The sequence below is a fragment of the Nocardioides sp. SR21 genome, assembly GCF_022761125.1.
In the GTDB taxonomy this organism is placed as follows: Bacteria; Actinomycetota; Actinomycetes; order Propionibacteriales; family Nocardioidaceae; genus Nocardioides.
Map to the genome: position 1 here is coordinate 1 of NZ_JAKWJR010000003.1, position 55266 is coordinate 55266.

At 70.9% G+C, this 55266-nt stretch carries 58 protein-coding genes (1 of these 58 only partly in view); 36 read left to right on the plus strand and 22 right to left on the minus strand.

Features of this window, described 5'->3' with window-relative positions; genetic code table 11:
• Window positions 1-112 precede the first annotated feature (112 nt).
• Together MJ604_RS05970 and MJ604_RS05975 are read left to right on the plus strand one after the other, a co-directional pair.
• On the plus strand, window positions 113-328 hold the full coding sequence (locus tag MJ604_RS05970) for an amphi-Trp domain-containing protein (protein WP_243057395.1): 216 nt from the start codon (window positions 113-115) through the stop codon (window positions 326-328).
• 128 nt (window positions 329-456) lie between these two features.
• The gene (locus MJ604_RS05975) at window positions 457-1962 is read left to right on the plus strand and encodes a hypothetical protein (RefSeq protein ID WP_243057396.1); all 1506 of its coding nucleotides are present in this window, start codon (window positions 457-459) and stop codon (window positions 1960-1962) included.
• A 59-nt stretch (window positions 1963-2021) separates the two neighbouring features.
• On the opposite strand, the gene MJ604_RS05980 is transcribed toward MJ604_RS05975, so the two are convergent.
• From MJ604_RS05980 to MJ604_RS06015, 8 genes are all read right to left on the minus strand, one after another.
• The gene (locus tag MJ604_RS05980) at window positions 2022-2705 is read right to left on the minus strand and encodes a murein L,D-transpeptidase (protein WP_243057397.1); all 684 of its coding nucleotides are present in this window, start codon (window positions 2703-2705) and stop codon (window positions 2022-2024) included.
• A 22-nt stretch (window positions 2706-2727) separates the two neighbouring features.
• Entirely contained in the window at window positions 2728-3192 is a 465-nt protein-coding gene (locus MJ604_RS05985; RefSeq protein WP_243057398.1) for a phage tail protein, read from the minus strand.
• Between the two features lie 26 nt (window positions 3193-3218).
• A complete protein-coding gene (locus MJ604_RS05990; RefSeq protein WP_243057399.1) occupies window positions 3219-4898 on the minus strand; it encodes an AarF/ABC1/UbiB kinase family protein in 1680 nt (559 codons plus the stop codon).
• A 39-nt stretch (window positions 4899-4937) separates the two neighbouring features.
• Window positions 4938-5978 carry an NAD(P)-dependent alcohol dehydrogenase gene (locus tag MJ604_RS05995; RefSeq protein ID WP_243057400.1) on the minus strand — a complete coding sequence of 347 codons (1041 nt, stop codon included), beginning with the start codon at window positions 5976-5978 and terminating at the stop codon, window positions 4938-4940.
• The gene (locus tag MJ604_RS06000) at window positions 5978-6355 is read right to left on the minus strand and encodes a hypothetical protein (protein WP_243057401.1); all 378 of its coding nucleotides are present in this window, start codon (window positions 6353-6355) and stop codon (window positions 5978-5980) included. Before MJ604_RS06000 ends, MJ604_RS05995 begins: the two co-directional genes overlap by 1 nt.
• Before the next feature lie 77 nt (window positions 6356-6432).
• The gene (locus tag MJ604_RS06005) at window positions 6433-6693 is read right to left on the minus strand and encodes a hypothetical protein (protein WP_243057402.1); all 261 of its coding nucleotides are present in this window, start codon (window positions 6691-6693) and stop codon (window positions 6433-6435) included.
• A 93-nt stretch (window positions 6694-6786) separates the two neighbouring features.
• On the minus strand, window positions 6787-8850 hold the full coding sequence (locus MJ604_RS06010; RefSeq protein WP_243057403.1) for a 3-hydroxyacyl-CoA dehydrogenase NAD-binding domain-containing protein: 2064 nt from the start codon (window positions 8848-8850) through the stop codon (window positions 6787-6789).
• Entirely contained in the window at window positions 8850-10064 is a 1215-nt protein-coding gene (locus MJ604_RS06015; protein ID WP_243057404.1) for a thiolase family protein, read from the minus strand. Before MJ604_RS06015 ends, MJ604_RS06010 begins: the two co-directional genes overlap by 1 nt.
• 114 nt (window positions 10065-10178) lie before the next feature.
• Here MJ604_RS06015 and MJ604_RS06020 point away from each other — a divergent pair, with 114 nt between their 5' ends.
• Genes MJ604_RS06020 through MJ604_RS06030 form a run of 3 tightly spaced genes read left to right on the plus strand, consistent with a single transcriptional unit; the run spans window position 10179 to window position 12816 of the window.
• Entirely contained in the window at window positions 10179-11111 is a 933-nt protein-coding gene (locus tag MJ604_RS06020) for a proteasome assembly chaperone family protein (RefSeq protein ID WP_243057405.1), read from the plus strand.
• The gene (locus MJ604_RS06025; RefSeq protein WP_243057406.1) at window positions 11111-11941 is read left to right on the plus strand and encodes an acyl-CoA thioesterase II; all 831 of its coding nucleotides are present in this window, start codon (window positions 11111-11113) and stop codon (window positions 11939-11941) included. Before MJ604_RS06020 ends, MJ604_RS06025 begins: the two co-directional genes overlap by 1 nt.
• Entirely contained in the window at window positions 11938-12816 is an 879-nt protein-coding gene (locus tag MJ604_RS06030; protein ID WP_243057407.1) for an acyl-CoA thioesterase II, read from the plus strand. The genes MJ604_RS06025 and MJ604_RS06030 overlap by 4 nt, the downstream gene beginning before the upstream one ends.
• A 7-nt stretch (window positions 12817-12823) precedes the next feature.
• Here MJ604_RS06030 and MJ604_RS06035 read toward each other — a convergent pair whose 3' ends face one another.
• Both MJ604_RS06035 and MJ604_RS06040 read right to left on the minus strand, forming a co-directional pair.
• Window positions 12824-13633, minus strand: a complete 810-nt coding sequence (locus MJ604_RS06035; protein WP_243057855.1) for a MaoC family dehydratase — start codon at window positions 13631-13633, stop codon at window positions 12824-12826.
• Complete coding sequence (locus tag MJ604_RS06040) at window positions 13633-14967, minus strand: 3-oxoacyl-ACP reductase (RefSeq protein WP_243057408.1); 1335 nt, start codon at window positions 14965-14967, stop codon at window positions 13633-13635. The genes MJ604_RS06035 and MJ604_RS06040 overlap by 1 nt, the downstream gene beginning before the upstream one ends.
• A 97-nt stretch (window positions 14968-15064) precedes the next feature.
• Between MJ604_RS06040 and MJ604_RS06045 the strand changes: the two genes are divergently transcribed.
• Both MJ604_RS06045 and gdhA read left to right on the plus strand, forming a co-directional pair.
• Window positions 15065-16357 (plus strand): acetyl-CoA C-acetyltransferase, encoded by a 1293-nt coding sequence (locus tag MJ604_RS06045; RefSeq protein ID WP_243057409.1) that lies wholly within the window; start codon window positions 15065-15067, stop codon window positions 16355-16357.
• 4 nt (window positions 16358-16361) lie between these two features.
• Window positions 16362-17708, plus strand: coding sequence for an NADP-specific glutamate dehydrogenase (gdhA, locus tag MJ604_RS06050; RefSeq protein WP_243057410.1), 1347 nt, complete (start codon window positions 16362-16364; stop codon window positions 17706-17708).
• Between the two features lie 7 nt (window positions 17709-17715).
• Here the strand turns inward: gdhA and MJ604_RS06055 are convergent, their stop codons facing one another.
• Genes MJ604_RS06055 through MJ604_RS06065 form a run of 3 tightly spaced genes read right to left on the minus strand, consistent with a single transcriptional unit; the run spans window position 17716 to window position 21034 of the window.
• Entirely contained in the window at window positions 17716-18399 is a 684-nt protein-coding gene (locus MJ604_RS06055; protein ID WP_243057411.1) for a TetR/AcrR family transcriptional regulator, read from the minus strand.
• Between the two features lie 50 nt (window positions 18400-18449).
• Window positions 18450-19532, minus strand: a complete 1083-nt coding sequence (locus MJ604_RS06060; protein WP_243057412.1) for a hypothetical protein — start codon at window positions 19530-19532, stop codon at window positions 18450-18452.
• Window positions 19529-21034: an ATP-dependent DNA ligase gene (locus MJ604_RS06065; protein ID WP_243057413.1), complete on the minus strand. Its 1506-nt coding sequence runs from the start codon at window positions 21032-21034 to the stop codon at window positions 19529-19531. The genes MJ604_RS06060 and MJ604_RS06065 overlap by 4 nt, the downstream gene beginning before the upstream one ends.
• A 41-nt stretch (window positions 21035-21075) precedes the next feature.
• On the opposite strand from MJ604_RS06065, the gene MJ604_RS06070 reads away from it, so the two are divergent.
• Together MJ604_RS06070 and MJ604_RS06075 are read left to right on the plus strand one after the other, a co-directional pair.
• Window positions 21076-22089, plus strand: a complete 1014-nt coding sequence (locus tag MJ604_RS06070; RefSeq protein WP_243057414.1) for an App1 family protein — start codon at window positions 21076-21078, stop codon at window positions 22087-22089.
• On the plus strand, window positions 22086-23075 hold the full coding sequence (locus tag MJ604_RS06075) for a 5'-3' exonuclease H3TH domain-containing protein (protein WP_243057415.1): 990 nt from the start codon (window positions 22086-22088) through the stop codon (window positions 23073-23075). The genes MJ604_RS06070 and MJ604_RS06075 overlap by 4 nt, the downstream gene beginning before the upstream one ends.
• Here MJ604_RS06075 and MJ604_RS06080 read toward each other — a convergent pair.
• Entirely contained in the window at window positions 23038-24009 is a 972-nt protein-coding gene (locus MJ604_RS06080; protein ID WP_243057416.1) for a YafY family protein, read from the minus strand. The two genes, MJ604_RS06075 and MJ604_RS06080, sit on opposite strands and share 38 nt — an antisense overlap.
• Window positions 24010-24061: 52 nt before the next feature.
• On the opposite strand from MJ604_RS06080, the gene MJ604_RS06085 reads away from it, so the two are divergent.
• Window positions 24062-24634: an isochorismatase family protein gene (locus MJ604_RS06085; RefSeq protein WP_243057417.1), complete on the plus strand. Its 573-nt coding sequence runs from the start codon at window positions 24062-24064 to the stop codon at window positions 24632-24634.
• On the opposite strand, the gene MJ604_RS06090 is transcribed toward MJ604_RS06085, so the two are convergent.
• The gene (locus MJ604_RS06090) at window positions 24609-25394 is read right to left on the minus strand and encodes an enoyl-CoA hydratase/isomerase family protein (protein ID WP_243057418.1); all 786 of its coding nucleotides are present in this window, start codon (window positions 25392-25394) and stop codon (window positions 24609-24611) included. The genes MJ604_RS06085 and MJ604_RS06090 overlap by 26 nt on opposite strands.
• 53 nt (window positions 25395-25447) lie before the next feature.
• Between MJ604_RS06090 and MJ604_RS06095 the strand changes: the two genes are divergently transcribed.
• Entirely contained in the window at window positions 25448-26380 is a 933-nt protein-coding gene (locus MJ604_RS06095) for a DNA-3-methyladenine glycosylase (protein WP_243057419.1), read from the plus strand.
• Here the strand turns inward: MJ604_RS06095 and MJ604_RS06100 are convergent.
• The 3 genes from MJ604_RS06100 to MJ604_RS06110 are packed head-to-tail and all read right to left on the minus strand — an operon-like array spanning window position 26367 to window position 28973.
• Window positions 26367-27179, minus strand: coding sequence for a hypothetical protein (locus MJ604_RS06100; RefSeq protein WP_243057420.1), 813 nt, complete (start codon window positions 27177-27179; stop codon window positions 26367-26369). The two genes, MJ604_RS06095 and MJ604_RS06100, sit on opposite strands and share 14 nt — an antisense overlap.
• Window positions 27176-27664, minus strand: a complete 489-nt coding sequence (locus MJ604_RS06105; protein ID WP_243057421.1) for a SigE family RNA polymerase sigma factor — start codon at window positions 27662-27664, stop codon at window positions 27176-27178. The genes MJ604_RS06100 and MJ604_RS06105 overlap by 4 nt, the downstream gene beginning before the upstream one ends.
• A gap of 46 nt (window positions 27665-27710) precedes the next feature.
• Window positions 27711-28973 (minus strand): phospholipase D-like domain-containing protein, encoded by a 1263-nt coding sequence (locus MJ604_RS06110; protein WP_243057422.1) that lies wholly within the window; start codon window positions 28971-28973, stop codon window positions 27711-27713.
• Between the two features lie 75 nt (window positions 28974-29048).
• Between MJ604_RS06110 and uvrB the strand changes: the two genes are divergently transcribed.
• Window positions 29049-31184, plus strand: coding sequence for an excinuclease ABC subunit UvrB (gene uvrB / locus MJ604_RS06115; RefSeq protein WP_243057423.1), 2136 nt, complete (start codon window positions 29049-29051; stop codon window positions 31182-31184).
• Entirely contained in the window at window positions 31181-31612 is a 432-nt protein-coding gene (locus MJ604_RS06120; RefSeq protein WP_243057424.1) for a VOC family protein, read from the plus strand. The genes uvrB and MJ604_RS06120 overlap by 4 nt, the downstream gene beginning before the upstream one ends.
• A 1-nt stretch (window position 31613) precedes the next feature.
• Here MJ604_RS06120 and MJ604_RS06125 read toward each other — a convergent pair whose 3' ends face one another.
• Window positions 31614-31775: a hypothetical protein gene (locus MJ604_RS06125; protein ID WP_243057425.1), complete on the minus strand. Its 162-nt coding sequence runs from the start codon at window positions 31773-31775 to the stop codon at window positions 31614-31616.
• Between the two features lie 122 nt (window positions 31776-31897).
• Here MJ604_RS06125 and MJ604_RS06130 point away from each other — a divergent pair, with 122 nt between their 5' ends.
• Genes MJ604_RS06130 through MJ604_RS06140 form a run of 3 tightly spaced genes read left to right on the plus strand, consistent with a single transcriptional unit; the run spans window position 31898 to window position 34125 of the window.
• Window positions 31898-33184: a nitrate/nitrite transporter gene (locus MJ604_RS06130; protein ID WP_243057426.1), complete on the plus strand. Its 1287-nt coding sequence runs from the start codon at window positions 31898-31900 to the stop codon at window positions 33182-33184.
• Between the two features lie 9 nt (window positions 33185-33193).
• Complete coding sequence (locus tag MJ604_RS06135; protein ID WP_243057427.1) at window positions 33194-33754, plus strand: hemerythrin domain-containing protein; 561 nt, start codon at window positions 33194-33196, stop codon at window positions 33752-33754.
• Window positions 33755-33759: 5 nt separating this feature from the next.
• Window positions 33760-34125, plus strand: a complete 366-nt coding sequence (locus tag MJ604_RS06140) for an MmcQ/YjbR family DNA-binding protein (protein ID WP_243057428.1) — start codon at window positions 33760-33762, stop codon at window positions 34123-34125.
• On the opposite strand, the gene MJ604_RS06145 is transcribed toward MJ604_RS06140, so the two are convergent.
• Together MJ604_RS06145 and MJ604_RS06150 are read right to left on the minus strand one after the other, a co-directional pair.
• Entirely contained in the window at window positions 34100-34774 is a 675-nt protein-coding gene (locus MJ604_RS06145) for an ion channel (RefSeq protein WP_243057429.1), read from the minus strand. The two genes, MJ604_RS06140 and MJ604_RS06145, sit on opposite strands and share 26 nt — an antisense overlap.
• Window positions 34771-35343 carry a DUF1707 domain-containing protein gene (locus tag MJ604_RS06150; RefSeq protein ID WP_243057430.1) on the minus strand — a complete coding sequence of 191 codons (573 nt, stop codon included), beginning with the start codon at window positions 35341-35343 and terminating at the stop codon, window positions 34771-34773. Before MJ604_RS06150 ends, MJ604_RS06145 begins: the two co-directional genes overlap by 4 nt.
• Window positions 35344-35577: 234 nt before the next feature.
• On the opposite strand from MJ604_RS06150, the gene MJ604_RS06155 reads away from it, so the two are divergent.
• The 19 genes from MJ604_RS06155 (at window position 35578) to MJ604_RS06245 (ending at window position 53819) form a co-directional block, all read left to right on the plus strand.
• Window positions 35578-36300, plus strand: coding sequence for an ABC transporter permease (locus MJ604_RS06155; RefSeq protein WP_279235533.1), 723 nt, complete (start codon window positions 35578-35580; stop codon window positions 36298-36300).
• 4 nt (window positions 36301-36304) lie between these two features.
• On the plus strand, window positions 36305-37144 hold the full coding sequence (locus MJ604_RS06160) for an ABC transporter permease (RefSeq protein WP_243057432.1): 840 nt from the start codon (window positions 36305-36307) through the stop codon (window positions 37142-37144).
• Window positions 37144-38451 (plus strand): MCE family protein, encoded by a 1308-nt coding sequence (locus tag MJ604_RS06165; RefSeq protein ID WP_243057433.1) that lies wholly within the window; start codon window positions 37144-37146, stop codon window positions 38449-38451. Before MJ604_RS06160 ends, MJ604_RS06165 begins: the two co-directional genes overlap by 1 nt.
• Window positions 38448-39530, plus strand: a complete 1083-nt coding sequence (locus MJ604_RS06170) for an MCE family protein (RefSeq protein WP_243057434.1) — start codon at window positions 38448-38450, stop codon at window positions 39528-39530. Before MJ604_RS06165 ends, MJ604_RS06170 begins: the two co-directional genes overlap by 4 nt.
• Complete coding sequence (locus MJ604_RS06175) at window positions 39527-40513, plus strand: MCE family protein (protein ID WP_243057435.1); 987 nt, start codon at window positions 39527-39529, stop codon at window positions 40511-40513. The genes MJ604_RS06170 and MJ604_RS06175 overlap by 4 nt, the downstream gene beginning before the upstream one ends.
• Complete coding sequence (locus MJ604_RS06180; RefSeq protein ID WP_243057436.1) at window positions 40513-41688, plus strand: MCE family protein; 1176 nt, start codon at window positions 40513-40515, stop codon at window positions 41686-41688. Before MJ604_RS06175 ends, MJ604_RS06180 begins: the two co-directional genes overlap by 1 nt.
• Window positions 41685-43079 carry an MCE family protein gene (locus tag MJ604_RS06185; RefSeq protein WP_243057437.1) on the plus strand — a complete coding sequence of 465 codons (1395 nt, stop codon included), beginning with the start codon at window positions 41685-41687 and terminating at the stop codon, window positions 43077-43079. The genes MJ604_RS06180 and MJ604_RS06185 overlap by 4 nt, the downstream gene beginning before the upstream one ends.
• On the plus strand, window positions 43076-44344 hold the full coding sequence (locus MJ604_RS06190; RefSeq protein WP_243057438.1) for an MCE family protein: 1269 nt from the start codon (window positions 43076-43078) through the stop codon (window positions 44342-44344). Before MJ604_RS06185 ends, MJ604_RS06190 begins: the two co-directional genes overlap by 4 nt.
• The gene (locus MJ604_RS06195; protein ID WP_243057439.1) at window positions 44341-44844 is read left to right on the plus strand and encodes a nuclear transport factor 2 family protein; all 504 of its coding nucleotides are present in this window, start codon (window positions 44341-44343) and stop codon (window positions 44842-44844) included. The genes MJ604_RS06190 and MJ604_RS06195 overlap by 4 nt, the downstream gene beginning before the upstream one ends.
• Window positions 44844-45551: a hypothetical protein gene (locus MJ604_RS06200; protein ID WP_243057440.1), complete on the plus strand. Its 708-nt coding sequence runs from the start codon at window positions 44844-44846 to the stop codon at window positions 45549-45551. Before MJ604_RS06195 ends, MJ604_RS06200 begins: the two co-directional genes overlap by 1 nt.
• Window positions 45552-45625: 74 nt before the next feature.
• On the plus strand, window positions 45626-46600 hold the full coding sequence (locus MJ604_RS06205) for an NAD(P)/FAD-dependent oxidoreductase (RefSeq protein ID WP_243057441.1): 975 nt from the start codon (window positions 45626-45628) through the stop codon (window positions 46598-46600).
• A 3-nt stretch (window positions 46601-46603) separates the two neighbouring features.
• Window positions 46604-46795: a ferredoxin gene (locus MJ604_RS06210; protein ID WP_243057442.1), complete on the plus strand. Its 192-nt coding sequence runs from the start codon at window positions 46604-46606 to the stop codon at window positions 46793-46795.
• Window positions 46796-46797: 2 nt separating this feature from the next.
• Window positions 46798-47691: a 3-oxoacyl-ACP reductase gene (locus MJ604_RS06215; protein ID WP_243057443.1), complete on the plus strand. Its 894-nt coding sequence runs from the start codon at window positions 46798-46800 to the stop codon at window positions 47689-47691.
• Window positions 47692-47693: 2 nt separating this feature from the next.
• Complete coding sequence (locus tag MJ604_RS06220) at window positions 47694-48464, plus strand: SDR family NAD(P)-dependent oxidoreductase (RefSeq protein WP_243057444.1); 771 nt, start codon at window positions 47694-47696, stop codon at window positions 48462-48464.
• A 173-nt stretch (window positions 48465-48637) separates the two neighbouring features.
• Window positions 48638-49135, plus strand: a complete 498-nt coding sequence (locus tag MJ604_RS06225; RefSeq protein WP_243057445.1) for a TIGR03618 family F420-dependent PPOX class oxidoreductase — start codon at window positions 48638-48640, stop codon at window positions 49133-49135.
• A gap of 83 nt (window positions 49136-49218) precedes the next feature.
• On the plus strand, window positions 49219-50391 hold the full coding sequence (locus MJ604_RS06230) for a cation:proton antiporter (protein ID WP_243057446.1): 1173 nt from the start codon (window positions 49219-49221) through the stop codon (window positions 50389-50391).
• Window positions 50388-50876 carry a hypothetical protein gene (locus MJ604_RS06235; protein ID WP_243057447.1) on the plus strand — a complete coding sequence of 163 codons (489 nt, stop codon included), beginning with the start codon at window positions 50388-50390 and terminating at the stop codon, window positions 50874-50876. The genes MJ604_RS06230 and MJ604_RS06235 overlap by 4 nt, the downstream gene beginning before the upstream one ends.
• Complete coding sequence (locus MJ604_RS06240; RefSeq protein WP_243057448.1) at window positions 50873-52714, plus strand: glycoside hydrolase family 3 protein; 1842 nt, start codon at window positions 50873-50875, stop codon at window positions 52712-52714. The genes MJ604_RS06235 and MJ604_RS06240 overlap by 4 nt, the downstream gene beginning before the upstream one ends.
• 67 nt (window positions 52715-52781) lie before the next feature.
• Window positions 52782-53819 carry a hypothetical protein gene (locus MJ604_RS06245; RefSeq protein WP_243057449.1) on the plus strand — a complete coding sequence of 346 codons (1038 nt, stop codon included), beginning with the start codon at window positions 52782-52784 and terminating at the stop codon, window positions 53817-53819.
• A 110-nt stretch (window positions 53820-53929) separates the two neighbouring features.
• Here MJ604_RS06245 and MJ604_RS06250 read toward each other — a convergent pair whose 3' ends face one another.
• Window positions 53930-54535 (minus strand): TetR family transcriptional regulator, encoded by a 606-nt coding sequence (locus MJ604_RS06250; RefSeq protein ID WP_243057450.1) that lies wholly within the window; start codon window positions 54533-54535, stop codon window positions 53930-53932.
• Window positions 54536-54734: 199 nt separating this feature from the next.
• On the opposite strand from MJ604_RS06250, the gene MJ604_RS06255 reads away from it, so the two are divergent.
• On the plus strand, window positions 54735-55266 hold the start of the coding sequence (locus tag MJ604_RS06255) for a glycosyltransferase family 4 protein (protein ID WP_243057451.1). Its footprint extends 728 nt past the window's final position; the window shows 532 of its 1260 coding nt (coding positions 1-532); it begins with the start codon at window positions 54735-54737; its stop codon lies off the right edge, out of view.

Consider the following 55266-nt stretch of genomic DNA (forward strand, 5'->3'; position numbering starts at 1 on the left):
CCACCCGGGGGTTCTCTTTCACGTCAATGACCAGGACCGCTACCAACGTCCCGGCCGGGTACATCTAGCGGTCACCACGGACGCGCATCCGGTGACCCGCTAGCCTCGGGCCATGGAGCTCTTCGAGACCGAGTCCGAGCAGAAGATGTCGCGCGAGGACGCCGCCAAGCGGCTGCACGAGATCGCCGACGTCCTGGCCCGCAACAACCAGATCGAGCTGGAGAAGAACGGCCGGCGGATCACCGTCGCCGTTCCCGACGAGGTCGAGCTCAGCGTCGAGCTCGAGGTCGGCGAGGACAACGAGCTGGAGATCGAGATCAGCTGGTAGGAGCCCGAAGGTCCTAGGACTACGGCTCAGCCCCACCTCATCGTCTTTTCAGGGGAACCTCAGGAACCGCACGGACCGTCGTAGTGCGCCGCAATTGCGGACGCTCATCGACAGCAAAGGTTCCCCACGTGAAGAACTCGGTCCTCACCCGCTCGATCGCGGTCGCCGCGGTCGCCACTCTCGGCCTGGGCGTCTCCGCCACCGCCGCGAACGCCGCTGACGCCGTCGCGCCGTCGTTCGACCTGGCGGTCCCGACGACGCTCCACGCGGGTGCCTCGGCGACGCCGTTCGCCGGCCACCTCTCGACGCCCGACGGCGCCCAGGACATCTGGGTGCGTACGTCGATCACCGGCGCCGACGCCGACGACGTCCACGTCGAGTGGAAGGACGCCCAGGGCACCTGGGCCGCGATGCCGACCACCGCGATCGACGGCGGCATCCAGGTCACCTTCGGTGACGGCGACGCCGACGCCAACGGCGTGAAGGGCTTCTCGACCCCGGCCGGCTACACCGCCGACACCGACTTCCGGATCGCCGTCGACCACGATGCGGCGCACGGCAACCTCGCCTGGACCTCCGAGCTGGTCACCGGCGACGCCGGCACCGTCGTCGGCAGCGAGAGCGGCACCGTCGCGATCACCGCCGACCCGACCTTCACGATGGACGTCCCGAGCACGCTGGTCACCGGCGCGGCGACCACCGGCTTCACCGGTCACCTCTCCGCGCCCGACGGTGCCCAGGACATCTGGGTGCGTACGTCGATCACCGGTGCGGCCGCCGACGCCGTGACCGTCGAGTGGAAGGACGCTGCCGGCACCTGGGCCGAGATGCCGAAGACCGCCGTCGGCGGCGGCTTCCAGACCGGCTTCGGCGACGGCGACGCCGACGCCAACGGCGTCCGTGGCTTCTCGGTGCCGGCCGGCTACACCGCCGACACCGACTTCCGCATCAAGGTCGCCGCAGGCGCCCCGGCGGGAACCCTGACCTGGGTATCCGAGCTGGTCACCGGCGACGCGGGCACCGTGCTGCGCTCGACCTCGGGCAGCGTCGACGTCGACCTCCCGGTCGCCGCGAAGGCCGCCTTCGGCACCAAGGCGACCGCGGTCGTCGTCGGCAAGCAGGTCCGCTTCTCGGGCACGCTGCTCGACGCCAACCACGCCGACGCGCCGCTCGCCGGCCGCACCGTCACGGTCTACCGCGAGATCGCTGGTGTCGTCACCGTCGCCGACACCGCCACGACCGACGAGCACGGCGCCTTCGCCGTGACCCTCCCGGCCACCGCGACCGCGTCGTACTGGGCCGAGTCGGGCGACCAGGTCACCGACAAGGTCGAGGTCCGTGCCGCCAAGCAGCTGTCCTCCGTCTCGGCGAGCGCCAAGCGCGTCGCGAAGGGCAAGAAGGTCCGCTTCACCGGCGTCGTCATCGGCTCCGAGAAGGGCCAGGTCGTCCAGCTGCAGAAGCTGCGCGCCAACGGCACCTGGAAGACCGTCACCACCACCGTCGCCAACCGCGCCGGAGCGTTCAAGATCGCCTCGGCCCTGCCGATGGGCACGAAGAGCTACCGCCTCGCGGTGCCGACGAGCACCGTGCTCGACGGCGACACGAGCCGGGTTCTCGTGATCACCGTCAAGTGACCTGACAGCTCAGTACGACGGCCGTCGCTTCCATGGGGGAGCGGCGGCCGTCGTCGTTCCTAGACCACGTGGACGGGTGTGGCTCGCGCGGTGAAGCGCCAGACCCGCTCGGACATCGCGTTCGAGAGCCGGATGCAGCCGTGCGACTCGGACATGTTCGTGCCGAGGACCCAGTCGGCGTGGATCTGGGCACCGCTCGACGGGTAGCGCGGGATCCGGTGGAACCCGATGCCGCACGGCGCGAACCGCACGAAGTTGTCGAGCAGCAGGCCGCCCGACGACCGGTTCGCCTTGATCCGGGCCGAGCGGCCGCAGTACGAGCCGACGTCGTACGACCCGCGGTGGAGCACGCCGGTGTTGTCGACCATCCCGCCCTGGGCGGCGATCCTGCCGTGCCCGCCGACCAGCCACACCCAGTTCTGCTTCTGGGAGATCACGATCCGCCGGCCCTTCCCGGAGCCCTTGGGCACCGGTCGTACGTCGCAGCGCGGCGCGTCCTCGGCGTACAGGCGCTTGCGGGTGTCCTTGTCGAGCCGGCCGCTCTGGTCGACACCCTCGCGGGACTGGAACCGGACGACCGCCGAGCGCGTCCACTGGCCGAGGTCGCCGTCGGCCGGTCCGGCCAGGCAGCCCAGGTGGTTGAGGCGTTTCTGCGCCTTCGCGACCCAGTCCGCGGCGTCGGCCGGAGCCGCGACGGTGAGCCCGAGGGCGAGGGCGGCGACGAGGACGAGGAGGCGTCTCACCCCACCCAGCATGCCTGATGGATCAGTACTCGCCCTTGATCACGAAGAACGTGCCCCGGATCGTGCCGGCCAGCTTCGACTTCTGCCGGGCGAACTTGAAGCGGTCGGCGAGCTCGTCGGGCACCTCCATGCCGTCGGACAGCTTGAACCCGACGGCCCGCTTCCCGCCGTCCTCGAGCGTGTACAGCACGTTGATCGACAGGCCGGACTCGTAGAACACGTACGACCAGCGGATCCCGCCGGCCTCGAACTCCGCGACCTCGAGCGGCGTCGACCCGATCACCAGGTCACGCTCGTTCGCGAGGATCGTGGTGACCCGCTCGAGGACCTCGGGCGCGTCCGCCGCCTTCTCGGTCGCGAACACGTGGTCGTACTTGTTCTTGAAGTAGCGAGCCTCGTTCGCCCGCAGCCCGGCCAGCGCGTCCACCACCGGCGAGGACTCGAGACCGACCGTGGACACCGCTACGAAGTCGACGACGTAAGTCACGAGGTCACGGTAGCCGCCGGAGGGGCTCAGATGCGTGGGACGTCCTTCTGCGGTCTCAGCTCGGTCCGCGCGACCTTGCGGTCGGTGACCACGATCCACGCCGCGAGCGCGGCGCCGCCGAGCACCGCGAGCAGGAACAGCACGATCGCGATCGCCGGGTAGCCGAGGATCCGGTTGTCGGTGGGCACCTGCATCAGCAGCGAGGCGCCGAGGATCGTGGCGCCGATGACCAGGCCGAGCGTGACGCGGTTGGCCAGCCGCTGGAGCACGGTGTGCAGACGTTCCTCGTCAACGGCGTCGACCCGCAGCCGCATCCGGCCGTCCGCGAGGCTGTCGAGGATCTGGTTCGCCCGGCGCGGCAGCTGGGAGGTGAACTCCTTGGCGTCCAGTGCCGCCGTCACCAGGGACCCCGACGACGTGCGCAGGCCGCCGCGGAGCAGGTGCGGGAGGTTCTCCCGGATCGCCTCGGCCGGGACGAAGCCCGGGTCGAGGTGGAGCGTCGTCTGGTCGAGGTTGAGCAGCGCCTTGCCGACCATCGACATCTCCGGCGGCGGGCGCAGCCCGTGGGAGCCGGAGATCCGGCTGAGCTCGACCAGCACCCGGCCGGCCTGCAGCTCGGGGCCTTCGGCGACGGCGTCGGAGACCAGGTGGGTGACGTCGTCACGGAAGGCGAGCGCGTCGTAGTGCTCCAGCGGGTGCCCCAGGTCGGCCAGCACCCGCGCGGCCTGCTCGCCGTTGTCGTCGCCGATCGCGACGAGCAGCCGCACGACCTTCTCCTGCAGGCGCGCCGGGATCGTCGCGACCATGCCGAGGTCGAGGATCGCGAGCCGGCCGTCGGGCGTGACCAGCATGTTGCCCGGGTGCGGGTCGGCGTGGAGGAAGCCCTCCTCGAGGATGCACTTCAGGTACGCCGAGAACAGCTGGTCGACGATCGCCCCGGCGTCCAGGTCGATCAGCCCGAGCGGACCGACGTCGGTGACCTTGCGACCTTCGATGAAGTCCATGGTGAGCACCCGGCCGCTGGTCAGGTCGAGCACCGGCTCCGGGACCACCAGCAGGTCGTAGTGGCTGGTGAGGCCGGCGAAGCGCACCAGGTTCCGGGCCTCGCGGCGGTAGTCCAGCTCGAGGTGCAGCGACCGTTCGAACTCGCGCAGGAGCCGGGCGAACCCGTAGGTCCGCCCGAGGTCGCTGCCCTTGTCCGCCACCGAGGCGATCCGAGCGAGGGTCGCCAGGTCGGCGCGCACCTCGTCCCGGACGCCCGGTCGCTGGACCTTGACCGCCACCTCGCGGCCGTTGCGCAGCACGGCCCGGTGGACCTGGCCGAGCGAGGCGGCGGCCACCGGCTTGGGATCGATCTCGGCGAACAGGTGGCGTACGTCGGCGCCGAGCTCCTCGGCGATCGTGGACTCCACGACCTCGAAGCCGAACGGCTCCACCTCGTCCTGCAGCCGGCTCAGCGCACTCGTGTACGACGCCGGCAGCAGGTCGAACCGCGTGGACAGCAGCTGTCCCAGCTTGATGAACGTCGGGCCCATCGCCTCGAGGTCCGCGGCGAACGCCTCGGCCTTGTCGGAGGTCGCGTCGTCCGACTCGTCTGCGACGTGCTCATCGAGGCCGGCCCCGGACACCAGGTCCGAGCGTCCGTGCCGGACCAGCAACCGCGCGATGCCCGCATAGCGCCGGGTGGTGGACTCGTGGGTCGACATGACCGACACGGTGCCCACCGGACGGGCCGGGTAACCCGATCAGGCGAGCGTGCTGGCGTCGATCACGAACCGGTAGCGGACGTCGGAGGCCAGCACCCGCTCGTAGGCCTCGTTGACCTGGTCGACCGGGATCACCTCGACCTCGGCGCCGATGCCGTGCTCGGCGCAGAAGTCGAGCATCTCCTGGGTCTCCGCGATGCCGCCGATCGCGGAGCCGGCGAACGAGCGGCGACCGCCGATCAGGTTGCCGACGCGCACGCTGAGCGGCTCCGGCGGGGCGCCGACGTTCACCAGGGTCCCGTCCACCGCGAGCAGGCGGAGGTAGGCGTCCAGGTCGATGGTCGCGCTGACCGTGTTGATGATCAGGGCGAACCGGCCCCGCAGCGCCTTGAACGTGTCGGGGTCGGACGTCGCGAAGTAGTCGTCCGCGCCGAGACGCAGCCCGTCCTCCTGCTTCTTCAGCGACTGCGACAGCACCGTCACCTCGGCGCCGAGGGCGTGCGCGAGCTTGACCGCCATGTGCCCGAGCCCGCCGAGCCCGACGACCGCGACCTTCGTGCCGGGTCCGGCGTTCCAGTGGCGCAGGGGCGAGTACGTCGTGATGCCCGCGCACAGCAGCGGAGCGGCGGCTGCGGCGTCGAGGCCGTCGGGCACGCGCACGACGAAGTCGGCGTCCACGACCACGTGGGTCGAGTAGCCACCCTGGGTCGTGGTGCCGTCGCGGTCGGTCGCGGCGTACGTCCCGATGGCGCCGTTGAGGCAGTACTGCTCGTTGCCCTTCTCGCAGTTGGCGCACTCGCGGCACGAGTTGACCAGGCAGCCGACACCGACGCGGTCGCCGACCGCGTGCCTCGTGACGTCGCTGCCGATCTCGGCGACGACCCCGACGATCTCGTGGCCGGGGACGACGGGGAAGGGCTGCGGTCCCCAGTCCCCGTTGACGGTGTGGATGTCGGAGTGGCAGATGCCGGCGTACTGGATCTCGATGAGGACGTCGTTCGCGCCGACCTCGCGGCGCTCGATGGTGATCGGGGCCAGGGGCTGGCCGGCGGACGGTGCTGCATAGGCGTTGACGCGCATCAGTGCTTCTTTCCTGTCTTCTTCTTGAGGTCGTCGGCGAGTGCCCGAGCCTCCGTGCTCAGCAGCTCGGCGCGGGCGTCGTCGCCCGCCTCGACCGCGTGCCAGTAGTCGATCTTCAGCGCCACGTAGCGCCGGCGGAGCGCGATCTGCTCGGCCTCGGCAGCCAGGCGCCGCTGCTGCTCGGCGAGCAGGTCGATCTGCTCGCCGGCCGCGGCCGGGCCGACCTTGCCGTTCGCGACGTACTGCCGCATGTTCTGCACGGACATGCCGGTGGCCGCCAGGCAGGCGATCCACATCAGCTGGTCGAGGTCCGGGAGCCCGGTCAGGGCGGCGGCTTCCTTGATCGTGTAGCTGTGCTGGGCGGTCGATGCACTCACCCCATCGACGTTAGGAACTTCGAGTACTCGAAGTCAAAGGACGTCTCGGTCACACCGTCGCGGAGCGGCCGAGACCGTCAGCCGCGGTTCTGCAGGCCGCGGTAGAGGTCGATCTCGAGGCGCAGCCGGCTCGGGACCGGCGCGCCGATCTGGACGATCGCAGCCGCGTAGCCCTCGAGGGCGGACAGCAGCTCCGCGCGGAGCACGTCGGACTTCCAGCGGAGCGTCGCGTCGTGGCGAGCGGTGGCCACGTGGGCCCGGGCGCTGCGCAGCTCGCGCAGCCGCAGCGCCACCTGTTCATGCTCGCCGGGGCCCGGGCACTGACGTCGTTCGAGCATGCGGTCTCCGACCTGCTTGCCAGGCTGACGCGGAGTGCGAGAAGCGTGACGGGGGCAGGACCCACGATACTCCCGTGGGCCCTGCCCCTCGGCTCAGTGGAACGTCCCGAGGCCCTCGCGCTCGAGCAGCATCGTGAGTCCGCCGTTCCAGAAGGAGAACCCGGCGCCGGTGATCATCGCCAGGTCGAGGTCCGCAGCCGCAGCCACGACGCCCTCGTCGAGCATCCGGCGGGCCTCGTCGGCCAGGCCGGTGAGGACGCGGGTGCGCACCTCGGCGGGCTCGAGCACGACCGGGTTCGCCGGCTGCTCCAGCATCGCCACGACCTCGGGGTCGAGGCTGCCGTCGAAGCCGTAGTACGACGCCTTGCGGGCGGCGACCACGCGCTCGAGGGCGGGGGAGACGTAGAACCGGTCCGGGAAGGCGCGGTGCAGCGTCTCGTTGTTGTGCAGCGCGATGGCCGGGCCGACCAGCGAGAGCAGCACGAACGGCGGCATCGGGGCGACGCCCGCGAAGGCACCGTCGACGACCGTGACCGGCGTACCCTCGTCGACGATCTTCCCGACCTCGCCCATGAAGCGGCCGAGCAGCCGGTTCACGATGAACGACGGGCTGTCCTTGACCAGGATCGTGGTCTTCTTCAGCGCCTTGCCGGTCGCGAACGCGGTGGCCAGGGTGGCGTCGTCGGTCTGCTCGCCCTTGACGATCTCCAGCAGCGGCATGACCGCGACCGGGTTGAAGAAGTGGAAGCCGACGACCCGCTCGGGGTGCTCGAGGTCGGCGGCCATCTCGGTGATCGACAGCGACGAGGTGTTGGTCGCGAGCACGCACTCCGGCGACACGGCCTTCTCGACGTCGGCGAACACCGACTTCTTGACCGACATCTCCTCGAACACGGCCTCGATCACGAAGTCCGCGCCGGCGAAGCCCTCGGCCTTGTCGACCGCGCCGGAGACCAGGGCCTTGTGGCGGTTGGCCTTGTCGTTGCTGATCCGGCCCTTGGCGAGCAGCTTGTCGATCTCGTCGTGCACGTAGGCCACGCCCTTGTCGACGCGCTCCTGGTCGAGGTCGGTGATGACGACGGGCACCTCGAGGCGGCGCACGAACAGCAGCGCCATCTGCGAGGCCATCAGGCCGGCGCCGACGATGCCGACCTTGGTCACCGGACGGGCCAGCGACCGGTCCGGCGCGCCGGCGGGCCGCTTGGCGCGCTTCTGCACCAGGTCGAACGCGTACAGCGACGCGATCAGCTCCGGGGTGCGCGACATGGCGTCGAGCGCGTCGTCCTCGGCGGCGAAGCCCTCGTCGCGGGTCGCGGTCTTGGCGAGCGCGATCAGCTCGACGGCCTTGCGGGCGGCCGGGCTGGCGGTGCCGGTCTTGGCCTGCACCAGCGCCTCGGCCCGCGCGACGGCGGCGTCCCACGACTCGCCACGGTCGACCTGCGGTCGCTCGACGACGATCTCGCCGCGAAGCACCGCGGACGCCCAGAGCAGCGACTGCTCCAGGTAGTCGGCGCCCGAGAACACCGCGTCGGCCAGGCCGATCTCGTACGCCGCGGCGCCGTTCAGCGTCTTGCCGTTGTTGAGCGGGTTCTCGAGGATCACGGTCACGGCCTTGTCGGCACCGAGCAGGTTCGGCACGAGGTACGCGCCGCCCCAGCCGGGGACCAGGCCGAGCATGACCTCGGGCAGGCCGAGCGCGGGCGCGCTGTCCATGACGGTCCGGTAGCTGCAGTGCAGCGCGACCTCGAGGCCGCCGCCGAGGGCGAGACCGTTGATGAAGCCGAACGACGGCTTGTTCTCCCCGAGCTTGCGGAACACCGCGTGGCCGAGCTCGGCCACCACGCGCACGGCGTCCGGTCCGCCGCCCGAGATCGACGTCAGGTCGGCGCCGGCCGCGAGGATGAACGGCTTGCCGGTGACGCCGATCGAGCCGATCTCGTCGTCGGCGAGCGCGGTGTCGATCGCCTCGTTCAGCGCGAGCAGCGAGCGCGGGCCGAAGGTGTTCGGCTTGGTGTGGTCCTCGCCGTTGTCGAGGGTGATCAGGCCCATCACGCCCGCGCCGCCCGGCAGGGTGACCTTGCGGAGGTGGGCCCGGGTGACGCGCTCGGCGTCGGAGGAGATCTCCTGAGCGCGGGTCAGCAGGTTCTCGATGGCCATCACGCGCCCACCTTCTTGTCGGACTCGGCGTTCCAGTTCGGGTTCTCCCAGATGACGGTGCCGCCCATGCCGATGCCGATGCACATGGTGGTGAGGCCGTAGCGGACCTCCGGGTGCTCCTCGAAGGAGCGCGCCAGCTGGGTCATCAGCCGCACGCCGGACGACGCCAGCGGGTGACCCATCGCGATCGCGCCGCCGTACGGGTTCACCCGCGCGTCGTCGTCGGCGATGCCGAAGTGCTCGAGGAACGCCAGCACCTGGACGGCGAACGCCTCGTTGACCTCGAACGCGCCGATGTCGTCGATCGTGAGGCCGGCCTGCTTGAGGGCCTTCTCGGTCGCCGGGATCGGGCCGGCGCCCATGACCTCGGGCTCGACACCGACGAAGGAGAACGACACCAGCCGCATCCTGACCGGCAGGCCGAGCTCGCGGGCGGTCTCCTCGTCGGCGAGCAGGGCGGCGGTCGCGCCGTCGTTGATGCCGGCGGCGTTGCCCGCGGTCACCTTGCCGTGCGGGCGGAACGGCGTCTTCAGCGCGGCAAGCGACTCGAGCGTGGTGCCCGGGCGCATCGGCTCGTCGGTGGTCGCGAGGCCCCAGCCCTCCTCGGCGGAGCGGGTGGCGACGGGCACGAGGTCGGGCTGGATCTTGCCGGCGTCGTACGCCGCGGCGGTCTTCTCCTGGGAGCGGACGGCATACGCGTCGACCCGCTCCTTGGTGATCGTCGGGTAGCGGTCGTGCAGGTTCTCGGCGGTCTTGCCCATCACGAGCGCGTCGGGGTCGACGAGCCGCTCGGACAGGATCCGCGGGTTCGGGTCGACGCCCTCACCCATCGGGTGGCGGCCCATGTGCTCGACGCCGCCGGCGATCGCGACGTCGTACGCACCGAAGGCGATGCCGGACGCGGTCGTGGTGACCGCGGTCATCGCGCCGGCGCACATCCGGTCGATCGCGAAGCCGGGGACGCTCTGGGGGAGGCCCGAGAGCAGTGCGGCGGTGCGGCCGATGGTCAGGCCCTGGTCGCCGATCTGGGTGGTGGCGGCGACGGCCACCTCGTCGACCCGTTCGGGCGGCAGCGACGGGTTGCGTCGCATCAGCTCGCGGATGCACTTGATGACGAGGTCGTCGGCGCGGGTCTCGGCGTACTGTCCCTTGGCCTTGCCGAAGGGGGTGCGCACGCCGTCGACGAAGACGACTTCTCGCGACTGTCGGGGCACGGGGTCTCCTAGCGGGTGATGATGGTCCGCCGAAAGGTTACCCCTGGGTAACAATGGGGACCACGTCGCGGGGTGTGCGTCCGATCACGGCGCCTCGGCCTCTATCGTGAGCGCGTGACCTCTGACCCCCGGCTCGTCCACATCGTCGACGACGTCCCCGCGCTGGACGGCCGCAGCGACAGCGAGCTGACGATGGTCGTGGTGCTCGACGGATTCCTGGACGCCGGCAACGCCGCCGCCCGCGCCGCGCAGCACCTCGTGGACGCCTCCGACGCGTCGGTGGTCGCGACGTTCGACGTCGACCAGTTCCACGACTACCGCGCCCGCAGGCCCCCGATGTCGTTCGTGCGCGACCACTACGAGGCGTACGACGCGCCGCGCCTGGTGGTCCGGCTGCTGGCCGACGCCGCCGGCGCGCCGTTCCTGCTGCTGCAGGGCCCCGAGCCCGACAACCGCTGGGAGGCGTTCTGCCGGGCGGTGCTCGAGGTCGTCGAGCGGTTCGGCGTCACCCGGGTCGTCGGCATGGGCGCCGTACCCATGGCGGTGCCGCACACGCGACCGATCGCGATCACCCACCACGCCAACCAGCCCGAGCTGCTGACCGGCGAGAGCCCGTGGCGCGGCGAGCTGCGCGTCCCGAGCAGTGCCCAGGCACTGCTGGAGGTGCGGCTCGGGGAGTGGGGGCACCCGGCGATGGGGTTCGTGGCGCACATCCCGCACTACCTCGCCCAGATGGACTACCCCCAGGCGTCGGCCGCGCTGCTCGAGCAGGTCGAGATCGCCGGGCGGCTGATGGTCGACCTCTCCGGGCTGCGCGCCGAGGCCGAGGACCGCGAGGCCGAGATCACCCGCTACCTCTCCACGAACGAGGAGATCGCCGACGTGGTCGCCGCGCTGGAGCGGCAGTACGACGCGTTCGAGCGCGCCGAGGAGGAGGGCTCCAGCCTCCTCGCCGCGGACCAGCCGCTCCCCACCGGCGAGGAGATCGGCCAGCAGTTCGAGCAGTTCCTCGCCGGGCTGGACGGGCCGAACGAGGACGAGAGCTGATGCCCCGCAACGCCGACGAGCTGGTCGCGCTGCTCGACCTGGAGACGATCGACGACGACCTGTTCCGGGGTCAGCAGATGCCGACCACCCGGCCGATCGTGTTCGGCGGGCAGGTCGCGGCGCAGGCACTGGTGGCCGCGTCGCGGACCGTCGACCCGTCGTACTCCGTGCACTCGCTGCACTCGTACTTCCTGCAGCCCGGCGACCCGACGGTGCCGACGATCTACGACGTCGAGAACCTCCGCGACGGGCGGTCGTTCCTCACCCGCCGCGTGATCGCGCAGCAGCACGGGCGGCCGATCTACGCGCAGACGCTGAACTTCCACGTCCACGAGACCGGCCTCGAGCACCAGGAGTCGATGCCGTCCGTACCGGCCCCGGAGGACGCCCGACCGGTCAACCGCGGCGCTCTCGACGAGGAGCACGCGGACCAGTGGGACGTCGCCGAGATCCGGGCGATCGACACGCTGGAGGACGACCCGGCGCACCCGGGCCGGCAGCGCGTCTGGCTGCGGGTCTCGTCCGAGCTGCCCGACGACCCGTTCTGGCACACCGCGGCGTTCACGTACCTCTCCGACATGACGCTGATGGGCGCCGCCCTCTCTGCGCACGGTCAGAGCTTCTCGTCGGGCAAGGTCTTCCTGGCCTCGCTCGACCACACGGTCTGGTTCCACCGGCCGTTCAAGGCCGACGACTGGTGGCTCTACGACCAGCACTCGCCGGCCGCGTCCGGCGGCCGCGGGCTGGTGCTCGCGAACGTCTTCAGCCGGTCCGGCGAGCTCGTGGCGTCGGTCGCCCAGGAGGCCGTGATGCGAAAGGTCCGTTCGTGAACCCCACCGAGGAGCTCGTCGACCTGCTCGACCTCGAAGAGCTCGACAAGGACCTGTTCCGCGGGCGCCAGCCGGCGAGCGTGCGCGCCCGCGTGTACGGCGGCCAGGTCGCCGCGCAGGCGCTGGTGGCCGCCGTGCGCACCGTGCCGACGGAGTTCTCGCTGCACTCGCTGCACTCGTACTTCCTGCGCGGCGGCGACTACAGCGTGCCGATCGTGTACGACGTCGAGCGGCCGCGCGACGGGCGCTCGTTCGTGACCCGGCGCGTCGTCGCCCGGCAGCACGGCCGGCCGATCTACTACCAGACGCTGAACTTCCAGAGGCCCGAGGAGGGCTGGGAGCACCAGGACGAGATGCCGGCCGTCGGCGCGCCGGAGTCCGGCTTCGACCTGGTCGAGGTGATGCGCAAGGGCGGCAACGCCGAGGCCGACGCGCTCGGCAAGGAGTGGGGGGCCCTCGACGTACGGTGGCTGGGCAACACGCGCTTCGGGCTCGAGCCCGACGAGGGCCACGTGTCGCAGGCGCGGATGTGGGTGCGGCTGCGCGAGGGGCTCGGCGACGACCCGCTGCTGCACACCGCGGCGTTCACCTACGCCTCGGACGTCAGCCTGCTCGGCTCGACGCTCGCCGTCCACGGCGGCAACCCGGCGAAGACCCAGATGGCCTCGCTCGACCACACCATCTGGTTCCACAAGCCGTTCCGCGCCGACGAGTGGTGGCTCTACGACCAGTGGTCGCCGTCCGCCCAGGGCGCCCGCGGCCTGGCGTTCGGCCGGATCTTCACCCAGGACGGCACCCTCGTCGCCACGGTCGCCCAGGAGGGCCTGATCCGTCAGCGCAACGACCACTACGAAGGCCCCGGCACCCAGGGCTGACCACGTTTCAACGTGGGGTCGAGGTCGCTCCGGCGAGGTGGGGGGCGCCGGACCTCGGGTTGGTGAGGGCGAAGGCCCAGCCGTCGTCCACGCGGGACGTGGAGAACGTGACGGTGCCGGGGAGCAGGACGGGCTTCTTGAAGGCGACCTCGACGGTGACGGCGTCGGGCAGCCGGTTCTCCAGGGCGCCGACGCAGCGGGCCATCGACCACATGCCGTGCGCGATCTGGCGCGGGAAGCCGAAGGCCTTGGCGGTCAGCGGGTAGAGGTGGATCGGGTTCCGGTCGCCGGAGACGCCGGCGTACTTCCGGCCGAGGTCGGCGGGCAGCTTCCAGTCGGTGCCGCGTGAGGTCACGTCGGGGAACGACGTGCCGGTGCCAGGGCCGTCACCGTGGCCACGGCGCAGGAACGTCGAGGTCTCCTCCCAGACCAGCTCCGCGCGCGAGTGCACGGTCGTGACCATGTCGAAGACCTGCCCCTTCGCGTGCGGGCGCAGGTTCGCGGGGCGGGCGGTGACCTGCAGCTGCTCGTCGAGCCCGATCGGGCGATGCTGCGTGATGGCGTTCTCCAGGTGCACGGTCCCGATCGCGGGGAACGGGAACGACCCGTCGGCCATGATCTCGAGGTGCAGGCCGAACGCCAGCAGGTGCGGGTACGGCAGCGGCAACGTGTCCTTGCGAGGGAACCCGCACAGCGAGGCGTACGACGCCACGTGCCGCGCATCGATCGGTACGTCGTGGCGCACCCGCGACACGTCCGGCAGCTCGGAGCCCGGGTTGAGCTTGGGCAGCGCGGCCCTGACCAGCAGCGGGATCATCACGCCCCCAACATCATCTGGCCGCAGACGCGGACCACGTTGCCGTTGACCGCGGTCGAGCCGGGGCTGGCGAACCACGCGATCGCCTCCGCGACGTCGACCGGGAGCCCGCCCTGCGCCATCGCGTTGAGGCGCTGGCCGACCTCGCGGGTCGCGAACGGCACGGCGGCGGTCATCTGCGTGATGATGAAGCCCGGCGCGACCGCGTTGATCGTGATCCCGTTGCTGAGCTCGTCGGCGAGCGAGTCGACCAGGCCGATCACGCCGGCCTTGGAGGCGGCGTAGTTCGTCTGCCCGACGTTGCCCGCGATGCCGGCGATCGACGCGACGCCGATGATCGAGCCGCCCTTGTTGACCACGCCCTGCTCGAGGAGCTCACGGGTGATCCGCTCCGGGGCGGTCAGGTTCACCGCGATGACGGAGTCCCAACGGTCCTCGGCCATGTTCATCAGCCGCTTGTCGCGGGTGATGCCCGCGTTGTGCACGACCACGTCGACGCCGCCGTGCTGGGTCGTGAGGTGGTGCGCGATCCGCTGCGGCGCGTCCTTGGCGGTGATGTCGAGCACCAGGTGGTCGCCGTCCAGCTCGCGCATCACGGCCTGCAGCTCGCTCGCGGCCTGCGCCACGTCGACGCCGACGACGGTCGCGCCGTCGCGGTGCAGGACCCGTGCGATCTGCTCGCCGATGCCGCGGCTGGCGCCGGTCACGACCGCGACCTTGCCGTCGAGCGGGCGGATCCAGTCCGCGACCTTGCCGGGCTTCGCCGCGCCGTGCGCGCCGATCCGGACGACCTGCCCGGAGACGTACGCGGACTTGGGGGAGAGCAGGAACGCCAGCGTGCTGGCGACCGACCCCTCGGACCCCTCGGCGACGTACACGAGCTGGGAGGTGCCGCCGCGGCCGATCTCCTTGCCGAGGCTGCGGGTGAAGCCCTCGAGCGCGCGCTGCGCGACCCGCTCGCCTCCGGCGACCTGTTCGGGCGGAGTGCCGATCACGACCACGCGCGGGCAGGGCGCCAGGCTGCGCAGCAGCGGCGTGAAGAAGTCGCGGAGCTCGACCAGCTGCTCCGACGTCGTCAGGCCGGTCGCATCGAACACCAGCCCCTTGTACGTCGACTCCGCATCGGTCGATGCGGTCGCGGCGACACCGAGCGTGCCGAGCACCCCGACCAACGAGTCGGCGAGCCGGCCGCGACCGCCGACCGCGACCGTGCCGTCGACCAGCGGCGCGCCCTCGGCGTACCGCTCGAGCCGGGCGGGCTGGGGGAGGCCGAGCAGCGCGGCCACCTGCTTGCCGATCGCGGAGGACGTGAAGCCCTGGTAGAAGTCGTTCATGGCGATATTGCAACTCTCTGTGTAACTCAGTGTCCACATTTCGTGATCTGGCCCTCATCGCGTTTCTCCCGAGGGCCGCTCGGGCAAGGATGGCGCCATGACTGGTGACATCCTTGGGACCACCCGCCGCGTGGCCGTGCTCGGCGGCAACCGCATTCCTTTTGCCCGTTCCAACACCGTCTACTCCGACGCGTCCAACCAGGAGATGCTCACCGCCGCCATCGACGGCCTGGCCGACCGGTTCGGCCTGCAGGGGGAGCGCGTCGGGGAGGTGGTCGCCGGCGCCGTGCTGAAGCACGCCCGGGACTTCAACCTCGCCCGTGAGGCGGTGCTCGGCTCCAAGCTCGCGCCCGAGACCCCGGCGATCGACATCCAGCAGGCCTGCGGCACCGGGCTGCAGGCCGCGATCGAGGTCGGCAACAAGATCGCGCTCGGCGCGTACGACGTCGGCATCGCCGGCGGCACCGACACGACGTCGGACGCCCCCGTGGCGATCAGCGACAAGCTGCGCAAGAAGCTGATGAAGGTCAACGCCGCGCGCGACACGGCCGGGAAGGTCAAGGCGCTCGGCGCGATCCGGCCCGGCGACATCGGCCTCGAGATCCCGCGCAACAGCGAGCCGCGCACGCGGCTGTCGATGGGCGAGCACGCCGCGCTGACCGCGCTCGAGTGGCAGGTCGGCCGCGAGGAGCAGGACGAGCTCGCCGCGCAGTCGCACCAGCACCTGGCCGCGGCGTACGACCGCGGCTTCCTCGACGACCAGATCACGCCGTTCCGCGGGGTCGAGCGCGACCAGAACCTGCGCGCCGACTCGTCGGTCGAGAAGCTCGCGAAGCTCAAGCCGGTGTTCGGCCGCGGCGAGGCCGCGACCATGACGGCCGGCAACTCGACGCCGCTGACCGACGGCGCGTCCGTCGTGCTGCTGTCGTCGGAGGACTGGGCCGCCGAGCACGGGCTGGAGCCGCTCGCGTTCCTCGTCGACAGCGAGACCGCGGCCGTCGACTACGTCCACGGCGGCGAGGGCCTGCTGATGGCGCCGGCGTACGCCGTGCCCCGGATGCTCGCGCGACGCGGGCTCACGCTGCAGGACTTCGACTTCTACGAGATCCACGAGGCGTTCGCCTCGCAGGTGCTCGCCACGCTGAAGGCCTGGGAGGACCCGATCTTCTGCAAGGAGCGGCTCGGGCTCGACGCGCCGCTCGGCGCGATCGACCGGGCGAAGCTCAACGTCAACGGCTCCTCGCTCGCCGCCGGACATCCGTTCGCGGCCACCGGCGGGCGGATCCTGAACGTGGCCGCGAAGCTGCTGTCGGAGAAGGGCTCCGGCCGGGCGCTGATCTCGGTCTGCGCAGCCGGTGGTCAGGGCGTGGTGGCCGTTCTGGAACGATGACCCGGTGACTGCACTCGACACCAAGCTCCAGGACGTCTACGACGAGGTACTCGGCCGCAACCCCGGCGAGCAGGAGTTCCACCAGGCCGTGCGCGAGGTCCTCGAGAGCCTCGGGCCGGTCGTCAGCAAGCACCCGGAGTACGTCGACGCCGCGGTCATCCACCGGATCTGCGAGCCGGAGCGGCAGATCATCTTCCGCGTCCCGTGGACCGACGACCGGGGCAACGTGCAGCTCAACCGTGGGTTCCGGGTCGAGTTCAACTCCGCGCTTGGCCCGTACAAGGGCGGCCTGAGGTTCCACCCGTCGGTGTACCTCGGCATCGTGAAGTTCCTCGGCTTCGAGCAGATCTTCAAGAACTCCCTGACCGGTATGCCGATCGGCGGCGGCAAGGGCGGCTCGGACTTCGACCCGAAGGGCCGCTCCGACGCCGAGGTGATGCGGTTCTGCCAGTCGTTCATGACCGAGCTGCACCGCCACATCGGCGAGTACACCGACGTCCCCGCCGGCGACATCGGCGTGGGCGGCCGCGAGATCGGCTACCTGTTCGGGCAGTACAAGCGGATCACCAACCGCTACGAGTCCGGCGTGCTGACCGGCAAGGGCCTGAGCTGGGGCGGCTCGCTGGTGCGCACCGAGGCGACCGGCTACGGCACCGTGTTCTTCGTCGACGAGATCCTCAAGACCTCGGGCCAGTCCTTCGACGGCAAGGCGGTCGTCGTGTCGGGCTCCGGCAACGTCGCGATCTACGCGGTCGAGAAGGTCCACCAGCTCGGCGGGACCGTCGTCGCGTGCTCCGACTCGGCCGGCTACATCGTCGACGAGGACGGCATCGACCTCGAGCTGCTCAAGGACGTCAAGGAGGTACGCCGCGCGCGGATCTCCGAGTACGCCGACGCTCGGCCGGGGGCGCGGTACGTCGCCGGCGGCAGCGTGTGGGACGTGCCGTGCGACATCGCGCTGCCCTGCGCCACCCAGAACGAGATCGACGAGGCCGAGGCGGTCGCGCTGATCAAGGGCGGGGCGAAGGTGGTCGCCGAGGGAGCGAACATGCCGTGCACCCCGGCCGCCGTCCGCGCGTTCGCCGACGCCGGCGTGGTCTTCGCGCCGGGCAAGGCCGCGAACGCCGGCGGTGTCGCGACCAGCGCACTGGAGATGCAGCAGAACGCCTCGCGCGACGCGTGGAGCTTCGAGCACACCGAGGAGCGGCTCGCCGAGATCATGCGGGGCATCCACGACCGCTGCCTGACGACCGCGGACGAGTACGACGTACCGGGCAACTACGTCGCGGGCGCGAACATCGCGGGCTTCATCAAGGTGGCCGACGCGATGATCGCGCTGGGTGTGATCTGACCGGGCGTCACCTGACGGCGGCGAGCGCCAGCGCGGAGGCGACCAGGTAGTCCCGGACCTGCTCGGGGGAGATGGTGCCGACCGTCGGGATGCCCGGCGCCGCCTCCTTGACCAGGATGCCGACCCGCGCGAGCTGGAGCGCGCCCAGGCCGCTGGCGTAGAGCGTGTTCGCGAGCAGCACCGGGTCGTCGACCGCGAACGCACCCTTCTCCACGCCGTCCTCGAGCACCTCGATGAGGACCGCCAGGCACGAGGAGATGGCCCGGCCGAGCCGGAACACCGCGCCCTCGGTCATCTCGTCGAGCAGCTCGGGTCCGGTACGCCGCATCAGGGTCTGCGCGCAGTCGACGAACGCCGGGTGCGCCACGCCGTACTCGACGAACGCGCCGACGAGCGCGGCGAGCCGGTCCTGTGGCTTCTTCCTCGACGTCGCTGCGGTCGCCAGCGCGTCTCGGAGCTCGTCGAGGTAGCCGACGAGGGTGAGGGCGAAGAGCTCCTCCTTGCCCGTGAAGTGCCGGTAGACGATCGCCCGGTTGATCCCGACCGCCCGGGCGATGTCCTCGATCTGCGCGTCGCGCACCCCCCGCTGGTCGAACAGCGCGCGGGTGGCGTCGAGGATCTCCTGCTCGCGGGCCCGGCGCCGGGCGGCGGCCGCGGTGCGCCTGCCGTCGGTCTGGGGAGTGGCGGTCATGGCGTCATCGTAGAGAGGTGCAACACGCAGTTGCACGGGTGTGACGGATCTCAGTCGGTGAGCCGGTAGCCGGCCGCCCTCAGGCCCGTGGCGCCCGCGTGCTCGAAGATCGCGATGTCGCCGGCGAAGCCCACGAGGGTGCCCGACCGCACCTGGCCGAGGGTGCTCGTGACCTCGCCGGTGCGCGGGTCGACGAGCTGCAGGACCGCGTCGGGCCAGGGCGACACCGGTGTGTTCGAGGCGTACGGGTCGGTGCCGCTGTAGGTGTAGTCGACGCGGACCAGGCCGAGGTCGGACCTCGCGAACGTCGAGGTCTGATAGCCGACGTCGCCGCCCTCGACCCACACGGACGTGTCGCCGTACGTCCACAGCGGCTCCGAGCTGGCCTCGTCCTGCGCCTGGGTGACGGGGATCGTGACCTGCTCGCCGGTGGGCAGGTCGACGAGGCGCTCGTTCGCGGACCAGGTGACGCCGTCGACCCCCTCGGTGGTCGTCCACATGGAGTCGCGGCACTCGGCGTCGCGGGTGAGCGAGCCGTCGTCGACGCTGAAGCAGATCGGCTGACCCTTCGCGGTGTCGTGGCCCAGGTAGATCCGGGTCGCGGACATCCCGAGCACCTCGCTCCCCACCGATCGGCGGGTCCACAGGAACGATGCGGTGGCCGGGTCGACCACGCCGACGCGGTGGCCGGTCACGCGCGGCCCGCCCTGCGTGAGCTCCCACCCCGACGGCGCGACCGCGACGAACAGGTCGGTGCCGGGGATGGCCTGGACGGTGCCGGGCAGGCCGGGCAGCGGAGCCATCGACACGATCTCCCCGGTCTCGGCGTCCCCGATCCCGTAGTCGAGGGCGACGTTCGGCGTGGGGTTCGTGGTGCCGGCGGAGTTGTCCATCGACCCCGCCCCGATGAAGTAGCCCTGCGACACGGCGTCGACCCCACCCGCGCCGTTCGGCGGGACCAGGAGGTCGGCGGTCCACAGCGCCTCGAGGTCCGCGGCGTCGGCGGCCCCGGTGGACCCGGTGGACCCGGTGGGCCCAGTCGGGTCCGGCGCCGACTCGGCGTCGTCGGACGAGCACGCAGCGAGCGGCAGGACCAACAGCGCGGCCAGCAGCGCGCCCGCGACCGTGTTCAACCCAGGAACTCCTTCACTGTCGCGATCGTGTCGATCTCCGACACCGGCTTGTCGTCGCGGTAGCGAACCACGCGGGCGAAGCGCAGCGCTACACCTCCGGGGTAACGGGTCGAGCGCTGGACACCGTCGAACGCGATCTCGACGACCTGCTCGGGACGCACGGTGACCACCCAGCCGTTGTCGTCGACCGCGAGCTCCTGGAAGCGCTCGGTCTGCCAGGCGAGCATCTCGTCGGTCATCCCCTTGAACGTCTTGCCGAGCATCACGAAGTGCTGATCGGCGCCGGCGGGGTCGCGGGCGCCGAGGTGGATGTTCGACAGCCAGCCCTTGCGGCGCCCGGAGCCCCACTCGACGCCGAGGACGACGAGGTCGAGGGTGTGCACGGGCTTCACCTTCACCCAGGACGCACCGCGGCGTCCGGCGTCGTACGGCGCACCCAGCGCCTTCACGACCACCCCCTCGTGGCCGTCGCGCAACACCTCGGCCGCGAACGCCTCGGCCGCGGCGACGTCGCCGGTCACCAGGCGCGGGACGCGGTGCGCCTCGGGGACCAGCCGCTCGAGGGCGGCCGCGCGCTCGGAGGCGGGCGCGTCGAGGAGGTCGGTGCCGTCGAGGTGCAGCACGTCGAAGAAGTATGGCGTGACGACCACGCCCTCGGCCATGGCGGTGCGGGACGCCGTCTCCTGGAACGGCCGGGGGCGGCCGTCCTCGGTGAGCGCCAGCGCCTCTCCGTCGAGCACGAACGAGTCGGCCGGCAACGCGAGCGCGACCGCGACCACCTCGGGCAGCCGCGCGGTGATGTCCTCCAGCGACCGGGTGGCCACCAGCACCTCGGAGCCCTGCCGGTGCACCTGGATGCGGATCCCGTCGAGCTTGGTGTCGACCGCGACCTCGCCGCCGACCTTCGCCAGCGCGGCCGCGACGTCCGGGGCGCTGGAGGCGAGCATCGGCAGCACCGGCCGCCCGACCTGGAGGCCGAACGCGCCCAGGGCGTCGACGCCCTCGAACGCCGCCCGCGCGACCGCGACCGTCGACCCGGCGAGCATCGCCGCGCGGCGCACGTCGGCGAGCGGCACCTCGGCGGCGACCGCCAGCGCCTCCTGCACGAGCGAGTCGAGCGCGCCCTGGCGCACCGCGCCGGTCACGACGCCCCGCAGCCACACCTGCTCGTCGGCCGTGGCGCGGCCGAACAGCTCCGCCACCGCGAGCGCGCGGGCCGACTGCGACCCGGCGCCGGAGAGGGCGGACAGTCGCTCGAACGCCTCGTGCACCTCCAGCACGTCGAGGGTCGACGACTCCGCCGGCGAGGGCAGCGTGGCCAGCCCGCGCCAGCCCAGCCCGGTGCGGCGCTGGCGCAGCGCGCCGGCGACGTACGCCGTCACGGTCTCGATCTCGTCCGGCGAGGCGCGGGCGAGCAGGGCCGCGATCGCCGCGACCTTGGCCTTGCGGGACCGGGTGGCGGCGACGGCTCCTGAGGTGGCGACCACGTCCGCGAGCAGCACCTGACCATTCAAGCCGACGCCACCGACACTACGGTGGCGCCATGGATGCACGGCGCTGGGCGCTCGGTCTCGAGCGGGCGTTTGACGACCGCCGCCGGCGCCGCCGTGCGCTGTTCCGCCCGAAGAACTTCCGGATCGAGACCTACCTCGGGTACGGCGGCCCGGCCGGCGTCGTCGTCGGGGGCCGCGTCCTCGACAACCCGCCGCCGTCCGCGGCCGAGGACGGCGAGGGCGTCGTGGCCGCCTTCCGCCGGACGGCGAGCCAGTTCTTCACCGACGACCTGCCGGGCGTCCCGCTGCGGGTCAGGGTCGGCGACACGACGATCGAGACCGTGAGCGACGACGACGGCTACTGGGCCGTCCGCTTCGTGCCGACCGACGCGACCGGCCCGTGGCTGGACGGGACCGTCGAGCTCGCGGGGGAGTACCGCCGCCTCACCGACCCGCACACCACGCCGCTCCGGATCCTGGTGCCCGGGCCGGACGCGCGGTTCGGCATCGTCTCCGACATCGACGACACGATCCTCGAGACCGGCGTGCAGCGGGTCGGCCAGATGATCCAGACGACGCTCACCGGCTCGGAGCTGACGCGGACGCCGTTCGCCGGCGCGCCCGAGCTCTACCGCGACCTCGCCGCGGGCACCAACCCCGTCTTCTACGTCTCGTCGAGCCCGTGGAACCTCTACTCGTTCCTCCAGGGCTTCCTGCGCCACCGCGAATTCCCCCTCGGTCCGGTGCTGCTGCGCGACCTCATCGGCACCGACGAGGGCCGGGCGCGCAAGCACGAGCGCATCGAGAGCGTCCTCGAGCTCAACCCCGGCCTGAAGTTCGTGCTGCTCGGCGACTCCGGGGAGCACGACCCGCAGATCTACGCCGACATGGTCCGCGCCCATCCCGACCGGTTCCTCGCGGTCTACATCCGCGAGGTGCGCCTCGACCCGGGCGACGGCCGCGTCGAGCAGGTCAGCGACTCCTGGGACTCCGAGGTGCCGTTCGTGCTGGCCGCCGACAGCGACGCCGTACGCCGGCACGCCGCGTCGATCGGGCTGCTGTGAACGATCGTCTCCTGCTCGCCGTCGACGCGCCGTCGCTGCTCCACCGCAACCACCACGCCCGCGCGGAGTCCGGGCTGCTCGACCGGGGCGGCCGCCCGGCCTGGGCGCTGCACGGGATGCTGCGCCAGATCCTGGAGGCGATCGACCAGTTCGCGCCGGACGCCGTGCTGTTCGGGATCGACGACCGCAAGGAGTCGGTGCGAGAGGCGGCGTACCCGATGTACAAGGCGGGGCGCGCCGAGAAGGACCCGGCCCTGGTCGACCAGCTCGAGCGCGCTGCCGACCTGCTCGACGCGCTCGGGATGCTCACGGTCACCCCGGCCGGGCTGGAGGCCGACGACGTCAACGCGTCCGCGGCGACGTGGGCCGAGGAGCACGGGTGGAACTGCGTGCTGGTGACGTCGGACCGCGACGCGTTCGCCCACATCAGCGATCGCACCAAGGTCCTGCGGCTGATCAACGGCGGCATCGGCGGCTCGCCGCTGCTCAGCCCGGCGGCGCTGCGCGCGATGTACGGCGTGGCCGCGGAGAACTACCTCGAGTTCGCCGCCCTCCGCGGCGACCCCAGCGACAACCTGCCGGGCGTGCCGGGGATCGGCGAGAAGATCGCGCCGTTCCTGCTGTCGGAGATGGGCTCGATGCGCGCGGTCTGGGCGGACATCGACCACTGCGGCGGCGAGACGCTGGTGGCGACGATCGACTCGTACTGCGAGGAGGTCGGCCGGCCGCGGATCGGCGCCAGCGTGCTGAAGAGGCTCGCGACGCCCGAGGCCCGCGAGCGCTTCGAGTTCAACCTCTCGATCATGTCCGGCCGCACCGACCTCGACCTCGGCCTGAAGCCCGACGTGCCCGGCAGCCCGGGCCTGCTGCCGCTCGACCCCGAGCGGGTGCTGCGGGTCGTCGGCTACCTGGGGGTGCCGTCGACCACGGACCTCGCGATCCGGGTGCTCACGGAGCCGCCGGCCAGCGCTCAACCGCCTCGCTGAGCCGGGCGGCGAGCGCGGCCAGTTCCGCGCGGACCTCCTCGCCCTCGTCGATCCGGAAGGCGCCGGGCAGCATCGCGAGCTGCTCGGCGTACGACCGCGCGTTGCGGGTCGAGCCGACCAGGCGGGTGGTCGTGGCGTCGACCGCCTCGAGCCGCCCCATGGTCCGCGGGATCGCGGCCAGGACCGTCTGGAGGGGCGCGTCGACGGTCAGCACGACGTCGTACTGCCAGCCGGTGCCGAGGTTCTCCTCGAGCGCCGCGACCGGGTCCAGGTCCGCGGGCGGGTCGAACGTCTCGGGCAGCACCTCGACCGACCCCACCCGGTCGATGCGGTACGTGCGCACCGCGTCCCGCTCCAGCGAGCGGCACAGCAGGTACCACCGCCCGTAGCGCACCACCACCGCCCACGGCTCGGCCTCGAGCAGCCGGTCGTTGCCCTTCTCGGTGCGGTAGCCGAGGCGGACCAGACGGCTGTCGGCGCAGGCCTCCACGAGGGCGACGGTGGTCGCGGGGTCGGGGCGCGCGGGGTCGCGGCCCGGCACCGGGGTGGCGGTACGGCGTACCGCCTCGGCCTGGGCGGCCACCGACCGGGGCAGCGCGCCGAGCAGCTTGCCGAGGGCGCGGCCGACCGGGCCCTCGGGGTCGGCGGCGTCGTGCTGCCCGTCGAGCGCGGCCATCACCAGGCCGAGCGCCTCGTCGGGGCCGAACCGCAGCGGCGGCGGCCGGACCCCGCGGCCGAGCCGGTAGCCGCCGTCGGGGCCGCGCACCGACTCGACCGGGATGTCGGCCTCCCGCAGGATCTCGACGTAGCGCCGGGCCGCCCGTGAGGTCACGCCCAGGCGGCGGCCGAGCCGGTCGGCGGTGATGCCGGGGGTGTCCTGGAGGGCCTCGAGGGCGAGCAGCGCGCGCGAGGTCGGGCTGGATTCGGTGGGCATGTCGGTTCCTAAGAGGAAGTAGATCGTCCACATCGGATCCTACGGTGGTCCCATGACCACTCTCGAGAACCGCCCGCACACCGCCCTCGCCGTGATCGACGTCCAGGCCGGCGTCGTCGCCGACGCCCACGACCGCGACCAGGTGGTCGCCAACATCGCGACCCTGGTCGACAAGGCCCGCGCCGCCGGCACCCCGGTGGTCTGGGTGCTGCACAACCACCCGGAGCACCTGCCGCGCGAAAGCGAGCACTGGCAGCTCGTGCCCGAGCTCGCGGTCGCCGACGGCGAGCCGGTCGTGGACAAGGCGTACGGCGACTCGTTCGAGGACACCGACCTCGAGGACGTGCTGGCCGGTCTGGGCGTCGGTCGACTCGTGGTCAGCGGCGCGCAGAGCGACGCGTGCGTCCGCTCGACGCTGCACGGCGCCCTGGTCCGCGGCTACGACACGACGCTGGTGTCCGACGCGCACACGACCGAGGACCTGAGCGCGTACGGCGCGCCCACGCCCGACCTCGTGATCGCGCACACCAACCTGTACTGGTCCTTCACCAAGGCCCCCGGCCGCGAGACCGGCCTCGCGCCGACGGCCGAGGTCGACTTCACCAGCCCGGCGGCAGCGTCGTGAAGTCGGGCTCGCGACCCTCGGCGAAGGCGCTCAGCGCCTCGAGGTTCGCGGGCCCGCCCAGCAGCTCCGCGAAGGCCGCGTTCTCGCGCTCGCGCGCCTCGGCGATCCCCGCGCGCAAGGGCTCGGTCATCGTCCGCTTCACCGCGACCAGCGAGGAGATCGGTCGCGCGGCGAGGACCTCGGCGTGCCGGCGCGCCTCGGCCAGCAGGTCGTCGGGCTCGCAGACGCGCCAGACCAGGCCCATCTCCTGGGCCTCGGCCGCGGAGATCCACTCCGCCGACAGCAGCACCCACGCGGCGTCCTGACGGCCGACCAGGCGGGGGAGCAGGTACGACGACGCCGCCTCGGGCGCCACGCCCAGGCTGGTGAAGGGGCACTTCAGGCGGGCGGTGGTGGACATGAACGCCAGGTCGGCGAAGCCGAGGATGGTGGTGCCGATCCCGAGGCCGACGCCGTTGACGGCGACGACCAGCGGCTTGGGGAACTCCACGAGCGCGTCGAACAGCCCCACGAACCCGTGCCGCCCGCGCACGAACGTCGGGTCGGTCGCGATCTTGTGCATCTCGATCAGGTCGGTGCCGGCGCTGAAGCCGCGGCCGTTGCCGGTGATGAGGACGACGGCGACGCCCGGGTCGGCCGCCGCGGCGCGCAGCGCCTCCGCGGTGGCGTCGTACAGCTCCTCGTTGAAGGCGTTCAGCGCCTCGGGGCGGTCGAGCGTGATGGTCCGGACCCGGGCGTGGTCGGCGATCTGCAGCACCATGGGCCCAGGCTAGAACACGTTCTACTGTCGGCGGCCCCGGTTAGGGTCGAAGCGTGGACGGAGCGGGCGGGCGGGTGCGGGAGTGGCGACCCGACTGGCCGTGCCCGGTCGGGCCGATCCTGCGCGTCCACAAGCGTGGAGGTGGCGACCCGACGTACAAGATCGTCGGCGACACCCACTGGCGCGGCATCCGCACTCCTGACGGGCCGGCGACGCTCGCCGTCGAGTCCAGGTCGGGGGTCGTGCGCGCCGAGGCCTGGGGCCCGGGCGCCGACTGGGTGCTCGACTCGGTGCCTGCGCTGCTGGGCGCCGACGACGACCCGGCCGGCTTCGAGCCGCGCCACCCCGTCATCGAGGAGGCGCTGCGCCGCTACGGCGGCTGGCGGCTCGGCCGCAGCGGCCTGGTGATGGAGTCGCTGGTCCCGGCGATCATCGAGCAGAAGGTCACCGGTCAGGAGGCGTTCGCCGGCTTCCGCATGCTCGTCCACCGGTACGGCGAGCGCGCGCCCGGGCCCGGCGCCGAGCTCAAGCTCTGGGTGCAGCCGGGCGCCGAGACGATCCGCCAGGTGCCGTCCTGGGAGTGGCTGCGGATGCACGTCGACCCGGCGCGTTCGCGCGCCGTCGTCACCGCCGCACGGGTCGCGGACTCGCTGGAGCGCACCATCGGGCTCCCCGGCGACGAGGTCGAGCGTCGGCTGACCTCGCTCCCCGGGATCGGCGTGTGGACCGCGGCCGAGGTGCGCCAGCGCGCCCACGGCGACCCCGACGCCGTGTCGTTCGGCGACTACCACGTCGCCCACCAGGTCGGCTGGGCGGTGGAGGGGCGCGACTTCGACGACGCCGAGCTCGCGGAGTTCCTCGAGCCCTGGCGTCCCCAGCGCGGCCGGGCGGTGACGATGCTCCTGCTCGGCGGTCAGAAGCGGCCGCGGCGCGGCGAGCGGATGGCGCCGCGCACCCACCTGCCGGCGCGCGTCACTCGTCGGTGAACAGCGGCATCGGCTCGTGCGCCACGTCCGCGGCGCGCAGGCCGGGGTCGAGCGCCAGGGCCTGCAGGTCGTCGAGCGAGATGCTCCAGCGGGCGCCGACCGGCACGTACTCCGCCGCGTCCACCGCCATCCCGTCCAGCGTGCTCAGGCTGACCACGCGCACCCGCGACACCGCGCCGGCGGGCAGCGCCTTCGCCTCCTGGGGCGTCAGCATCCGCGGCGCGTCGGTGTCGATGCCGGAGCGCAGCGCGACGCTGGTCATCAGCAGCGACCCGTCCTCGAGCGTCTGGATGGTGCACGTCTCGGCCCGCCGCTGCTCCAGCTGGTAGCGGCAGGAGCCGGCGAAGTCGTAGGTCTCCAGGTCCTCGGGCGCGAAGCCGCCGACCGTGAGGTTCAGCTGGGTCGGCCCGGTCGCGGGCCGGTAGGACAGCAGGTAGTGCTGCGCGTCCGCGTCGCCGGCCTCGACCGGCTCGCCCAGCACGTTGTTGACCGACCAGCTCGGCTCGCCCAGGGACGGGACGGCCGCGAAGCCGGCGCCCGCCGCGGTCTCCATGACCTCGGTGACGGGCGGTGCCTGCTCGGCGCCCGTGGCGGGCACGCCGTCGTCGCCGCCGGACGTCGAGAGCGACGGCGCCAGGGCGACCGCCGCCACCGCGAGGGCGGCGACCCCGCCGGCCAGCAACCCGCGACGGGCGGTCCGCTTGCGCGCCGTACGGATCACGTCCGTGCTGGTGTGGGCGAGCGGCGGCTCGTCGGTGAGGTGCTCGCGCAGCAGCGTGGTGAGGTCGGGCTCGGTCATGGGTGTCCTCCAGTGAGGGTAGGGGCGTGCTGACGGAGGGTCGTGATCGCCTTCGAGGTGTGGCTCTTGACGGTGCCCTCGGCGATGCCGAGGATCTCGGCGGTCTCGGTCACGGAACGGTCGTCGACGAAGCGCAGCGCGATCACGGCGCGCTGCTGCGCGGGGAGGGTGGCCAGAGCCGCCGCCAGGTCCAGCGGAGCCGCCGGCTCAGGCGCGGGCCGGTCCGGGACGCTCTCGACGACGACGTCGCGAGCACGCCGGCTGACGTGCGTGAGCGACTCGTTGACGACCGCGCGCCGCGTGTAGGCCTCCAGGCCGCCGCGCTCGATGCGCGGCCAGGCGCCGTACACCTTGACCAGCGCGCGCTGCGTCACGTCCTCGGCCGCGTGCCAGTCGCGGGTGATGACGTACGCCAGCCGTCGCAGCGCGAGCACGCGCGCGGCGTAGAACTCGGTGAAGGCTGCGTCCCGCTCCGCGCGCTGCATGCCTTCCATACTCGGCGAACCCGGCGCGGGGTTCACCTGGTCCGGGTCAGAGCAGCGGCCGCAGCGGGGCCAGGATCATCTCGGTGAACTTGCGGTGCAGGTCCCGGGCCTCCCACTCGCCCTGGGTGAGCTCGAGGCAGTTGCCCTCGTCGGTGCGGTAGATCTCCTCGAGGTTCTCCGCGAAGCGCTCGTCGATGACCTCGACGTTGATCTCGTAGTTCCCCTGCAGGCTGAGCCGGTCGACGTTCGCCGTACCGACCGTCGACCAGGTGCCGTCGATCGTCGACGTCTTCGCGTGCACCATCGCGTCCTTGTAGCGGAAGATCCGCACCCCGGACTCCAGCAGCTGCGAGAAGTACCCGCGCGAGATCCAGTCGGCCACGATGTGGTTCGACTTCAGCGGCACCAGCAGCCGGACGTCGACCCCGCGGTGGGCGGCGTCCTTGATCGCGTCGACGAAGTCCTGGTCCGGGCAGAAGTAGGCGTGCGTCATCCAGACGTTGCGCGAGGCCCGGTTGATCGCCTCGATGTACATCGAGCGGATCGGGAACATCCACAGCCGCGGCACGTTGCGGTGGAACCGGATCCGTGGCTCCCAGGTGGACGCGGTCTCGAGCAGCAGCGGCCGCTCGCTGGTGCCGAACCGGCGCCGCCGGTTCAGGTTCCAGAAGTCCGCGAACGCTCGCTTGAGGTCCCAGACCCCGGGACCGGTGATCTCGACGTGGGTGTCGCGCCACTCCGTGGCGTACGGCGTCCCGATGTTGAAGCCGCCGACGAACCCGACCGAGTCGTCGACGACCAGGATCTTGCGGTGGTCGCGGCCGTAGCGGCTGAAGTCGAAGAACCGCAGGCCCGCCGGGTAGACCGGGAACCGCAGCACCTTCATCGTGGGCGGGAACCGCTTGAACCGTGGCGAGACCACGAGGTTCGCGAAGCCGTCGTAGATGCAGTAGACCTCGACCCCGCGGTCGGCGGCGGCCGCGAGCGCGGACTTGAACCGCTCGCCGACCTCGTCGCCCTTCCAGATGTAGGTCTCGAAGAGGACCTGCCGCTGCGCACCCTCGATCGCCGCGAGCATCGCGTCGTACAGGTCCTGTCCGAACGTGTACGTCGTCAGCGTGCCGTCGCCGACCGGCACCTCGCGCGGCGCGGTGACGGGGAACGGCTTGGGCTTCTTGCCGCGGCGGCGGTAGGAGTCGACCAGCGACATCCCGATCGCCAGCGCGAGCTGGAGCCCGAAGAACGCGAGGAGCGTCCGGCGGGCCGCCCTCAGCACCCGGGCAGCGGGCGGCAGGGGGCGGTCGGTCACGGGGACAATCTAGCCAGGCCGGGGGTGGAATCCTGCCGGGGAGGGACTGTCGGTGGCCCCCTCTACGCTGGATGCATGCGTCCAGTCACCGATCTCGAGCGCCGGGTGGCGCCGTTCAAGGTCGTCTCCGACTACCAACCCTCCGGCGACCAGCCGACCGCGATCGCGGAGATCGCCAAGCGGCTCGACGGCGGGGTCCAGGACGTCGTCCTGCTCGGCGCGACCGGCACCGGCAAGACCGCGACGGTGGCGTGGGTCGCCGAGCAGGTGCAGCGCCCGATGCTGGTGCTCCAGCCGAACAAGACGCTCGCCGCGCAGTTCGCCAACGAGCTGCGGCAGCTGTTCCCCGACAACGCGGTCGAGTACTTCGTCTCCTACTACGACTACTACCAGCCCGAGGCGTACGTCCCCCAGACCGACACCTACATCGAGAAGGACTCCTCGATCAACGAGGAGGTCGAGCGGCTGCGGCACTCCGCGACCAACTCGCTGCTGACCAGGCGTGACGTGATCGTGGTCAGCACCGTCTCGTGCATCTACGGCCTCGGCACCCCGCAGGAGTACGTCGACCGGATGATCCGGCTGAAGGTGGGCGAGGAGCACGACCGCGACTCGATCCTGCGCCGGCTGGTCGAGATCCAGTACACCCGCAACGACATGACGTTCACCCGCGGCACGTTCCGCGTCCGGGGCGACACCCTCGAGATCTTCCCGGTCTACGAGGAGCACGCGGTCCGCATCGAGTTCTTCGGCGACGAGATCGAGCGGCTGATGACCCTGCACCCGCTGACCGGCGAGGTGGCCACGGAGGACAAGGAGCTCTACGTCTTCCCGGCCACCCACTACGTCGCGGGTCCGGAGCGGATGGAGCGCGCGATCAAGGGCATCGAGCTCGAGCTCGAGGACCGGCTCGCGACGTTCGAGCGCCAGGGCAAGCTGCTCGAGGCCCAGCGGCTGCGGATGCGCACGACGTACGACGTCGAGATGATGCGCCAGGTCGGCTCCTGCGCCGGCATCGAGAACTACTCGATGCACATGGACGGCCGCACCCACGGCTCCGCGCCGAACTGCCTGCTCGACTACTTCCCCGAGGACTACGTCGTCGTCGTCGACGAGTCGCACGTGACGGTCCCGCAGATCGGCGGGATGTACGAAGGCGACATGTCGCGCAAGCGGAACCTCGTCGACCACGGGTTCCGGCTCCCCAGCGCGATGGACAACCGGCCGCTGCGGTGGGAGGAGTTCCTCGACCGGATCGGGCAGACCGTCTACCTCTCCGCGACGCCGGGCAACTACGAGCTCGACAAGGTCTCAGGGCCGGACGGTCGCCCGGACACCGTCGAGCAGATCATCCGCCCGACCGGCCTGGTCGACCCCGAGGTGGTCATCAAGCCGACCAAGGGTCAGATCGACGACCTGATCCACGAGATCCGCACCCGCTCCGAGAAGGACGAGCGGGTCCTGGTCACCACGCTGACCAAGAAGATGTCCGAGGACCTCACCGACTACCTCCTCGACGCCGGCATCCGCACCCGCTACCTCCACTCCGAGGTCGACACGCTGCGTCGCATCGAGCTGCTCCGCGAGCTGCGGCTGGGGGAGTACGACGTCCTCGTCGGCATCAACCTGCTCCGTGAGGGCCTCGACCTGCCCGAGGTGTCGCTGGTGTCGATCCTCGACGCCGACAAGGAGGGCTTCCTGCGCTCCGACAAGTCGCTGATCCAGACGATCGGCCGAGCGGCGCGCAACGTGTCCGGCCAGGTGCACATGTACGCCGACAAGATCACGCCCTCGATGGAGAAGGCGATCGAGGAGACCAACCGCCGCCGCGCGAAGCAGGTCGCCTACAACACCGCCGCCGGGGTCGACCCGCAGCCGCTGCGCAAGAAGATCGCCGACATCACCGAGATGCTGGCACGCGAGGACGAGTCGACCCAGGAGCTGCTGGCGACCTGGCAGCACCAGGACCCGAAGAACCGCAAGGCGCCGGTCCCGGCGCTCTCCCGGATGGCCGGGGGTGAGGCCGGGCAGCACGCGAAGGACCTCGCGGGGCTGCCGAGTGCCGAGCTCGCGCAGCTGATCCAGGAGCTCACCGACCAGATGAAGGGCGCCGCCGCCGAGCTGCACTTCGAGGTGGCGGCGCGGCTGCGTGACGAGATCGGCGACCTGAAGAAGGAGCTGCGACAGATGATGGAGGCTGGTGCGAAGTGATCAAGCAGGTGCAGGTGACGTTCGACTGCGCGGACCCGCGCGCGCTCTCGCTGTTCTGGAACGACGTCCTCGGCTACGAGTTCCCGGCACCGCCGCCGGGCTTCGACTCGTGGGACGCGTTCTCCGAGACGCTCCCCGAGGAGCACCGCAACAGCGCCTCGGCCTCGGAGGACCCGACCGGCGCCGGCCCGCGGCTGTTCTTCCAGCGCGTCCCCGAGGGCAAGACCGCGAAGAACCGGCTGCACCTCGACGTCCGTGCCGCTCCCGGCCTGCAGGGCGACGAGCGGATGGCCGCGCTCGAGAACGAGTGCGAGCGCCTCGTCGCGCTCGGCGCCACCCGCGTCGAACGGCACGAGCCCGCCCCGCCGATGGCCGGCGGCCACATCATCATGTTGGACCCCGAGGGCAACGAGTTCTGCCTCGACTAGCTCAGCGACCGCGGAGCCGGTCGAGCAGACCGCGGCGCGGCTGGTCCGGGTGGCCGGGGCACCAGTTCTCGTCGGCGACGGTGGCGCGGACCTGGGCGACGTGCTGGCCGCAGCCCTTCCACGTGATCTTTCCGCAGGTGCGGCAGGGGGTGGGGCGACACATGATGTGAGCGAGTCTAGAAGTCCCGATTCAACCGACCAAAACTCCCGATTCAACCGACGGAAAGTCCCGACTCAACGGTCCGGGCTCAGGGACCGAGGGTAGGCCGCCGTAGGATCGGGCCAGTGAAGCCGACCGTCCGCACCGCCACCGCGGTCTGGATCGTCGGGCTCCTGGTCTACCTGGTCGCGGTGTTCCACCGCTCCTCGCTCGCGGTCGCCGGCCTCGCCGCCACCGAGCGCTTCGACATCTCCGCGGCCCAGCTGGCGACGTTCACGATGCTGCAGCTGCTCGTGTACGCCGCCCTGCAGATCCCGGTGGGACTGGCGGTCGACCGGTTCGGCTCGCGCAGCGTGCTGCTGACCGGGACGATCCTGATCACCGTCGCGCAGGCCGGGTTCGCGCTCGCGCCGACGTACTCCCTGGCGCTGGTGGCGCGGGTCTTCGTCGGGATGGGCGATGCGATGACGTTCATCTGCGTGCTCCGGCTGGTGAGCAGCTGGTTCCCGGCGCGGCGGATCCCGCTGGTCACCCAGCTGACCGGCACCCTCGGTCAGCTCGGCGCGGTCGCCGCGGCGATCCCGATGACCTGGGCGCTGCGGGAGGTCGGCTGGACGCGTGCGTACCTCACCACCGCCTCGCTCGGCCTGCTGCTGACGGCCGCGATCCTCGTGGTGCTCTGGGACGCGCCGGGCATCCGCCACCTGCGGGGGCCTGCGATGTCGCTCACCGCGGTGCGCACCAGCCTGGCGGCGTCGTGGGCGCACCCGGGGACCCGCCTCGGCTTCTGGATGCACTTCTCGACGCAGTTCAGCTCGACCGCGCTCAGCCTGCTGTGGGGCTACCCGTTCTTCGTCCGCGGGGAGGGACTGTCGCCCGGCACCGCCGGCGCGCTGCTGACGGTCATGGTGCTCGCGGTCATGTGTGCAGGCCCGGTCCTCGGCTGGCTGGTCGGCGCCCACCCGTGGCACCGCTCGACGACCGTGCTCTCCATCGTCTCGGTGATCGCGGGCGTCTGGACCGTCGTGCTCGCCTGGCCGGGCAACGCGCCGCTGTGGCTGCTCGTGGTGCTCGCGGTCGTCGTCGGCGTCGGTGGCCCGGCGTCGATGATCGGCTTCGACCTCGGGCGTACGTCGAACCCCACGGAGCGGTTCGCCAGCGCCACCGGGATCATCAACCAGGGCGGGTTCCTGGCGTCGTTGATCCTGGTGATCACCATCGGGCTGATCCTCGACTGGCGCACGCCGGGGCACAGCGACGCGTACCCGCCCGAGGCGTTCCGCTGGGCGATGAGCGCGCAGTACGTGCTGTGGGCGCTGGGCCTCACCCAGGTCTACCGCTACCGCGTGAAGACCAGGGCCGTGGTCGATCGGGACGAGCTGGAGGGTGTCGCCAGATCTCCCGCCGGGTAACGAAGGGCCATGACGAACATCGATCTGGGACGACCGGTCCAGGGTGACGTCGTCGAGCTGATCCTCGACGACCACCGTCGCTTCGAGGCGCTGCTGCGGGACCTGCGCGACAGCAGCCAGGACCGTGACGCCGTCCGGAAGGCGTTCGCCGCGCTGCACGTCGCGCACGCCGAGGCCGAGGAGAAGCACGTCTACCCGAAGCTCAAGCGGAAGAACGCGGTCGACGACGACGAGGCGGACCACGGGGTCGAGGAGCACGCGGAGGGCAACGAGGCGCTGCTCGCGGTGCTGGAGCTCAAGGGCACCGACACCCAGGCGTTCGACGACGCCGTCGAGCAGCTGGCCAAGCTGGTCAACCACCACCTCACCGAGGAGGAGCTCACCATCCTCAACCCGGCTCGCGAGGAGGTCGGCCCCCAGGTCCGCGCCGACCTCGGCAAGCTGTTCGCCGACGAGCGGAACCGGCAGATCGACGACGACTGCGGGACCCTCACGAACGTCCGCAAGATCGTCGCGGCCGCCCGCAAGAAGGGGCTGCTGGACGACGACGAGGAGGACGACGAAGACTGACGTCCATGGACGTCGACTCGATGCGCGAGTACTGCCTGGCCAAGCCCGGCGCCTGGCCCGACTTCCCCTGGGAGCACGAGCACCCGGTGATCAAGGTGGGCCCGGAGGAGCGCGGCAAGATCTTCGCGTTCCTGGGCGCCGACGGGGTCGGGGTGAAGGGCGGACCGACGCGCGAGGTCGCCGACGAGTGGATCGACCGCTACCCGGGGGACGTGACCGTGATGCGCTACATCGGGCGCTCGGGGTGGAACGACCTGTCGTTCGGCGGCGCGATCCCGGACGACGACTTCCTCGAGGCGGTCGACGAGTCGTACCGGCTGGTGGTGGCGAAGCTGCCGAAGAGGCTCAGGCCTGCGGTCGACGAACCGTGAGGCCGACCAGGCGGGCGACGACCAGCGCGACGTAGAAGACGCCCGCGACCATCTCGATCATCACCACGGAGCGTGCGTGCTCCTGGACCGGGATCACGTCGGACAGGCCGACGCTGGTGAGGGTCGAGAACGACAGGAAGAGCAGCTCGTACCAGCTGCGCCCGGACTCACCCCCGTGGCCGACGAACGAGTCCGGCCACACGACCTGGGTCGCGGCGAACAGGTAGGCGAAGCCCCAGGCGACCACGGTGAACGCCGCTCCGGTCGCGTAGAGCTCGTCGGTGGTGATCTGGTCGTCGTGGAAGAGGTACCGGATCATCGAGTACGACACGTAGAAGTAGAACGGCGCGTGCAGCAGTGCCGAGGTCAGCACGATCCAGTCGGTTGTCGGGGAGGCGGCCTCGAGGACGGTGAACGTCATCGCCGGGATCGCGACGACCGCGACCACCCAGGTGAACGACGGGGTACGCCGCACCGCCCAGACCGCGATCAGCACGACGCACATCTGCGCCACGCCGATGGTGGCGCGGCCGGCGAAGTCCTTGCTCAGGAACGGGTAGGCGAGGACCGTCACGAGCTGCGCGCCGAGCAGCACGGCGGACGGGTGCTTGCCGAGGATCCGCCGGACCGGCATGTGGTCGTGGCTCATCCGAGCGACCCGAACGGCCCGAACGGCCCGCGCCCGCGCTGGTCCTTGGACCGCCGCTTCTCGAGCCGCTTCATCTCCGACTCGACGATCTCGCGGTGCGAGCCCGCGACCCGGACGAGGTGCAGCAGGCTGAACGCGATCACGAAGCCCGGCCAGAAGAAGTAGGGGTTGAACCCGCCGCCGCCGAAGCAGGTCGCGAACCAGATCGCGGTGGTGACCAGGCTGGCGCCGAGGAACGAGAACGACGCCTCACGCCGCTTGGTCTGCCAGGCCCGCTCGGCGAGCACCTCGAGATCGCGCTGCGAGGCGTGCGCGAGGGTGCGCTCGGTGCTGGGCGGCGGCGCGACCAGGTCGCCGAGGATCGCCCGGAAGTCACCGAGCACCCGACTGCGGTCGACGCGGGCGCAGCGCTCGTCGTACTCCTCGCGGTCGAGACGACCGTCGGCGTAGGCCTCGTCGAGCACCTGGTGCACGATCGCGCGGTCGTGGTCGGAGGCGCGCAGCACGGCGTACCGCGCCTCGCGCGGGTCGTGGGTGAACGACGACCAGACCTCCGGGGAGTCCGTCATCGGCGCGTCCTCTGCACGGGCACATCGTAGGAGTGCCGGTCCAGCCCACGTTTCACGCCCGTTACCTCAGGGGAGAAGCGTCGTTGCTTGGGGTGGGAGCAGGGGAGCGCACACGGCGTTGCCCAGAACGAGAACACGTTCTAGTCTGTGCGGGTTGTCTAGACAGGTTCGGGAGGTGGGCGCGTGTCGGTCACTGCCGCGTCAGTGCTGCGCGGGCCCGGCGAGATCGCGGTGATGGTCGTCGAGGTCACCAAGCGGATCTTCACCCGGCCGTTCCAGTTCCGGGAGTTCATCGAGCAGGCCTGGTTCATCACCAGCGTGACGCTGATGCCCACGATCCTGGTGTCGATCCCGTTCGGCGCGGTCATCTCGCTGCAGGTCGGCAACCTGACCGGGCAGCTCGGCGCGCAGTCGTTCGCCGGCGCGACCGCGGTGCTCGCCGTGGTGCGCGAGGCGGCGCCGATCGCGGCGGCGCTGATCATCGCCGGCGCCGCGGGCTCGGCGATCTGCTCCGACATGGGCGCCCGCAAGATCCGCGAGGAGATCGACGCGATGGAGGTGCTCGGGGTCGACCCCCTGGAGCGGCTGATCGCGCCTCGGGTCGTGGCCACCATGTTCGTCGCGCTGATGATCAACGGCATCGTGATCGCCGCGGGCATCGGTGGCGGCTACTTCTTCACCGTGATCGTTCAGGGCGGCTCCGCCGGCGCGTTCCTCTCGTCGTTCACCGCGCTCGCCAGCCTCCCCGACCTCTACATCTCGATGATCAAGGCCCTCGTCTTCGGCTGGCTGGCTGCGATCGTCGGCGCCTACAAGGGCCTGAACGCCGGCGGTGGGCCGAGCGGTGTCGGCCGCGCGGTGAACGAGTCCGTGATCGTCGCGTTCATGCTGCTGTTCTTCCTGAACGCCATCATCACCGCGATCTACTTCCAAGTCGTCCCACCCCCGGGGCTCTGACGGCATGGCGACCATCGGCACGTTCGGATCCTCCTTCGCCCGCTCCTGGCGGTTCTCGCTGGAGCAGCGCGGCGACCAGCTGTTCTTCTACGTCAAGGCGCTGGCCTGGGTGCCGCGCGCGATCCGCCGGTACCCGCGCGAGATCACGAACACGCTAGCCGAGGTCACCTTCGGTGCCGGGGGACTCAGCCTGATCGCCGGCACCGTCGGCGTGATCGCGTTCCTCGCGTTCTTCGCCGGCACCGAGGTCGGCATCCAGGGCTACGCGTCGCTGAGCCAGATCGGCGTCGCGAAGTTCAGCGCGTTCATCTCGGCCTACTTCAACACGCGCGAGGTCGCGCCGCTGGTCTCCGCGATCGCGCTCGCGGCGACCGTCGGCTGCGGCTACACCGCGCGGCTCGGCGCGATGCGGATCTCGGAGGAGATCGACGCGCTCGAGGTGATGGGCATCCCGTCGCTGCCGTTCCTGGTGACCACCCGGATGATCGCGGCGTTCATCGCGGTGATCCCGCTCTACATCGTCGCGCTGTCCGCGTCGTACCTCTCGCCCCGGCTGATCACGACCCTGTTCTACGGGCAGTCGTCGGGCACCTACGACCACTACTTCCTGCAGTTCCTGCCGCCCATCGACATCCTCTGGTCGTTCTTCAAGCTGTTGTTCCTCGCGGTCGCCGTGATCCTGATCCACTGCTACTACGGCTACACGGCCTCCGGCGGGCCGGCCGGGGTCGGCATGGCGGTCGGCCGCGCGATCCGCACCAGCATCGTGACGATCGTGGTCGCGGACTTCTTCCTCAGCTTCGCGATCTGGGGCTCCACCACCACGGTGAGGATCACCGGCTGATGTTGGTGAACATCTACCACGACAGCCCGCGGGAGCACCGCCGGCTGCTGCTGGCCGGCGTCGCGTTCGTCACCGTGATCGCGCTGCTGATCGGGCTGTCGATCGCCATCTACAACAAGGCGTTCGAGCCGGCGACCCACGTGACCATCGAGGCCGACCGGGCCGGCCTGCAGCTCGCGAAGTTCGGCGACGTGCGGGTCAACGGAGCGCTGGTCGGCCAGGTGCGCTCGGTCGGGCAGGACGGCGACAAGGCCGTGATCGACGTGGCGATCGAGCCCGACCAGGCCGAGCAGATCCCCGACAACGTCACCGTGCAGATCCTGCCCACCACGCTCTTCGGCCAGAAGTTCGTCTCGCTGGTCCTCCCGGACGACCCGTCGGGCAGCCCGCTCCAGGACGGCGACGTCATCCCGCCCGACCGCGTGGAGACCAACGTCGAGCTCAGCCGGATCATGGCCGACCTGTTCCCGCTGCTGCGCGCGGTGCGGCCCGCCGACCTCAACGCGACGCTCAACGCGCTGTCGACCGCGCTCGGCGGCCGGGGCGAGCAGCTCGGCCAGACCATGGACCAGCTCGACGGCTACCTCGGTGAGATCGACGACCACCTGCCGACGCTGCGCGAGGACCTCGTGAAGCTCGCCGACGTCGCCGACACCTACGACATCGCTGCGCCCGACCTGCTGCACGTGCTGCGCGACGTGAGCACGACCAGCCAGACGATCATCGACAACGAGAAGCAGATCGGGGTCTTCTTCTCCGACCTCCAGGGCCTCGCCGACACCTCGACGGCCGTGCTCCAGGAGAACGAGGCCAACCTGATCCGGGTCGGCCAGGTCACCGAGCCGCTGCTCAAGCTGCTCGCGGTGTACGCGCCCGAGCTGCCCTGCCTGCTCAAGGGAGCCGCACGCTACGCGCCGCGACTCGCGCGCACCTTCGAGGGCAACCAGGTCAAGCAGTACCTCGAGCTCGGGACCCCGCAGTACAGCGCGTACGACGAGGACGACAAGCCGACGTACGGCGAGGTCGGTCACGGGCCCTGGTGCCTCGGGCTGCCGAACCCGCAGGTGCCGGCGCCGCCGGTGGCGCTCGACCAGGGAAGTGACATCGACGAGAACCCACCCACCGCGCTGATCCCCGACTACCTCGGGCTGAACCGTCCCGGGGCCGACTACAGCGGCACGGCGGGGGAGCAGGCCATCGTCAACGCGCTGCTGGCCTCCGACACCGGGCGGCCGAGCGACAGCTTCGGCTCGCTCGGCGCGCTGATGTACGGCCCGCTGGTCCGCGAGGGGGCGAGCGCCCGATGAGCCGGAACTCCACGACGATCGCCGCGGGCATCAAGCTCGCGATCTTCACGGTCGTCTCGATCCTGGTGACCGGGATGCTGGCCGTGATCATGGGCAACATCGGCTTCGGGCCCGGGACGACGTACCAAGCGGTGTTCAGCACCGCGTCGATGCTCCAGAAGGGCGACGACGTCCGCGTCGCCGGCGTGAGCGTCGGCGAGGTGAAGGACGTCGAGCACCACGAGCAGACCCAGGCGCTGGTGACGTTCCGGGTTCAGGCCGACGTCCCGCTCACCACCGCGTCGCGCGCCGAGATCCGCTTCCTCAACCTGGTCGGCGACCGCTACCTCGCGCTCGAGGAGGGCAGCGACACCGGCGCCGAGCCCCTCGAGGACGGCGCGACGATCCCGATCGACCAGACGAAGCCGGCGCTGGACCTCACCGTGCTGTTCAACGGCTTCCAGCCGCTGTTCCAGGCGCTCAACCCCGAGCAGGTCAACGACCTGAGCATGAACCTCGTGCAGGTGCTCCAGGGCGAGGGCGGCACCGTCCAGGGCCTGCTGCAGAAGACCGCGTCGCTGACGAACACGCTCGCCGACCGCGACGACCTGATCGGCGGCGTGATCGACAACCTCACGCAGACGCTGTCGACCGTCGACAGCCGGCACCAGCAGCTCAGCGACCTCGTGGTCGGGCTGAAGGACTGGATGGCCGACCTCGCGGCTGATCGCAACGTCATCGGCTCCTCGCTCGACAACATCTCCGACCTCACGGTCGTCGTCGCCGACCTGATCCGTCAGGGCCGACCGCTGATCAAGTCCGACGTGGCGAAGCTGCGCCAGCTGGCGACGCTGCTGAACAAGAAGGAGAACCGCGCGCAGGTGGTCGAGATGCTCGACCGGCTCCCGGAGTCGATGACCGACCAGACCCGGACCGGCACCTACGGCTCTTGGTACAACTACTACGTCTGCGGCTTCAGCGGCCGGATCACGCTACCGCTCAGCCTGGGTGAGATCCCGGGCGTCAAGCAGCTGATGAAGCTGCTCAACCGGCTCGAGTTCCACTCGTCGGCGCCGCGTTGCAACGGAGCGGGCGAGTGAGCCGCTCGAGCGAGGCCCGCACGCTGCGGTGGGGAGCGATCACCCTCGTGGTGATGCTGCTGGTGATGGCGGCCGCCTTCAACCTGTCGCAGTTCCCCGGCTTCAAGGGCTCGAGCTACCGCGCGGAGTTCTCGGACGCCAGCGGCATCCGCAAGGGCAACATGGTGCAGGTCGGCGGCATCCGCGTCGGCCGCGTCCAGGACGTCGCGCTCGAGGACAGCAACACCGTGATCGTGACCTTCGAGGTCGACAACGACGTGGAGCTGGGTGACGAGAGCAGCGCGTCCGTCGAGGTGCTGAACCTGCTGGGCGAGAAGTACCTGAACCTCGCGCCCGCCGGCTCCGGGGACCTAGGGGACCAGGTGATCCCGCGCGAGCGCACGGAGTCGGCGTACGACATCGTCGGCGTGTTCGGCGACCTGACCACGACGACCGAGCGGATCGACACCGACCAGCTCACCCAGGCGCTGGACATCGTCGCCGACACCACGAACCAGGCCGCCCCCGAGATCGAGCAGAGCTTCCGCGGCATCGCCCGGCTCTCGCAGGTCGTCGCCGAGCGCGACGAGCAGATCCAGGCGCTGCTGAAGAGCTCGCAGAGCGTCAGCAAGGTGCTGGCCGCGCGCAGCGAGGACCTCGTCGACCTGATGAAGAACAGCGACCTGGTCTTCGAGGAGGTGAAGCGGCGCAAGGAGGCGATCCACCTGCTGCTGGTCAACGCCCGCGACCTCGCCGAGCAGCTGCGCGGCGTCGCCCAGGACAACCAGGCGCAGATGGCGCCGGCATTGAAGGAGGTCGACGACCTGCTCTCGCTGCTGGTGAGCAAGGAGAAGGAGCTCAAGGCGACGCTCGCCGCCCTCGGCCCGTACGTCTCGATCCTCGGCAACATCATCGGCACCGGTCCGTGGTTCGACGCCTACGCGTCCAACCTGCTCGCGATCCCGACCGGCGAGTTCCTCCCCGGCTTCACGGAGGCGAACTGATGGACGTGCTGAGCAGGACGAGCGGCCGGGTCGTCGCCGTGGCGCTGGCGTTGGTGCTGGTCGCCGGGATCTGGTTCTTCGCGGTGCGCGACGACACCGAGACCAAGACCGTGACCGCGCACTTCCCGCGGGCGGTCAGCGTCTACCCGGGCACCGACGTGCGGATCCTCGGCGTGAACGTCGGGCAGGTCACCGGCGTGACGCCGGAGGGCAACTCGGTGCGGGTCGAGATGGAGTACGACGCGCAGTACCAGGTGCCGGCCGAGGCCAAGGCGGTCATCGTGACGCCGACGCTGGTCGCGGACCGGTTCGTCCAGCTGACCCCGGCGTACGACAAGGGCGACGCGGTGATGGCCGACGGCGCGGACATCGCGCTGCCCGACACGGGCGTGCCGGTCGAGCTCGACCGCATCTACGCGAGCCTGCGCGACCTGTCGGTCGCGCTCGGCCCGAACGGCGTCAACAAGGACGGCACCCTCGACCACGTGCTCGAGGCCGGGGCGAAGGCGCTGGACGGCAAGGGTGCACTCGGCAACGAGATGCTGACCCAGCTCGCCGCCGCGGCCGAGACGTTCGGTGAGGGCGCCGGGCCGCTGTTCGACACCGTCACCCAGCTCGCCGAGTTCAGCACCGTGCTCGCGCAGAACGACAGGTTCGTCCGGGCGTTCATCCGCGACCTGGCCGAGGTCACCGACCAGCTCGCCGACGAGCGCGAGGAGATCCAGGGTGCGCTGGCCTCGGTCGCCGACGCGGTCGGCACCGTCCGGACGTTCGTGGCCGACAACCGGGAGGCCCTGGTCACCGACGTCGAGAAGCTCACCCGGGTGATGAAGACGATCAACTCCGAGCGCGACAGCATCGACGACGCACTTCGGGTCGCGCCGGTCGCGATCGGCAACCTCGGCCTGGCGTTCAACAGCCAGACCGGGACCATCGGCTCGCGGATCGGCATCAGCGGCAACCTCTGGGACGCCGACGGGTTCCTGTGCGGTGTCGTCCAGCAGGCCGGGCTGCCGCGGGCCGCCGCCGACCTCGCCTGCCGGCTGTTCGAGCAGCTGCTGGAGCCGGTCGAGGACCAGCTCCCGTCGATCCCGCCGGCCGTGCCGAACCGGCCCTCCCCGGGCTTCGCCGGACCGGGCGACTCGCTGTCCTCGATGATGGGAGGCGGGTCGTGAAGCGGATCCTCCTGGGCGTCCTCGCGCTCGCGCTGACCACGTCCGCCTGCGACTTCGACGGCGCCTACGACCTGCCGCTGCCCGGCTCGCCCGTCGACGCCGACCACTCCTACGAGGTGACTGCGGAGTTCGAGGACATCCTGAACGTCGTCCCGCGCTCGCCGGTGATGGTCGACGACGTCACCGTCGGCGAGGTCACCGAGGTCGAGCGGGTCGGGTGGCACGCGCGGGTGACGCTGCGGATCAAGGACGAGGTCGACCTCCCCGACAACGCGGTCGCCGACATCCGGCAGGTCAGCCTGCTCGGCGAGAAGTACGTCGCGCTCGAGGCGCCGACCGACGTCGCGCCGGACGGCACGCTCGCCGACGGCGACACCATCGAGCTCGCCGACACCGGACGCAACCCGGAGGTCGAGGAGGTCCTGGGTGCGCTGTCGTTCCTGCTCAGCGGCGGCGGCGTCGCGCAGCTCGGCACGATCACCCAGGAGCTGAACGCGGTGATGGACGGCCGCACCGACCGGCTGCGCCACCTGCTCGGCTCCCTCGAGAGCGTCGTCGGGACCATCGACGACCAGAAGGCCGACATCCTCCGTGCGATGGAGTCGCTCAACAGCCTGACCTCGACCCTGAACGCCGAGAAGGACACGATCACCGAGGCGCTCGACGTCACCGGCCCCGCCATCGAGGTGCTCGCCGCGCAGCACGACGAGCTGATCGCGATGCTCGGGTCGCTCGACAAGCTCGGGGAGGTCGGCACGCGGGTGATCTCGCAGAGCAAGGACGACATCCTCGCGTCGCTCGACCACCTCCAGCCGGTGCTGCAGCGGCTGCACGAGGCCGGGGACGACCTCGCGCCCGGCCTGAACCTGCTGGTGAGCTTCCCGTTCCCGAAGGAGGCCGGCGAGATCGTCAAGGGCGACTACGCCAACACGTCGATCCGCGCGGACATCAACCTCGAGAACATCATCCCGAACGGCCAGCCCGGCGGCGGCATCCCGCCGATCCTGCCGGACCCGGGCGAGGTGCTCACGAACGTCGAGAAGTGCCTGCGCTCCGGTGACATCCAGAGCAAGGCCTGCCTCAAGCTGCTCGACAACCTGCGGCTGTTCAAGAACCTCAAGAAGGAGTGCCGCAAGAAGAAGTACGACCAGAACCCGGTCTGCGTGGTCATCCGGGCGCTGCCCGGCGCCGGCGACGGCCTCGACCTCGAGGGCGTGCTCGACTACCTGCTCGGCATCCTCGGCCTCCCCGGCGGCGACACCGGCGGCCTGCCCGGCCTCCCGGGACTGCCGGGGCTCGACGGCGTGCTCGGCGGGCTGCTCGGTCGTGCCGTCGACGGCCAACCGAGCGCGGAGCCCAGCGCCAGCGCCCTGTTCGGAGGTGGCGCATGACGCACGGGGTGAAGATCCGGATCGCGGCGTTCATCGTGCTCAGCGCGGTCGGCATCGTCTACATGGCGGGCAACTACCTCGGCCTGGTCGACAAGGTCCTCGGGCGGGGCCTCACGGTCCACGCCACGCTGCCGACCTCGGGCGGCCTGTTCGAGGGCAGCGAGGTCACCTACCGCGGGGTGAAGGTCGGCAAGGTCGCCCGGATGAACGCGACCGCCGAGGGCGTCGCGCTCGACCTCAACCTGCAGGACGGCACCGAGCTGCCGCTCGACTCCGAGATGCACGTCCACAACCTCTCGGCCGTGGGGGAGCAGTACCTCGACTTCGAGCCGCCGGACGACGACGGCCCGTACGCCGAGAACGGGCACACCTTCGAGGGCGACGACACGTCGCTGCCCGTCGACGAGGCCGACCTGCTGGTCGAGCTCGACCACTTCGTCGGCTCGGTCGACCAGGACAACCTGACCACGGTCGTGCGCGAGCTCGGCTCGATGTTCAACGACACCGGCCGGCCGCTGCAGCGGCTGCTCGACAACGGCAGCACGTTCGTCCAGGAGGCGTCCGAGCACACCGAGGAGACGATCCGGCTGCTCGACCAGGGCAAGCGCGTCCTCGCCACGCAGCAGGGCGAGAGCGAGAACATCACCAGCCTGGCCGGTGACCTCGCCGACATCACCGACGCGCTCGCGCGCAGCGACGACGACCTCGAGCGGGTGCTCGACGGCACGCCGCGCACCGCCCGCGAGGTCGACGCGCTGCTGCGCGACCTGCAGCCGACGCTGCCGGTGCTGCTCGGCAACGCGGTCAGCGTGAACCAGGTCGTGGTCACCCACCTCGCCGGGCTCGAGCAGCTCCTCGTCACCTACCCGACCACGATCGCGACCGGCTTCACCGGGACCCCGGGCGACGGCTACGGGCACGTGAACCTCCAGCTCGACTACCGCCAGCCGCCGTGCACCGCCGGCTACAAGCCGCGCAGCGAGTGGCGGCGTACCAACGACCTGACGGACGCCCCGATCTTCCCGGCCCAGTGCGCGAGCGGACCGCCGTTCGTGATGCGCGGGACACAGCACTCCCCGAGCTCTCCTGGCCAGAACTCGCCGGGCCGCGTCTACCGCTCGTCCTACGACCCGCGCAGCGGCTTGGTCTCGGGTGCCGTGGATCGGAACGGCAACCCCGTACGATTCGTCGATCAGGGGGACCTGTCGATCCTGGGAGGGGATGGGTGGAAGTGGCTCCTGGTGAGTTCGGTGATGAACCCGTGACGCGGGTCCGTCTCGACATCGCCCTGTTCACGATCGCGTTGCTCCTCGGCTGCGGCGTCGTGTTCGGCGGCGTGCTCGTCTACAAGGAGCACCAGAACCGCGACCGGGAAGCGGTCGCGCAGGAGCGTTACGGCGCGGTGCTCGCGGCCGCGCGCGACGAGGTCGAGGCGTTCATCAACATCGACTACCGCGACGCCCAGGCCAGCATCGACGCGGTCGCGGAGGGCGCGACCGGCGAGTTCGCCGAGCAGTACGACTCCTCGACCGAGGGCGTCGTCCAGCTGCTCGAGCAGAACCAGTCCGTGATGGACGGCGAGGTGCTGTCGGCCGGCGTGGTCGACCTCGACAACGACAGCGCCACCGTGCTCGCCTCGACCAAGGGCACCGTCGCCAACAAGGCGTCCGGCGGGGAGCCGGTCGCCCGCTACTTCCGGCTCAAGCTCGACCTGCAGTACGTCGACGGTGAGTGGCGCACCAGCAACCTGGAGTTCGTGAGCTGATGACGTCACGCAACCCGACCAGCCGCCCGCGCAAGGTCGCCGGCCAGCGAGCCGAGCCCGACGGTGGTTTCGAGACAGGACTTCGTCCTTCCTCGACCACCGACGACCACGCCGACCCGGTGGTCGAGCCCGTCGAGACCCCGGAAGCCGACCCGGTGGTCGAGGAAGGCGCCCCGGCGCCTGTCTCGAGACCGCCGAGCCGCAAGCGCACCGTCGCTCTGGTGGCCGCCATCGTGGTGCTGCTCGGGATCGGCATCGCCGAGATCGTCTACCTGAACCAGGACGACGCTGCGACCATCTCGGCCGACCGCCCCGTCGTCACCGGCGAGCTGACCCACCGCGCCGCGGTGGACGCGGCCGCCTCGTCGGCGGTCGAGATCCTGTCGACGTCGTACGACGACTACGACGCGCAGGTCGAGCAGGCCACGAGCAAGATGACCGACAGCTTCGCGGAGGACTACCGCGGGACCGCCGACGGCATCAAGGAAGCGTTCGTCGAGAACGAGACCAAGCTGCAGTTCGAGGCTGTCGGGCAGAGCGTGGTCCAGGCGTCGCCCGAGCAGGTCCAGGCGCTGCTGTTCCTCAACCAGTACGTCGAGAAGGTCGTGGACGGCGAGCCGCGGACCGACTACGCGCAGTACCGCGCGCTGGTCACCGTCGTGCACACCGACCACGGCTGGCTGGTCTCCGACATCGAGACGCAGTGACGGAATGGGGCTCCGGCAAAACTAGAACAGGTTATAGTTGAGTCGACCCCCTCGAGAGGAGCAGGATCGCGGACGTGGCCGACCAACATGACACTGATCTGCTGATCATCGGCGCCGGCCCGACCGGCCTCTTCGCCGCCTACTACGCCGGCTTCCGCGGCATGAGCGTCGCGATCGTCGACTCCCTACCCGAGCTCGGTGGCCAGATCACCGCGATGTACCCCGAGAAGCAGATCCTGGACGTCGCCGGGTTCCCGTCGGTCAAGGGTCGCGAGCTCGTCGAGGGGCTCGTCGCGCAGGCGACGACCGCGGACCCGGCGTACTTCCTCGACCGGACCGCGACCACGCTGACCGAGGAGGACGAGAGCGTCGTCGTCGAGCTCGACGACGGCTCCGAGATCCGCGCCAAGGCGGTGCTGATCACCGCCGGCATCGGCAAGTTCAGCCCGCGCGCGCTGCCCGCCGGTGACGGCTGGCTCGGCCGCGGCCTCGAGTTCTTCGTGCCGAGCTTCGCGCCGTACGCCGGCAAGGACGTCGTGATCGTCGGTGGCGGCGACTCCGCGTTCGACTGGGCACTGCACCTCGAGCCGGTCGCGCAGTCGGTGACGCTGGTGCACCGGCGCGACGCCTTCCGCGCGCACGAGCGGACCGTGCAGGCTGTCCGTGACTCCAGCGTCGAGATCGTCACCCGGGCCGAGGTCTCCGCGCTGCACGGCAACGGCGTCCTCGAGTCGGTCGAGATCACCGTCGACGGTGAGACCACCACCCGGCCGGCGCAGGCGCTGGTCGCCGCGCTCGGGTTCATCGCCGACCTCGGACCCCTGCAGCAGTGGGGGCTCGAGGTGCACAAGCGGCACATCGTGGTCGACCCGTCGATGCGCACGAACCTCGCGCGCGTCTTCGCCGCCGGCGACATCACCGAGTACCCCGGCAAGGTCCGGCTGATCGCCGTCGGCTTCGGCGAGGCCGCCACCGCGGTCAACAACGCGGCGGTCGTGATCGACCCGACCGCCCACGTGTTCCCCGGTCACTCCTCGGAAGGGAGCTGAGCAATGAAGATCAAGGTGGACTTCGACCTCTGCGAGTCCAACGCCCTCTGCGAGGCGATGGCACCCGAGGTGTTCGAGCTGGACGACGACGACTTCCTCCAGCTGAAGACCGAGGAGACCACGCCCGAGAACATCGAGAACGTCAAGCGCGCCGTCGCGGCCTGCCCGCGCGCCGCCATCTCCCTGGAGGACTGATCTTGAGCACCTCTCTCGACGGCCGGGTCGCGATCGTGACCGGAGCCGGCGCCGGACTCGGCCGCGCCGAGGCGCTGGCCCTCGCGGACGCCGGCGCCCGCGTCGTCCTCAACGACCTGCCGGGTGGCGCCGACGAGGCCGCGGACGAGATCCGGTCCCGCGGTGGCGAGGCGAGCGTGGTTGCCGGCGACGTGGGGGAGCGGGCGACCGCCGACGCGATGCTGGCCGCGGCCGTCGACGGCTTCGGCCGGCTCGACATCGTCGTGAACAACGCCGGGGTCACCCGCGACCGGATGCTGTTCAACATGAGTGACGAGGAGTGGGACCTCGTCATGAAGATCCACCTGCGCGGGCACTTCCTGCTCTCGCGCAACGCCGCGGCGCACTGGCGTGCGCTCGCCAAGGAGTCCGGACCGGTCGACGCCGCCGTGGTGAACACCGCCTCCGAGGCGTTCCTGTCCGGTCCGCCCGGACAGGCCAACTACGGCGCCGCCAAGGCCGGCATCGCCGCGCTCACGGTCTCGACCGCGCGGGCGATGGCCAGCAGCGGCGTACGCGCCAACGCGATCTGCCCTCGCGCGCGGACCGCGATGACCGCCGACGTGTTCGGCGAGGACCAGTCCGGCCTCGAGGTCGACCCGTACTCGCCCGAGCACGTCGCCCCGCTGGTCGCCTACCTGGCGTCGCCGGCGGCGTCCGGCATCACCGGGCAGGTGTTCGTCGTGTACGGCGGGATGGTGGCCCTGGTCGCCGCGCCCGTCGTGGAGCAGCGCTTCGACAAGGCCGGCACGGTGTGGACGGCGGACGACCTCGACAAGCAGCTCGGTGGCTACTTCGACGGCCGGGACCCGGCCCAGGGGTTCGCCGCCGACTCGATCATGAAGCTGACGGTGTGAGAATGGGACGTCTGGACAACAAGGTCGCGATCGTCACCGGCGGCGCGATGGGACAGGGCGCGGGCATCGCCCGCGAGTTCGTGGCGCAGGGCGCGAAGGTCGCGATCGCGGACATCGCCAAGGAGCAGGGCCAGGCGCTGGCCGACGAGCTCTGCGAAGAGTTCGGGCTGAGCAGTGCGCACTTCGTCCACCACGACGTCAGCGACCAGGCGTCGTGGACCGCGCTGGTCGAGGACACCAACCAGCGCTTCGGCCCGGTCAACGTGCTCGCCAACAACGCCGGCCTGCTGCGGTTCGGCGAGATCGAGACGATGCCGATCGACGATCTCGAGCTGCTGTTCCGCGTGAACCAGCTCGGCTGCTTCCTCGGCATGCAGGCGGTCACCCACACCATGCGCACCAACGGCGGCGGCTCGATCATCAACGCCTCGTCGGTCGAGGGCCTGGCGGGGATGGCCAACTGCACGGCGTACGCCGCCACCAAGTGGGCGATCCGCGGGATGACGAAGTGCGGCGCGATGGAGCTCGGGCCCCAGGGCATCCGGGTGAACTCCGTGCACCCCGGCATGATCGACACTCCGATGACGCGCGTGCACGGCGGCGACGTCGCGATGGAGTTCGGCGCCTCCAAGGTGCCGCTGCGCCGGGTCGGGCACCCCGAGGACATCGCTCCGCTCTACGTGTTCCTGGCGAGCGACGAGTCGGCGTACATCAACGGCGCGGAGATCTCGATCGACGGCGGGGTCACCGCGACCCACGCGTTCGGGGGCTAGCGTCTCGAGTCAGGAGGTCATGCGTGTTTGGCGTGCTCAGGGTGTGTGCATCGCAAGGCGCCGGAGCGAAGGCGCTGTTGGCCCATCGCCGAGCGACGGCAACGCCGCGGGGTACGTGCCATGTGTGCGCGAAGCGCACACGAACCTCTGACTCGAGACGCTAGGTTTCGGGCATGGCGAACCAGCGCGGCGAGATCGTGATGTCCCACGACGAGCAGGTCGAGTTCCTACACCAGCAGCGGGAGTGCACGCTCGGGACGATCGGGCCGAAGGGCCAGATCCACCTGGTGGGCATGTGGTACGCTGTGATGGACGACCACATCTGGTTCGAGACCAAGAAGAAGGCGCAGAAGACGGTGAACCTGCGCCGCGACCCGCGGTGCACCTTCCTCGTCGAGGCCGGTCACACCTATGACCAGCTGCGCGGCGTCTCGATCGAGGGACAGGGCGTGGTCGTCGAGGACGAGGACGTCGTGTGGGACGTCTGCGTGAACATCTTCGAGCGCTACAACGGCCCGTACTCCGAGGAGATGAAGCCGTTCGTGGAGTTCATGGCGAAGAACCGCGCGGCGGTCCGCCTCGACCCCGACCGGGTCCGCTCCTGGGACCACCGCAAGCTCGGCCTCCCGGCCATGGAGCTCGGCGGCACGACCGCGGCATTCCTGGAGTGACGCCCTGACCATCGCCCGTTTCGGGGGGTGACGCCCGCCGTCGGGCCGAGCCAGCATGGACTCTCGCTCGCAGAGGGAGTGCTGTGGACCTGGATACCGGCCTGAAGGCGCTGCTGCTGGTGTCGATCGTGTCGGCGGCGGCACCGTTCATCTGCGCGCTGCTCGCGCCACTGCGGATCCCGCAGGTCGTGGTCCTGATCGTGGGCGGCGTGCTGATCGGCCCCGACGTCGGCGGCTGGGCCGAGCGGGACTCGATCGAGCTGGTCGCGAACGTCGGGCTCGGCTTCCTCTTCCTGCTCGCCGGCTACGAGCTCGAGCTCGGGCACTTCCGGGAGCGGAGCGGGGCTCTGGCTATCGCCGGCTGGGCGGTCAGCGCCGTCGCCGCGGTCACCATCGTCGGCCTGCTGACGCTCAACGGTTTCGTGCACGCGTTCGTCCCGGTGGCGCTGGCGCTGACCACGACCGCGCTCGGGACCCTGCTCCCCATCCTCCGCGACAACGACATGCTGGACGGCCCGCTGGGGCGGATGATCATGCCCGCCGGCGCGGTCGGCGAGTTCCTGCCGATCGTGGGCATCGCGGTCTTCCTCGGCTCCCAGGGTCGTCTGTACGGACTGCTGTCGCTGGTCGTGATGTGCGGGCTCGCGCTCGCGCTGGCGTGGGTGCCGCGGATCGCCCTGCTGCGCAGGTTCGAGACGGTCTCGCGCGAGGGCGAGCACGCGACGTCGCAGACGACGCTGCGGCTGACCGTGATGCTGCTGTTCGGGCTGCTGGTGTTCGCGAGCGACTTCGGGCTGGACGTCGTGCTCGGCGCGTTCCTCGCGGGCGTGGTCCTACGGCGCTGGGCGCCCGGCGACGTGGACGCCCTGGAGCACAAGCTGGACGCGGTCGGCTACGGCTTCTTCATCCCAGTGTTCTTCGTGTTCTCGGGCATGGGCCTCGACATCGACTCGATCATGGAGGCGCCGGCCCGCCTCTTCGTCTTCTTCGGCCTGCTGCTGGCCGTCCGCGGTGTCCCGGCCCTGTTCCTCTACCGCCGCGAGCTCGACGGCCGGCAGCGGGTCCAGATGATGCTGCTGACCGCCACCTCGCTGCCGCTGATGGTCGCGCTCTCCGAGGTCGGCCTGGACAGCGGCCACATGCTCCCCGAGAACGCCGCAGCCCTGGTCGGGGCGGGCGTGCTCTCGGTGATGGTCTTCCCGGGGATCGCCGTCGCCCTCAACCGTTCCGCCCGTACGGCATCCTTGGACTCATGACGACCAAGAGTGAGTTCTCCGCCGAGGAGTGGACCCGCATCGTCCGCGCGCCGTTCGTGGCCGGCATGGCCATCTCGATGGCCGACCCGGGTGGGCCGATCGAGATCGCCAAGGAGTCGGTGGCGATGCTCCGCGCCGCCACCAGCCCGACGAGCCGCGAGCAGTTGATCGCCGAGATCGCCCTCGACATCCAGGCCGAGTCCCAGGAGAAGCGGAACCCGCTCAAGGGGTTCAAGCCCGCGAAGGACGCCCCCGGGTCGCTCGCCGAGCAGGTGCTGGCCGAGCTCAGCGAGGTGCGCGGGATCGTCGCGGAGAAGGCGACGCCCGCCGAGACCGAGGCCTTCGGCCTCTGGCTGGTCGACGTCGCCCAGGCCGCGGCCGACGCCGGCAAGGAGGGCGGTTTCATGGGCATCGGTGCCGTTCGGGTGAGTGATCGCGAACAGACCATGCTGGACCGGTTGCGGGAGGTAGTCTCCGGGGCGTGACGCGGACCCCTGCTCGTCGTGCCCTGATCGCCGGCCTGGCGCTGGTGCTGGCCGCGACGGTCGGCCCTCCCGTCGCCACCGCCTCGGCCGCGCCCGGCACGCCGGCGGACGCGCCGTACCGCACCAAGGTCCTGAAGCTCCTGCGCCAGATGAGCGTGGAGGAGAAGGTGGGCCAGCTCTTCGTGATCGAGGTGGCCGGCCGGGACGCCTACACGGTCAGCGACACCGCGACGGCCACGAACCAGAAGCTGTACGGCGTCGACACGCCCGCGCAGGTCATCGCGAAGTACCAGCCCGGTGGGGTCGTCTACTTCACGACCCGCAACAGTGACGACAACATCGGCAGCCCGGCCCAGGTCGCGACGCTCTCGAACGGGCTGCAGTTCGCCGCGCTCGCGCAGCCGAACAGGATCCCGCTGCAGATCTCGGTCGACCAGGAGGGCGGCTCGCTCGTCGCGCGCTTCGGCGCGCCGATGACGCAGATGCCGGGCAACATGGCGCTCGGCGCCGGCAGGTCGGCCGCGGACGCCCGGCGCTCGGCCCAGGTGATCGGCGAGGAGCTCGCCGCGGTCGGGGTGACGCAGCCGTACGCGCCGGTCGCCGACGTGAACGTCAACCCGAACAACCCCGTCATCGGCATCCGCTCGATCGGGTCCGACCCGGCGCTGGTGTCGCGCCTGGTCACCGCGCAGGTCCGGGGCTACCACCTCGGCGGCGTCTCGTCGGTGGCGAAGCACTTCCCGGGGCACGGCGACACGGGCGTCGACAGCCACTACGGGCTGCCCGAGGTCACCCACACCCGCAAGCAGCTCGACACGATCGACCTCCCGCCGTTCCGCGCGGCCATCGCCGCCGGGGTCGACACGATCATGACCGCGCACGTCGTCATGCCGGAGATCGACCCGAGCGGCGTGCCGGCCACGATGTCGCGCAAGATCCTCACCGGCCTGCTGCGCAAGGAGCTCGGCTTCAAGGGACTGATCGTCACCGACGCCCTTGACATGGCCGGGGCGACCGAGACGTTCCCGCCGGACGTCGCTCCGGTGCGGGCGCTGCTCGCCGGCGCCGACCAGCTGCTGGTCCCGCCGCAGATGGACACGGCGTTCGCCGCCGTCCTCGACGCGGTCGAGGAGGGCGTGATCAGCAAGGAGCGGCTGAACGCGTCGGTCTACCGGATCCTGCTGCACAAGTACCGCTCCGGGTTGTTCGCCGACCCGTTGGTCAACCCGGCGACCGCGGGCCGGGTGGTGGGCATGGACGAGCACCTCGCCGACGCGCAGGCGATCACCGACCGCACCACCACGCTGGTGAAGAACGACGACGACCTGCTGCCGCTGACCGCCGGTCCGGGCGACGTCCTCGTCACCGGCTGGGGCGTGACGACGACCGCGCTGATCGGCTCGGCCCTCGGCGCCCGCGGTGCGACCCCGACCGTCCTCCAGACCGGCACCACGCCGACCCAGGACGACATCGACTTCGCCGTCGAGTCCGCGCAGGCCGCCGACCTCGTCGTGGTGTCGACGAACAACGCCTACGCCGTCGACGCGACGACCGGGCAGCCGACGGCGGGCGCCGCCGCGCAGACCCGGCTGGTCGAGGCGCTGCTCGAGACCGGCACGCCCGTCGTCGTCGCCGCGATGCGCAACCCGTACGACGTCGCGTCGTTCCCTGCCGCCCCGACCGTCGTGAACACCTTCGGCTACACCGCCGCCCAGGTCGAGTCGCTGGCCCGCGTGCTGTTCGGCGAGGTGGCTCCGCACGGCAGGCTGCCGGTCTCGATCCCGCTCACGGACGGCACCGGAACGCTGTACCCGTTCGGCCACGGGCTGGGCTACTGACGCTTCCGGCGGCGTATCTCGCGTCGACCCGACGCACTCCTTACCGTTGCAGGGGAGGAGGTGCGCCATGGCCGAAGAGTCGGTCCCTGCGGTCGCGCTGAGGACGTACCGGTTCTTGCGCCTGACGGTGATCGGGGTCATCGCGATGCTCGCGATCTCGATCCTCATCGAGGCCCAACGCACGGACTGGTGCCTCAAGGGCTCGATCAGCGCGTACTACTACTCCCCGGTGAGGTCGGTCTTCGTCGGTGCGCTGTGCGCCATCGGGCTGGTGCTGATCGCGCTGTGGGGCAAGACCGCGATCGAGGACTCGCTGTTCAACCTGGCCGGACTGCTCGCGCCGGTGGTCGCGTTCGTCCCGGCGAAGGACGACGGGCTGTGTCCTGCGGACCCGGCGCTCGACCCGGTCCGCAACCAGGCGGCCATCGCGAATGCGATGTGGAGCTACCTGGTCGTGGTCGGCCTCTTCCTGGCGGCGTTGGTGGTGGTCGGCGTCATCGCCCGCCGGCAGGACCGGTGGCCGCTCATCCGGGACAACCAGGTCGGCTTCTGGGTCCCGCTCGGCCTGGCGATCGCGCTCTGGTTGCTCGGTCTGTGGCAGTTCTCCGTCCGGGACCGGACGCCGGGCGGGGCGAGCTGGTTCTACCAGAACGTCCACTTCACGTCGGCGATCGTCATGTTCGTCCTCATCACGCTCGGGATCCTCTGGATCGGCATCGCCTGGTGGTTCGGCCGGCGACGGCTGAGGGCGGGCGGGCGGCTGGCGACCGCCTTCAACGCCTGCCTGGGCGAGATCGCCCTGTCGGAGGAGCGCGACCCGAAGCGGGCCCGCCGGTACGTCGGGCAGGCCCTCGCCATGCTCGGGGTCTCCGTGCTGCTGTTCGTGCCGGGCACGATGGGTGCCGGTCCGACCTGGTTCGTCGACCACTACGTGTTCCTGGTCGAGGCCTGGATGATCGGCAACGTCGCGGTGTTCTGGGCCGTGCAGACCAAGGAGCGCTGGCACGAGGGTGCGCCGCCGCGCACCGAGGAGGAGCTGGCCGCCGCGGTCGAGACCGACGCGCGCCGGAGCGAGGCCGAGGCCCGGGCGGGCGGGCCGCAATAGCCCGTTCGGGTCGTGTGGACGGCGGCTGACGGATCTACCGTGGCCATGTCCCCGGGGGGATAGGACGACCAGGGTCGCGGGTGTTCACGGGGGAGCGCCCGCGACCACGGTCAGTCGCGCAGGACGAGCCGGACCGCGACCTCGATGCGCTGGCCGGTCTCGGCGGCCGACGTACGGCCGGTCACCCAGCCGACGAGGGCGGAGAGCCAGACGTCACCGATCACCTGGGCGATCGAGACGTCCTCGTCGGTGAGCTCCTCGTGGCCCTCGGGATACATGGCCCGGGTGACCATCGCGGTCAGCAGCATGCCGACCTGGTGGATCTCAGCGGCGACGGAGGCGTCGGCGAACATGAACGCGCGGGTGAGCGCCTCGGTGAGCTGCGGGTCGCTCTGCATGCCGCGGGTGGTGCGCTTGAGGGCGTTGATCACGCGGTCGGCCGCGGTGTCACCGTCGACCGGCTTGTCGCGCAGCGCGACCTCGGTGCGCTCGAACTCGCGCTGCAGGGCGGAGACCAGCAGGTGGATCTTCGACGGGAAGTACCGGTAGAGCGTGCCGAGCGCGACGTCGGCCTGCTCCGCGACGGCGCGCATCTGGACGGCGTCGAAGCCGCCCTGCGAGGCCAGCGCGATGGTCGCGTCGAGGATGCGCTTGCGGCGGTCGCGCTGGGCAGCGGAGCCCAGATCGTCGACTGCCAGCGAGTTCGCGCTGCTCACAAGGGACCCCCATTCACACGTCAGGTTCAGTTCGTCGGTCGGACGCAGAGTCTAGGGAACCCCCGAGAGTCCGGTTGATACCGGCCACTAGGCTAGCAATCGGTGGTCTAAAATAGGAACACGTTCCAGTTCACCGGTACGGCGTGTCCCACGCACCCGGCAGACCCCGACTGACTCGGGCGCAACAGAGAGGGTGCGGATGCGGATCGCACTGCTGTCCTATCGGAGCAAGCCCCACTGCGGCGGCCAGGGCATCTACATCCGGCACCTCAGCCGGGAGCTCACGAAGCTGGGTCACTCGGTCGAGGTGTTCTCCGGACAGCCCTACCCGGACCTGGACGAGGGCGTGGCGCTGACCAAGCTCCCGAGCCTGGACCTCTACCGCGAGCCGGACCCGTTCCGGGTGCCGAAGCTCAAGGAGTTCCGCGACCGCATCGACGTCGAGGAGTTCGCCACCATGTGCGTGGCCGGGTTCCCGGAGCCGAAGACCTTCAGCCTGCGCGCCGCGCGCGCCCTGCAGGAGCGGATCGACGACTTCGACATCGTGCACGACAACCAGGTGCTCGGCTACGGGATGCTCGAGATCGAGAAGATGGGTCTCCCGCTCCTCACCACGCTGCACCACCCGATCAGCTACGACCGGCGCATCGACATCGCCGCGACCAAGAACCCCTGGCGCAAGTTCACGCTCACCCGGTGGTACGGCTTCGTGAAGATGCAGGCCCGCGTCG

What these genes read in the sequence shown, in the direction of transcription:
- MJ604_RS05970 (WP_243057395.1), top strand. Translation starts at nt 113, where the DNA reads ATGGAGCTCTTCGAGACCGAGTCCGAGCAGAAGATGTCGCGCGAGGAC.
- MJ604_RS05990 (WP_243057399.1), bottom strand. Translation starts at nt 4,898, where the DNA reads ATGTCGACCCACGAGTCCACCACCCGGCGCTATGCGGGCATCGCGCGG.
- MJ604_RS05995 (WP_243057400.1), bottom strand. Translation starts at nt 5,978, where the DNA reads ATGCGCGTCAACGCCTATGCAGCACCGTCCGCCGGCCAGCCCCTGGCC.
- MJ604_RS06005 (WP_243057402.1), bottom strand. Translation starts at nt 6,693, where the DNA reads ATGCTCGAACGACGTCAGTGCCCGGGCCCCGGCGAGCATGAACAGGTG.
- MJ604_RS06010 (WP_243057403.1), bottom strand. Translation starts at nt 8,850, where the DNA reads ATGGCCATCGAGAACCTGCTGACCCGCGCTCAGGAGATCTCCTCCGAC.
- MJ604_RS06025 (WP_243057406.1), top strand. Translation starts at nt 11,111, where the DNA reads ATGCCCCGCAACGCCGACGAGCTGGTCGCGCTGCTCGACCTGGAGACG.
- MJ604_RS06035 (WP_243057855.1), bottom strand. Translation starts at nt 13,633, where the DNA reads ATGATCCCGCTGCTGGTCAGGGCCGCGCTGCCCAAGCTCAACCCGGGC.
- MJ604_RS06040 (WP_243057408.1), bottom strand. Translation starts at nt 14,967, where the DNA reads ATGAACGACTTCTACCAGGGCTTCACGTCCTCCGCGATCGGCAAGCAG.
- MJ604_RS06045 (WP_243057409.1), top strand. Translation starts at nt 15,065, where the DNA reads ATGACTGGTGACATCCTTGGGACCACCCGCCGCGTGGCCGTGCTCGGC.
- MJ604_RS06055 (WP_243057411.1), bottom strand. Translation starts at nt 18,399, where the DNA reads ATGACCGCCACTCCCCAGACCGACGGCAGGCGCACCGCGGCCGCCGCC.
- MJ604_RS06070 (WP_243057414.1), top strand. Translation starts at nt 21,076, where the DNA reads ATGGATGCACGGCGCTGGGCGCTCGGTCTCGAGCGGGCGTTTGACGAC.
- MJ604_RS06080 (WP_243057416.1), bottom strand. Translation starts at nt 24,009, where the DNA reads ATGCCCACCGAATCCAGCCCGACCTCGCGCGCGCTGCTCGCCCTCGAG.
- MJ604_RS06085 (WP_243057417.1), top strand. Translation starts at nt 24,062, where the DNA reads ATGACCACTCTCGAGAACCGCCCGCACACCGCCCTCGCCGTGATCGAC.
- MJ604_RS06090 (WP_243057418.1), bottom strand. Translation starts at nt 25,394, where the DNA reads ATGGTGCTGCAGATCGCCGACCACGCCCGGGTCCGGACCATCACGCTC.
- MJ604_RS06100 (WP_243057420.1), bottom strand. Translation starts at nt 27,179, where the DNA reads ATGACCGAGCCCGACCTCACCACGCTGCTGCGCGAGCACCTCACCGAC.
- MJ604_RS06105 (WP_243057421.1), bottom strand. Translation starts at nt 27,664, where the DNA reads ATGCAGCGCGCGGAGCGGGACGCAGCCTTCACCGAGTTCTACGCCGCG.
- uvrB (WP_243057423.1), top strand. Translation starts at nt 29,049, where the DNA reads ATGCGTCCAGTCACCGATCTCGAGCGCCGGGTGGCGCCGTTCAAGGTC.
- MJ604_RS06125 (WP_243057425.1), bottom strand. Translation starts at nt 31,775, where the DNA reads ATGTGTCGCCCCACCCCCTGCCGCACCTGCGGAAAGATCACGTGGAAG.
- MJ604_RS06135 (WP_243057427.1), top strand. Translation starts at nt 33,194, where the DNA reads ATGACGAACATCGATCTGGGACGACCGGTCCAGGGTGACGTCGTCGAG.
- MJ604_RS06140 (WP_243057428.1), top strand. Translation starts at nt 33,760, where the DNA reads ATGGACGTCGACTCGATGCGCGAGTACTGCCTGGCCAAGCCCGGCGCC.
- MJ604_RS06145 (WP_243057429.1), bottom strand. Translation starts at nt 34,774, where the DNA reads ATGAGCCACGACCACATGCCGGTCCGGCGGATCCTCGGCAAGCACCCG.
- MJ604_RS06150 (WP_243057430.1), bottom strand. Translation starts at nt 35,343, where the DNA reads ATGACGGACTCCCCGGAGGTCTGGTCGTCGTTCACCCACGACCCGCGC.
- MJ604_RS06155 (WP_279235533.1), top strand. Translation starts at nt 35,578, where the DNA reads ATGGTCGTCGAGGTCACCAAGCGGATCTTCACCCGGCCGTTCCAGTTC.
- MJ604_RS06160 (WP_243057432.1), top strand. Translation starts at nt 36,305, where the DNA reads ATGGCGACCATCGGCACGTTCGGATCCTCCTTCGCCCGCTCCTGGCGG.
- MJ604_RS06165 (WP_243057433.1), top strand. Translation starts at nt 37,144, where the DNA reads ATGTTGGTGAACATCTACCACGACAGCCCGCGGGAGCACCGCCGGCTG.
- MJ604_RS06170 (WP_243057434.1), top strand. Translation starts at nt 38,448, where the DNA reads ATGAGCCGGAACTCCACGACGATCGCCGCGGGCATCAAGCTCGCGATC.
- MJ604_RS06180 (WP_243057436.1), top strand. Translation starts at nt 40,513, where the DNA reads ATGGACGTGCTGAGCAGGACGAGCGGCCGGGTCGTCGCCGTGGCGCTG.
- MJ604_RS06190 (WP_243057438.1), top strand. Translation starts at nt 43,076, where the DNA reads ATGACGCACGGGGTGAAGATCCGGATCGCGGCGTTCATCGTGCTCAGC.
- MJ604_RS06200 (WP_243057440.1), top strand. Translation starts at nt 44,844, where the DNA reads ATGACGTCACGCAACCCGACCAGCCGCCCGCGCAAGGTCGCCGGCCAG.
- MJ604_RS06210 (WP_243057442.1), top strand. Translation starts at nt 46,604, where the DNA reads ATGAAGATCAAGGTGGACTTCGACCTCTGCGAGTCCAACGCCCTCTGC.
- MJ604_RS06220 (WP_243057444.1), top strand. Translation starts at nt 47,694, where the DNA reads ATGGGACGTCTGGACAACAAGGTCGCGATCGTCACCGGCGGCGCGATG.
- MJ604_RS06225 (WP_243057445.1), top strand. Translation starts at nt 48,638, where the DNA reads ATGGCGAACCAGCGCGGCGAGATCGTGATGTCCCACGACGAGCAGGTC.
- MJ604_RS06235 (WP_243057447.1), top strand. Translation starts at nt 50,388, where the DNA reads ATGACGACCAAGAGTGAGTTCTCCGCCGAGGAGTGGACCCGCATCGTC.
- MJ604_RS06245 (WP_243057449.1), top strand. Translation starts at nt 52,782, where the DNA reads ATGGCCGAAGAGTCGGTCCCTGCGGTCGCGCTGAGGACGTACCGGTTC.